Here is a 55,153-nt window from a genome sequence, read left to right on the forward strand (position 1 = left end):
GCGCAGCATCGTATCCTGCAGCTTCTTCACTTCGGGCACGATGCCCTTGCCGCCGCTCTTCATGAACACCGGCATCATCTGCTCGAGGTTGGCACCCGCCGAGAACACGTCGTCGGGCGACCAGATCACGAGGCCCTTGTACTCACGCTCGGCGAGTTCGACGGCTTTCGTCAGGCCCTCGATCACACCTTGACCGATCAGGTGCAGCTTGGCGGTGATGCTGGCGATCAGCACCTCGCCGTCGAGCGTCCACACCCGCATCTCGTCGTTCTTGAAGATCTCGGTGCCCGACTTCAGCGGCGCCGGTGCGCCCGAACCCAGCACCGACTCACGGAAGGCCTGGCGCTGGTACACCGGCAGCGTGCTCGGTGCGACCCAACGGGCGTGCGAAGCGCTCCAGGAGCCTTCGGCATGGTGCACGCCGCCATTCGCCGCGACCGGGCCTTCGAAGACCCAGGCCGGCAGCGGCGCCTTGCTCAGCGCGGCGCCACTGTCGATGTCTTCTTTCACCCACTGCGCCACCTGCGTCCAGCCTGCGGCCTGCCACAGTTCGAACGGGCCCTGGCTCACGCCGAAGCCCCAACGCATCGCGAAGTCGACATCTCGCGCGCTTTCGGCGATGTCGGCCAGGTGCACGGCGGCGTAGTGGAAGCTGTCGCGCAGGATGGCCCACAGGAACTGCGCCTGCGGGTTCTTCGATTCACGCAGCAGCTTCAGGCGCTCGGCCGGCGCTTTCTTGAGCATGCGCGCAACGATCTCGTCGGCCTTGCCACCACCGGCCACATAAGTGCCGCTGGCCGGGTCGAGGCGCTGGATGTCCTTGCCGACCTTCTTGTAGAACCCAGCGCCGGTCTTCTGGCCGAGTGCGCCCTGCTCGATCAGCTTGGCCAGCACGGGCGGCGTGGCGTAGCTCGGGAAGAACGGGTCGGAAGCCAGGTTGTCCTGCAGCGTCTTGATCACGTGCGACATGGTGTCCAGGCCCACCACGTCGGCGGTGCGGAAGGTGCCGCTGCTGGCGCGGCCGAGCTTCTTGCCGGTCAGGTCGTCGACCACGTCGTAGCTCAGGCCGAAGGTCTCGGCTTCTTTCATCGTGGCCAGCATGCCGGCGATGCCGACGCGGTTGGCGATGAAGTTCGGCGTGTCCATCGCCCGCACCACGTTCTTGCCGAGCGCGGTGGTGACGAAGGCCTCGAGCTGGTCGAGGATCTCGGGTTTCGTGGTGGGCGTGTTGATCAGCTCCACCAGCGCCATGTAACGCGGCGGGTTGAAGAAGTGGATGCCGCAGAAGCGCGGCTTGATCTCTTCGGGCAGCACTTCAGAGAGCTTGGTGATCGACAGGCCCGAGGTGTTGCTCGCCACGATCGCGTGCGGCGCCACGGCCGGTGCGATGCGCTTGTAGAGGTCGAGCTTCCAGTCCATGCGCTCGGCGATGGCCTCGATGATCAGGTCGCAGCCGGCGAGCTTGTCGAGGTGCTCTTCGTAGTTGGCCTGTTCGATCAACGCGGCGTCTTCGGGGATGCCGAGTGGCGCGGGCTTGAGTTTCTTCAGCCCTTCGACCGCCTTGGTGACGATGCCGTTCTTCGGGCCATCTTTGGCCGGCAGGTCGAACAGGATCACAGGCACCTTGCAGTTGACGAGGTGGGCGGCGATCTGCGCGCCCATCACGCCGGCGCCGAGCACGGCGACCTTGCGCACGGGGAATCGATTCATTGCGGTCTTCCTTGGTTTGAATTCAGCGGGCGCGTGCCGTCACTCGACGCGAACCCAGGTTTGTGTGCGGCCGAGCATGGGCGCGCCGATGTAGCCCCGCACCGCGAGCGTCTTGCCACCTTCGCCCGGCGTCAGGCGCACCTTGTAGGTCTTGCCGTTGTTCGGGTCGAGGATCTCGCCGCCGTCCCAACGGCCCTTGTCCGAATCGCTTTGTCTTACGTTCTTGATGAGCGTCATGCCGACGATGGGCTTGTCCTTGCGCTCGTCGGTGCACAGGTCGCACACCGCATCGGGCTTGGCACTCGGGTCGAGCAGCTTTTCGAGCTTGCCGGTGAACACGCCGCCGGCCTCAGAGATGCGGATCAGCGACTTCTCTTTCTTGCTCTCGTCGTCGATCGTCTTCCACAGCCCTGCCGGCGTGGCCTGCGCGTGGGCCATGGCGGCGAACAGGCCGAGGCCGAGCGCAATTGCGAGCTTGCTTGTCTGGCGAATCATGGTTTGTCTCCTTGAGGTTTTTTCGGACCCGCGCTCATGGATGCAAGCTCAGAACAGGGCTTCTTCCATTTCCATCAGCGAAGCCGAGCCCGCGCGCGCAGTGCGGATGAGTGTCGCCGTTTCCGGCAGCAGCTTGGCGAAGTAGAAACGCGCGGTGATCAGCTTGGCCTTGTAGAACGTGTCGCCGCTGCCTTCTTTCTCGAGCGCCACCTTGGCCATGCGGGCCCAGAAGTAGCCGAACACCAGGTGGCCGCAGACACGAAGGTAGTCGACCGCCGCCGCGCCCACTTCGTCGGGGTTCTTGAAGGCCTTCATGCCGATCTCGGTCGTCAGCTTGGTGACCTTGTCGCCCAGGTCAGCGAGCGGGTTCACGAACTCCTGCATCGCCTCGTTGGTGCCTTCTTCCTCGATGAAGTCGGCCACCAGCTTGCCGAACTTCTTCAGCTTGGCGCCGTTGTCACCGAGCACCTTGCGGCCCAGCAGGTCGAGCGACTGGATCGTATTCGTGCCTTCGTAGATCATGTTGATGCGCGCGTCGCGCACGAACTGCTCCATGCCCCATTCGCGGATGAAACCGTGGCCGCCGAACACCTGCATGCAATGCGAGGTGGCGATCCAGGCGTTGTCGGTCAGAAAGGCCTTCACGATCGGGGTGACGAGCGCCACCATGTCGGCGCACTCGGCACGCACCTCGTCGTCGTCGGTCGCCAGTTCCTTGTCGAGCTGCAACGTGGTCCACATCGCCAGCGCCCGGCCGCCTTCGGCGTAGGCGCGTGCGGTCAGCAGCATCTTGCGCACGTCGGGGTGCACGATTATCGGGTCGGCCGGTTTGTCGGGCGCTTTCACGCCAGACAGCGAGCGCATCTGGATGCGGTCTTTCGCGTAGGCCACGGCGTTCTGGTAGGCCACTTCGGTGAGGCCGAGCGACTGCATGCCGACGCCCAGGCGCGCCGCGTTCATCATCACGAACATCGCCGCCAGGCCCTTGTTGGGCTGGCCGACGAGCGTGCCGACCGCGCCGTCGAGGTTCAGCTGGGCCGTGGCGTTGCCGTGGATGCCCATCTTGTGTTCGAGGCCGCCGCAATAGATGGCGTTGCGCTCGCCTATGGAGCCGTCGGCCTTCAGCTTGAACTTGGGCACGACGAAGAGCGAAATGCCTTTGGAGCCGGCCGGTGCGTCGGGCAGGCGCGCGAGCACGAGGTGGATGATGTTCTCGGCCATGTCGTGTTCGCCGGCCGAGATGAAGATCTTGTTGCCGGTGATCTTGTAGGTGCGGTCGGGTTGCGGTTCGGCCTTGCTGCGCAGCAGGCCGAGGTCGGTGCCGCAGTGCGATTCGGTCAGGCACATGGTGCCGGTCCACTGGCCGCTGGTGAGCTTGGGCAGGTAGAGCGCCTTCTGCTCGTCGGAGCCGTGCGCATGCAGCGCCTCGTAGGCCCCGTGCGACAGGCCGGGGTACATGGTCCACGCCTGGTTGGCCGAGTTCATCATCTCGTACATGCACTGGTTCACCATGTGCGGCAGGCCCTGGCCACCGAAGGCCGGGTCGCAGCTCAATGCCGGCCAGCCGCCTTCGACGAACTGCGCGTAGGCTTCCTTGAAGCCCTTCGGAGGCTTGACTTCGTGGGTGCTCTTGTCGAGCACGCAGCCTTCTGCGTCGCCGCTCTGGTTGATCGGCGCGATCACGGTGCTGGCGAACTTGCCACCTTCTTCGATCACCGCGTTGATGGTCTCGACGTCGATGTCGGCATGGGCCGGCAGTTGTTTGAGTTCATCGACGGCGTTGAGCACCTCGTGCATCACGAACTGCATGTCGCGCAGGGGCGGGGTGTATTGGGTCATGTGAACTCCAGGAAGGGGAATCAGGGCTGTTTGGCGGCGCGCTTGGCGCGGGCGCGCGGCGCGGCCGGGTCGGCCGCGATATAGCGCGAAAGAACGTTCTCGAAACCGGCGCGCGCCCGTGCATCGGCACCGGGGCGGCGCAGGAAACGCGCGTCGTGGTGCAACGCCAGGATCAGTGCATGCGCTTCGAACAGCAGTTGTTGCGCGTCGGTGTCGGCGCGCAGGTGGCCTTCTTCGACGGCCATGTCGATCGCCTTCACCAGCGCCAGGTGCCAGGTCTGCACCATGCCGACGAGCGCGTCGCGCACGGGGCCCGGCCGGTCGTCGAACTCGACCGCGCCGCTGATGTAGATGCAGCCGGCATCGATCTCGACCGACACCCGCTTGAACCAGCGGTCGAAGAGCGCGCGAAAGCGCGGCAGGCCGCGGGGCGCGGCCATGGCCGGCTCGAAGATCTCTTCGGAAAACTGGGCGTGGTACTCGCGCACCACCGAGATCTGCAGCTCTTCACGCGAGCCGAAATGCGCGAACACGCCCGACTTGCTCATCTGCGTGACTTCGGCCAGCGCACCGATCGACAGGCCTTCCAGGCCCATGTGCGACGCCAGCGCCAAAGCGGCGTCGAGGATCGCAGCACGGGTCTGGCGGCCTTTCAACAGCGGCCGCTGCACGCTTGTGGCGTCGCGGGCGGCGTCCCGGGTGGCTTCGCTGGTGGTCGGTGAGTGGTCGGTCACGGCAGGGTGCGTCCGGGGTTGACGGTTAAAACGAACGATCGTGCTATTTTGCAGAAGATCGATGCGCTGCGACCGAATGCCTCTGGCGATTTGCGGTCTTTTTCTAGGGTTCGGCGCCTAGAAGCGCTTGATGAGGCGTTTGCCGACAGGCGATCGCGTGGTGGCCGGCACAGGCCTGGCCGCTACCATCGACCTTCCCTGGGACACGAGGTGGGTCGATGAAGATCGCGGTGGTGGGCATGGGTGCGGTGGGTGGTTTCCTGGCGGCGCGGCTGGCGAGCGCCGGATTCGAGGTGACAGCGCTGGCGCGTGGTGAAACCCTGGCTGCGTTGCGCGAACAAGGGCTGCGCTTGCTCGCTGCCGGGCAGGAAACAAGCGTGTCCGTCCGCGCCAGCAACGATGCCCGCGAACTCGGCCCCCAAGACCTCGTGATCGTCGCGCTGAAAGGCCCGGCGCTCGCCGCCGCGGCGCAGGGGCTCCAACCGCTGCTCGGCGATCAGACCGTGGTGATGCCGGCGATGAACGGTGTGCCGTGGTGGTTTCTGAAGGCTGGTGCGGCAGGTGTTTCGACCCAAGGCCTCGCCAGCATCGACCCCGACGGCCGCATCGAGGCCTCGATCCCGCTCGAACGCGTGCTCGGCTGCGTGGTGCACTTCACCTGTTCGAGCCCGCAACCCGGCGTGGTGCAGCACGGCTTCGGCGACCGGCTGATCGTGGGCGAAGCACGGGGCGGTGCTTCGGCCCGCACCGACGCTGTCTGCGCCGCGCTGACGCGGGCCGGCTTCAAGACCGAAGCCAGCGCCGACATCCGCTACGACATCTGGTTCAAGCTGTGGGGCAACATGACGATGAACCCGGTCTCGGCGCTGACCAACGCCACCACCGACCACATCCTCGACGACCCGCTGGTGCACGCCTTCATCCTGCGGGCGATGGAAGAAGCGGCGCAGATCGGTGCGCGCATCGGCTGCCCGATCACGCAGTCGGGCGAAGAGCGCATGGCGGTCACGCGCCAGCTCGGCGGCTTCAAGACCTCGATGCTGCAAGACGCGCAGGCGGGCCGCGCGCTCGAACTCGACGCCCTCGTGAGTGCCGTGCACGAGATCGGCATGCGCTTCGACGTGCCCATGCCGAACATCGGCGCGCTGCTCGGCCTGACGCGGCTGATGGCGCGCGAGCGTGGTTTGTACCCGCGCTGAGCACGCTCCATGACGTGCCGATGACGGCGCACTGCAGCGCGCGGGCGACGGGCGCATGATGGGGTCTTGAGGAAACACCCCGTCATGCATTACGCTCGAAGCCTCATGGAAGTACTGCAACTCGACGTCTCCGGTCGGCCGCAGGCGTGGATCTCCGCCAAGGAAGCCGCCGTCATCTATGCCAGCGACGGCGTCGCCTGGACCTTGGGCGACACCTTCTACGTGCTGCGCGGTGGCATGCAACGCCGCACCGGGCTGCAGTCGCGCATCGAGGTGCACCCGATCATCGCCGTGAAAGGCTCGGTGCCGAGCCGGGCCTGGCGCCAGACACCGGCGCTGTCGAACCCCAAGCTGTTCGCGCGTGATCGTGGCATCTGTGCCTACTGCGGCCACCGCTGCCACTTCGACGACCTGACGCGCGAGCACATCATCCCCACGTCACGCGGCGGGCACGACACCTGGATGAACTGCATCACCGCCTGCCGCCCGTGCAACGGCCACAAGGGCAACCGCCTGCCCGAAGAAGCGAACATGTCGCTGATGTATCTGCCCTACGTACCGAACCTGCACGAAGACATGATCCTGCGCGGGCGGCGAATACTCGCCGACCAGATGGAGTTCCTGCTCGCCAGCGTGCCGCGCCACAGCCGCCTGCACGGCTGACGGATCACTTCATCGCGCGCCCCAGAAAGCCAGCAATCACCCGCGTGAGCTCGTCGGTGTGGCGCTCGAAGAAGTGCTCGGCGCCCTGGATCACCACCTGCTCTGAACCGGGCACCTTGAGGATCTGCGTGCGCCGCTCGTCGCCGCCGTAGCGTGTGACCTGCCAGTCGAGCGTGCCGTACACGTCGAGCACCGGGATCTTGATGCGGAACATGTCTTCCAGGCCGTTGATGATGCTGATGAAGACCCAGGCGTCGACAGCCGGGTTCGGCGTGGTGATCAGGTACTGGTTGGCCATCGTCGCGCCCAGGCTGTGCGAGACGATCGCCACCTTCTTGAAGCCCTTCGCACGCAGCCATTGCACGGCCAGCGCGAAGCGTTCGGTCGAGTCGGGGAACATCGGCAGGTAGTCACCGATCTTGGCCGTGCCCGGCAACACCGGCAACTGGATCGACAGCGTCGAATAACCGGCGTCGGCCAGCGTGGTGCGCAGTACGCCGTAGAGCTCGAAGTCGGGCGCCCAGCCGCGCCCGTGGGCCACGATCACCGCACCCAGCGGCTTGGCGGCCGGTGTGTACAGGGCCAGGAACTTGTGCCCGTTCTTCTGCTCGATCTGGACCGCTTCGCCGACCACGAGCGTGGCCAGCGTTTCCTTGGCCCAGCGGGCTTCGCGCTCGTGGTCTTGCGCCGTGGCGAGGCCGCAGCTGCACAGCAGCACCACGGCGAACAACGCTTTCAGGTTCTTCAGAAACATCGTGGGTCGATTCACCAAAAAAGAAGCCCGCCGCAGCGGGCTCCTTCATGCAAGGGCCAGAACCTCAGGCCAGCCGGAACGGCAGCTTGCGCAGGCGCTGCCCGGTCGCGGCAAAGACTGCATTGCCCACCGACGGGCTGATCAGCGCCGTCAGCGGCTCGCCGATGCCACCCGGCTTCTCGGTGCTCGCGATCATGTGCACATCGATCACCGGCGACTCGTGCATGCGCACCACCGGGTAGTCGTGGAAGTTGCTCTGCTCGACCACGCCATCTTTGAGCGTGATCTCGCCGAACAGTGCCGCCGACAAGCCGAAGATCGTGCTGCCTTCGATCTGCTGCGCCACCACGTTGGGGTTGACCATGCTGCCCACGTCGGCCGCGATCGTGACGCGGTGGACCTTGATGTCCTTGCCCGAGACCGATACTTCCGAGACCATCGCGAGGTAGGTGCCGTAACCTTCCATCACCGCCACGCCGCGTGAGCGGCCGGCCGGCGCCGGCTTGCCCCAGCCCGACTTCTCTGCCGCGGTGGCGAGCACCTTCAGGTAACGCGGCTCCTTGGTCAGCAGCGCCTGGCGGTAAGCCACAGGGTCCTTGCCTGCAGCGATCGCCAGCTCGTCGATGAACGACTCGTTGGCGAAGACGTTGAGCGCGTGCGACACCGAACGCCAGTAGCCGACGCGCAGGCCGGTGTCGTGGATGACGACCTGGCCGAGCTGGTTCGGCACGTCGTAGGGCATCACGGCCGCTTCGGTCATGAACGGGTCGAGCCCGTCTTTCACGAAGGCCGCGAACAGGCGCTGCGTGACCGAAGGTGACGTGAGGTGCACCTTGATCGCCGTGGGCATGCCGTTCGCGCCGAGCCCGGCCGACAGCGTGTGGCGGCTGATCGGGCGGTAGAAGTCGTGCTTCATGTCGTCTTCACGCGACCACAGCAGCTTGACCGGCGCGCCCACCGCCTTCGAGATCTCGATCGCCTGGGCGATGAAGTCGAAGTCGATGCGCCGGCCGAAACCACCACCGAGGAAGGTGGTGCGCATCGTGATCTGCTCGGGCTTCAGGCCGGTGATGGCCTGCGCCGTGCCGACCGCGGCCTGCTGGAACTGCGTGGGCCCGTAGAGCAGGCACGAGTCCTTGCGCACGTCGGCAGTGAAGTTCATCGGCTCGAGCGGCGCGTGCGAGAGGAACGGCAGCTCGTAGGTCGCTTCGACCTTCTTGGCCGCCGCGCCGTAGCCGGCATCGAAGTTGCCGAGCTTGCGGAACTCGGCGCCCGGCTTGGCACTGGCGGTCTTCAGCGCCGCCCCCACGCCGGCCGAGTTCAGCGACTTGCCCGCACCTTCGTTCCAGACGATCTTGACGGTCTCGAGCGCCTTCTTCGCGTGCCAGTAGCTGTCGGCCACCACGGCCACGCCGTCACCGACCTGCACCACGCTGTTGACACCGGGCATGCCCTTGGCCTGCGTGGCGTCGAAGCTCACCGGCTTGCCGCCGATGACCGGGCACTGCGCGAGCGCGGCATACAACATGCCGGGCAGCTTCACGTCGATGCCGAATTCGGCGCTGCCGTCGACCTTGGCCGGCGTGTCGCGCCGCGTGGTCCACTTGCCGACGACCTTGAAGTCTTTCGCGTCCTTGAGCTTGGGCGCTTTCGGCGGCGTGAGCTTCGAGGCCGCCTCGGCCACTTCGCCGTAGGTGAGCTTCTGGCCGCCCGGCCCGGTGATCACGGCGTTGGCCGCGCTGCAGGCCGACGGGTCGACCTTCCAGCGCTCGGCCGCCGCCTGCACGAGCACGGTGCGCGCTTGCGCCCCGGCCACGCGCAAACCGTCATACGCTTCGCGCACCGAGGTGGAGCCGCCGGTCAGCTGGCCGCCTAGCATGGTGTTGGTGTAGGGCTCGCCCGCGGGCGCCATCTCGATGCGCACCTTGGCGATGTCGACCTCGAGTTCTTCGGCCACCAGCATCGGCATCGAGGTGAACACGCCCTGGCCCATTTCGGCGCGAGCGCAAATGATGGTCACGGTGTTGTCGGTGCCGACCTTGACCCAGGCGGTGGTCATCACGCCCGGCGCGGTGGCGCTCGGTGGCAGACCCATCGGGCCTTTGTCGCCCATCGTCGCGCAGCCGACGATCAGGCCGCCCGAGAAGAGCCCGCCGCCGACGGCAGCACCGGTCTTGACGAACTGGCGCCGCGAGGTGTTTTGCAGTGTGGTCATGGCTCAGGCTCCTTTCGTGCCGGCGGCGGTGTGGATCGCGGCGCGGATACGCGGGTAGGTGCCACAGCGGCAGATGTTGCCCGACATGGCACTGTCGATGTCGGCGTCGGTGGGCTTGGGCTTGGCCGTGAGCAAGGCCACAGCGCTCATGATCTGGCCCGACTGGCAGTAGCCGCACTGCGGCACGTCGAGCGCCACCCACGCGGCCTGCACCTTCTTGCCGATGTCGGTCGACGCCATCGCCTCGATGGTGGTGACGCTCTTGCCCGCGGCCGCCGACAGCGGCGTCTGGCACGAACGCACCGGGGTGCCGTCGAGGTGCACGGTGCACGCGCCGCAGAGCGCCATGCCACAGCCGAACTTCGTGCCGGTCAGGCCGATCTCGTCGCGGATCACCCACAGCAGCGGCGTATCGGCTTCGGCCGTCACGTCCACGGATTTGCCATTCACGTTGAAGCGAATCGTCATCGCGGTCTCCTGAGTTGTTTGTAGTGCTTGTCGCGTGGCGCTGTGTGCACGGGGCGAAATAGCCCGACTTGCAGCCCGCGCGTTGATGCTATTACCAATCGGTTCGGCGCAGGGCCTGCGGGAATCCCTGCTGTTGTTCCGTTTCAGAACGGAACAGAACCGGCCCGCCGGCGCGGGTGCCGGTCAACCCGGGCGAACGCGGCGTGTGCCCCGGCAGTCGGGGTGCCGAACGCAGCCCCAGAAGTACTGGCCCGCGTTGACGCCGCGTTTGGCGCGGCGCTTCTTCATGTCGCCGCCACACAGCGGGCACGGCAGCACGAGTTCGCCCGTCGATGGGGCGCCAGGCGCGGCCGGCGGCGGCTTGAGCGGCGCCGCCACGGGCGCCGCTTCGGCCGCCACTTGCGGCGCATCGGCGGGCGGCTGCACCCGTTCCGCACGCGCCAGCTGCGCCCTGCCCTGCTGCAGCAAGGCCTGCAAGGCCGGTCCGTCGACGAGCCGGATGTTCAGGCCGCTGGCGGCCGCGGTGGCCTCGCGGCTGAACCGGCCGGCGCTCAGCACGAAGCCGCCGACGGCGCCGCGCGCCTTCATGGCGGCGCCTGCGGCCTGCACCGCTTCGGCACCGACCTTCTCGGCGCGCCACGGCTTGCAATGCACGAGGTAGGTCTGGCGCTCCTTGCGCATCATCAGATCGATGGCGGCGTCGGAGCCGGCCGCTCCGGCATCGTTCATGTGGAAGCCCTGCAGTTCGAACGCCCGGCCGATCAGCCTCTCGAACTCGCGCCAGCGCATCGAACCGACGTCGACACCGGCCGTCGCACGCGGCGACGCCTGCGGGCCGCTTCGGCGCATGCGCCACGCGGCCACGGCGGTCATCAGGAACAGCCCCGGCAGCACGTATTGCGCGATGCCGGCGGCTTCGGCGCCGCCCACCAGGTGCAAGCCGCCATACGACAGCACGGCCAGGCCGACCCAGGCCCACCACGGCACGGCCGCGGCACGCTCGAGGAACGTCGGTGCAGGACGGGGGCTTGGTTTGGCGGTCATCACACTCGGTATCGGCGGCTGCCGCCGGGCCTTGAGCCCACGCGGCGCGCGCGATGGTACCCCCGTGCCCTGCCCAGGGGCGAGGCCTCGCCACGGCGCCGCCGGGCCGGCCGGCGATGCCGTGACAAAGTTGGCTGCCCCTCGCGCCGCTCTGCCCACGGAGCGGCCGGCCGGCGAGAGCACGCGGCCGCCTGAAAGTCCGTCGGGCCTTCAGGCCGCCTGGCCAGCCGGCATGGCCAAACCGAGTTCGACCGCCGTCCCCACACCGGGCCGGCTCGTGACGACCAGCCTGGCGCCGATCACCTCGGCCTGTTCACGCAGGCCGACCAGCCCGTAGTGGCCGGCGCCCACCGCCTGCGGTTCGAAGCCGACACCGTCGTCGACCAGGCTGAGCACGAGCTGCCCGGTGGCGGCATCACCGCGCAGCGCCACGTCGACCCGGCGCGCGCCGGCGTGTCGTTCGACGTTGCGCAGCATCTCTTCGGCCATGCGGAAAACCGTCTCGGCGCGCTCGCCGGCGAAACGCCCCACCGCCTCGTCGCAGGCGAAGCCGGTCGCCACGCCGCTGCGCGCTTCGAAAGCCTTGAGCAACTCGGCCAGCGCCGGCCCCAGGCCGATGTCGCGGGCCGGGTTGCTGCGCAGTTGCGCGATCGCGAGACGCGCTTCCTGCAGCCCTTCGCGCGCCGCCTCTTCGGCCCGCACGAGTTCGTCGGGCAGTTCGTTCGGGCGCGTCGACGCCAGGCGTTTGAGCAGGCGGATCTCGGTGAGCATCGCCATCATCGAATGGGCCAGCGTGTCGTGCAGGTCGCGCGCCAGCCGCAGCCGCTCGCGCACCACCGCGGCGTCACGCGCTTCCTGCGCCAGGCGGCGGATCTCGTCGGTGCGCTGGGCCACGCGCCGGTCGAGCTCGGCATTGAGCGTGCGCAGGTCGTCGCGCTCACGCTGCAGCGTGGTCAGCAGCCGATCGAGGGCCGTGCCCAGCCGGGCCGCCTCGTCGCGGCCGCTCGGCACCTTGATCTGGCCGGCATGGCCGGCCGACAGCACGTCGGCCGAGCTGGCGATGTCGCTGACGCGGCGTGTCAGGCGGCGTGCCATCGACAGGCCGACCAGCGCGGCCACCGTGCCGAGCAGCGTCAGCGTGACGGTGATGCGCCACTCGATGTCGGTGGCGAACGCGGCGACCGATTCGACGGGCTGGATCACGACGATCTTCCAGCCCAGTTTTTCGAGCGTGCCGTGGCGCGCGCTCATGGCATTGGCGACCAGGTAAGGCTGGCCGCCCACGGAGCGCCGCACCTCGATGCGCGGCGGCAGGTCGGACGCATCGGTGCCCAGCCCGGCGAGCGCACGGTCGAAAGGTGTCACCCTGGCCAGCATGTTTTGCCAGCTGTGGTCGAGCAGGGCCGGCGGGCCGATGCGCACCTTGCCGTCGCGGTCGATCAGCAACCACTCGCCGGGCACCGCGCTGATGCCGGCCACCAGCGTCTGAACCCAGCCCCAGCTGAGCCGCGCCGCCACCACGCCGATGATCGCCCCGTCGGCGTTGCGCAATGGCGCGGTGAGCTTGATGAAGCGCTCGCCGGGCATCTGGCCGTCTTCGACCCACGCCACGTCGAGGCCCTGCGAGATCCACGCGTATTGGTAGACGTTGTTGCCGACGATCTTGGCGTCGGTGGCGGCGACGATGTCGCCGTTGGCATCGGTGACGGCCATCCAGGTGAGGTCGGGCATCTCGTGACGCACGGCGCCGAGCGCCCGCTGCAGCCGCTGCGGATCGCTCAGGCGCACTTCGTCGGAGAGCATCGCCGCCACCGTGCTGACCGATTGCAGGTGCAGGATCAATGCGGTGTCGAGCTCGGAGCTCACGTGCTCGACGGCACTCTCGAGGCGCTGGCCGTGCTGCTCGAGCAGGGTCGAGCGGACGAAGCTGCGCAGCCACAGGTTGGCCGCCAGCACCAGGCTCAGCGACAGCGCCATCACCAGCCAACCGATGGCAGCGGCCAGGCTGTGGCGGGGGTCGATGCGCTGGAGCAGCTTCATGGGTGCGCGGCATTCTGGCAGGTGGGCGGCTGCGCAAACAGCCCGCGCACCAGCGCGGCCTGCCATGCACAATGATCATCCACCCATCTCGATGAACGCACCCGCCCCCCTGCCCCAACGCCCGCGCATCCGCGTGCTGGTCGCAGACGACCAGCCGCTGATCCGCCGCGGCATGTCGCTGCTGCTGTCGGCCGAAGCCGACATCGAAGTGGTCGGCCAGGCCGCCGACGGCGTCGAAGCGGTGGCGCTGGCGCTGGCGCTGCGGCCCGACGTGGTGTTGATGGACCTGCACATGCCGCGCAAGAGCGGCGTGCTGGCCACGCGCGAGATCTGCACGGCGCTGCCGCAGACCCGCGTGATGGTGCTCACCACCTTCGACAGCGACGACCTGGTCTTCGACGCCGTGCGGGCCGGTGCCCAGGCCTACCTGCTGAAAGACGCCTCAGAAGACGAGGTGCTCGAGACCGTGCGTGCCGTGCACCGCGGCGAATCGCGGCTCACGCCGCAGGTGGCACGCAAGGTGATGGACCAGTTCCGGCTGCTCGCCAACCGCGCTTCGAACACCACGCCCGAGCCGGTGGCGCCACCGCCCGCCGCGCACAGCGACACGGCGCCCGCGCCCGACGTGCTCACCGAGCGCGAGGCCGCCGTGCTCGAGCTCATCGCCAAGGGCCACAGCAACCGGCAGATCGCTGCCGTGCTGTTCCTCGCCGAAGGCACGGTGAAGAACCATGTGAGCCGGGTCATGCAGAAGCTGCACGCCAACACGCGCACCGAGCTCGCCGTGATCGTGCTCGGCAAGAAGCCCGCCAGCTGACGCGCGCGCCGGGCGGTGGCGCACCCATGACCTTCGGCACGGGTGGAAACCAGAGGCACAGAGGGTTTGTCTCGATCCGCGTCGTGACTTCCGGCAGGCTCGCCCGCGGGCCGCCGCGCCGACATTGGGCACCGTCGCACAGAGCCACACGGAGACCGCCCCATGAACACCCTTGTCGGAACCCTTTCCAGCCCGAGCGCCGCCGAAGCCGCGCCTGCCAGCACCCGCTGGTACGCGAACCGCTGGGTGCAACTCGTGCTCGGCATCGTCTGCATGTCGATGATCGCCAACCTGCAATACGGCTGGACGCTGTTCGTCGAACCGATGAGCAAGGCCCATGGCTGGGGCCGGGCCGCGATCCAGATCGCGTTCACCATCTTCATCGTCACCGAAACCTGGCTCGTGCCGGTCGAAGGCTGGATCGTCGACCGCATCGGGCCGCGCAAGATGGTTTTCGTGGCCGGTGCGCTGTGCGCCGTGGCCTGGGTCATCAACTCGCGCGCCGATTCGCTGGCCATGCTCTACCTCGGCGCGGTGATCGGTGGCATCGGTGCCGGCTCGGTCTACGGCACCTGCATGGGCAATGCGGTGAAGTGGTTCGCCGACAAGCGCGGCCTGGCCGCCGGCCTCACCGCCGCCGGCTTCGGCGCCGGTTCGGCCCTGACCATCATCCCGATCGCCAACATGATCAAGGCCGACGGTTACCAGGCCGCGTTCTTCAACTTCGGCCTGTTCCAGGGCCTGGTGGTGATGATCGCCGCGCTGCTGCTGATCAAGCCGCCAGCGTCGTCGGCGAACGCTGCCAAGTCGAGCACGCTGTTGCAGAGCAGCCGCGACTTCAGCCTGGGCCAGGTGGTGCGCCAGCCGCTCTTCTGGCTGATGTACGCGATGTTCGTCTCGGTGGCGGCCGGTGGCCTGCTCGCCACCGCGCAGCTCGGCTCGATCGCCAAGGACTTCGGCCTCGACGGCACCCCCGTCTCGATGCTCGGCCTGACGCTGCCGGCCCTCACTTTCGCGCTGGCCATCGACCGGGTGCTCAACGGCCTGACGCGCCCCTTCTTCGGTTGGGTCTCCGACATGATCGGCCGCGAGATCACGATGCTGATCGCGTTCATGATCGAAGGCTTCGGCATCCTCGCGCTGCTGCACTACGGCCACAACCCGGTCGCCTTCGTCGTGTTGACCGGGCTGGTGTTCTTCGCCTGGGGCGAGATCTACTCGCTGTTCCCGTCGATCTGCACCGACACCTTCGGCGCGAAGAACGCTTCGGCCAACGCCGGCATGCTCTACACCGCCAAGGGCACGGCAGCGCTGCTGGTGCCGGTGGGCGCGGTGATCGTCACCAATTACGGCTGGACGCCGGTCTTTTACATCGCCGCGGCACTCAACATTGGCGCGGCGCTGGCCGCCTGGTTCGTCCTGAAGCCCTGGCGCGAACGCTTTCTGGCCCGCACAGCCGGCTGAGCGAACGACTTCTTCGACACGCTCCCTCCGAGACAAAAAGCCCGGCCCCTGGTGGCCGGGCTTTTGCGTTGTGCGGTGGGCCGGCAGGCGCATCGTGTCCAATGTGATCTTTCGCCACTGTCTCTGCGGAGTGCTTCGATGAAGATCAAGAAAATCGCGCTCGGTTTGCTGCTGGCGCTCGCCGTGGCCGGCACGGCGGGCTGGTTCAGCCTCGACAAGGAAACCCGCGGCCTGCTCGCCACCTTGCCCACCAACCGCGACCTGCTGTTCTGGAACGAAGCCCAACGCGACGCGGCATTCCGCGCGCTCGACCGCCTGCCGGTGCTGGCCAAGTCGCGTGTCGTACCAGCGAGCGGCCAGCCCGCGCCGCTGCCGCCAGGCCCGCCGCTGAAACTGCCGTTCGATGTCGACGCCTACATGGCCGGCCAGCGCAGCGCGGCCTTGCTGATCGTTCACGACGGCAAGCTGCGCCTCGAGCGCTACGGCCTGGGCTTCGATGCCAGCGGGCGCTGGACCAGCTTTTCGGTCGCCAAGTCGTTCACCTCCACGCTCGTGGGCGCGGCGCTGCGCGACGGCCACATCAAGAGCATGGACGACAAGGTCAGCGACTACATCCCGCAGATGAAAGGCTCGGCCTACGACGACGTGAGCATTCGCCAGCTGCTGACCATGACCTCGGGCGTGAAGTGGAACGAGGACTACGCCGACCCCCATTCAGACGTGGCGCGCTTCAACAACCACAAGCCCGAAGAAGGCGTCGACAGCACCGTGAGTTACCTGCGCCGCCTGCCGCGCGAAGCACCCGCCGGCACACGCTGGCTCTACAGCACCGGCGAGACCAACCTCGTCGGCATTCTGGTGGGCCAGGCGACGAAGAAGAACCTGAACGACTACCTGGCAGAAAAGGTTTGGGGGCCGGTCGGCATGGAGCAGCAGGCCACCTGGCTGCTGAGCCGCAGCGGCAAGGAGATCAGCGGCTGCTGCATCCAGGCCGCCTCGCGCGACTTTGCGCGCTTCGGGCTGTTCATCCTGAACGGCGCACAGGTGAACGGCCAGAGCATCGTGCCCGACGGCTGGCTCGCCGAAGCGACGAGCGAGCGCACCGGCATCGGCCAGCCCGGCCGCGGCTACGGCTACCAGTGGTGGACGACCACCGACGGCAGCTTCGCCGCGCGCGGCATCTTCGGCCAGGGCATCTTCATCGACCCGAAGCGCAAGCTCGTGATCGCCTCGAACGCCGACTGGGGCGGCGGCGCGCGCGACCCGGTGGCCGGCCCGGCGCGCGAAGCGTTTTACAAGGCGGTGCAGAAAGCGGTCGACGACGAGGCCGCCGGCGTGCCCGCTTCGGCGCCGGCGCGCTGACGGTTCAGCCGCGAAGCGCGGCGGTCATTCGAATTCAGGCTCGTCCCACCACGGAAAGAACTCGGGCATGTCGGTCGACACCTTGTTCGGGTACACGGCCGGCCGCTTCTCGAGAAACGAACTCACGCCTTCGCGCGCATCGGCCGATTGCCCGCGCGACTGGATCGCCCGGCTGTCGACGCGGTGCGCTTTCATCGGGTGGTCTTGCCCGGCCATGCGCCACAGCATCTGGCGCGTGAGCGCCACCGACACGGGCGCGGTGTGGTCGGCGATCTCGCGCGCCAGCGCACGCGCCGCGGGCAGCAGTTCATCCGGCGCGTGAAGGCTGCGCACCAGGCCGCGGTCTTTCGCTTCCTGCGCATTGAACAGGCGGCCGGTGAAGCACCATTCGAGCGCCGTCTGCATGCCCACCAGGCGGCTCAGGAACCAGGTCGACGCTGCTTCGGGCGTGATGCCGCGCCGCGCGAACACGAAGCCGAAGCGCGCGTCGGTCGAGGCCAGGCGAATGTCCATCGGCAACTGCATCGTCATGCCGATGCCGACCGCCGCGCCGTTGATGGCGCCGATCACCGGCTTCAGGCTGTTGAAGATGCGCAGCGTGACGATGCCGCCGCCGTCGCGGTACACGTCGCCCACCTTGAACCGGTCGCGTGCCGACTCGCCGCGGGCGGCGTAGTCGAAGGTCTTGCCGCCGCTCGACAGGTCGGCCCCGGCGCAGAAGGCACGCCCGGCGCCGGTGACGATGACCACCCGCACCGCGTCGTCGGCATCGGTGAGGTCGAACGCGCCCACGAGGTCGTCGCGCATCTGCGCGGTGAACGCGTTCATCTTCTCGGGGCGGTTCAGCGTGAGCGTGGCGATGCCGTCTTCCACGCTGTAGAGCAGGGTTTCGAAGGTGGGTTGGGTCATGGCGGGTCTCGCGGCGATGGCTGGATGAATATACAGTCTGGCATGCTTTCGCACGACACCGCGGTGCTCGACCCTTTTGCCACGCTGAACGACGCACAACGCTGCGCCGTGGAGCATGGCCTGCACGGCGACGCGCGCCAGGCCGCACCGCTGCTCGTGATCGCCGGCGCCGGCAGCGGCAAGACCAAGACGCTGGCGGCACGCGTGGCGCGCCTCGTCACCGCGGGTGCCGACCCGCAACGCATCCTTCTGCTGACCTTCTCGCGCCGCGCCGCCGCCGAGATGGCGCGGCGTGCCGGTGGCCTGCTGCAAGCCGCGCTGGGTTGGCCTGCAGGCAGTGCCCTGCCGTCGTTGCCCTGGGCCGGCACCTTTCACGGCATCGGTGCGCGGCTGCTGCGAGAGCACGCGGCGCAGATCGGCCTCGACCCCTCGTTCACGATCCTCGACCGCAGCGATGCCGAAGACCTGCTGGGCCTGGTGCGCCACGAGTGCGGGTTCAGCAACAGCATCAAACGCTTTCCGCTGAAGGGCACCTGCCTGGCCATCTACTCGCGCGTGGTGAACACGCAGGCCGGCCTGCGCCAGGTGCTGGACGAGAGCTTTCCGTGGTGCGCCTCGTTCGAGCCCGAGCTGCGCCGCCTGTTTGCCGCCTACGTGGCCGAGAAGCAGAAACAGCGGGTGCTCGACTACGACGACCTGCTGCTCTACTGGCAGCAAATGATGACCGAGCCCGCGCTCGCGCAACAGGTCGGCGCGCGCTTCGACCATGTGCTGGTCGACGAATACCAAGACACGAACCGGCTGCAGGCCGCGATCCTGCAAGCCCTGAAGCCCGATGGCCGGGGCCTGGTGGTCGTGGGCGACGACGCACAGTCGATCTATTCTTTTCGTGCCGCCGAAGTGCGCAACATCCTCGACTTCCCGGCGCAGTTCACGCCGCCGGCGCGGATGGTCACGCTGGAGCGCAACTACCGCTCGACGCAGCCGATCCTCGCCGCGTCGAACGCCGTGATGGCGCAGGCGGCCGAGCGCCACACCAAGCAGCTCTGGACCGACCGCACTTCGTCGGAAAAGCCGTGGCTCGTGACCGTGCAAGACGACGCGGCGCAAGCGAGCTGGGTGGCCGACAAGGTGCTCGAACACCGCGAGCAGGGGCTCAAGCTCAAGTCGCAGGCGGTGCTGTTCAGAACGTCGAGCCACAGCGCCGCGCTGGAGCTCGAGCTCGCGCGGCGCAACATCCCTTTCGTGAAGTTCGGCGGCCTGAAGTTTCTGGAGGCCGCGCACATCAAGGACGTGCTCTCGGTGCTGCGCTGGTCGCAGAACCCGCGCAGCCGGCTCGCCGGCTTTCGGGTTGCGCAACTCGTGGCGGGCATCGGCCCGGCCAGCGCGCGCCGCTTGCTCGATGCGATGGAAGGCGCGGCCGACCCGCGGGCCACGTTGTCGGCCTTCGAGCCGCCGCCGTCAGCGCGCGAAGACTGGCACGCGCTGCGCCTCTTGATGCAGGCCCTGGCCCGACCCGATGCTGCCAGCTGGCCTGGCGACATGGCGCTGGTGCAGCGCTGGTACCTGCCGCAACTCGAACGCCTGCACGACGACGCGCGCGTGCGCCTGGCCGACCTGGACCAGCTCGGCCGCATCGCCGGCGGCTACACGAGCCGCGAGCGTTTCCTGACCGAGCTCACGCTCGACCCGCCGCAGGCCACGAGCGACGAATCAGGCCCGCCGCACCTCGACGAGGACTACCTGATCCTGTCCACGATCCATTCCGCCAAGGGCCAGGAATGGCAGTCGGTGCACCTGCTCAACGTGGTCGACGGCTGCATGCCCGCCGACCTGAGCGCGGGCGAGGCCAAACAGATCGAAGAAGAACGCCGGCTGCTCTACGTGGCCATGACGCGCGCCAAGCAGCACCTGCACCTCTTGGTGCCGCAGCGCTTCTACGTGACGCAGCAGCGCGGCTTCGGCGACCGGCACCTGTACGCGTCGTTGTCGCGGTTCATTCCGGAGAGCGTGGCGGTGGAGTTCGAGCGGGTCGGGCCGAAGGCCGCTGGCCCTTCGATCGACAAGGCGCTGGGCATCAACGCCGTGGCAGGCCCTGGCCTGGACATCGGCGCGAGGCTTCGTGCCGCATGGTGAGGCGTGGTCATCAGGCCGCACCGGGCCGATGAACGCGCTTCAACTGATCTGTTGGTAGGCCGTGTTGGACTTGAACCAACGACCAAAGGATTATGAGTCCTCTGCTCTAACCAACTGAGCTAACGGCCCGAAGCGGCCGATTGTAGGCAGCACGCTCTCGCGCCCCAGCCACCTCACTTGCTGCTGAGCGCATTGCTCACCAGCCGCGAGGTGATGTCGACGATCTGGATCATGCGGTCGTAGGCCATGCGCGTCGGCCCGATCACGCCCAGCGTGCCCACCACCTGGCCGTTCACTTCGTAGGGGGCCGACACGACCGAGAGCTCCTCGAACGGCACCACCAGGCTTTCGCCGCCGATGTAGATGCGCACGCCTTCGGCGCGGCTGCTCACGTCGAGCAGGCGCATGAGCTGTGTCTTCTGCTCGAAGATGTCGAACAGCTTGCGCAGGCTGCCCATGTCGCTGGAGAAATCTTGCACCGTGAGCAGGTTGCGCTCGCCGGAGATCACCACCTGCTCCTGGCTGTCGGCATGGGCTTCGCTGCCGGCCTGCACCGCGGCCTGCATCAGCGTGGCGATCTCGCCGCGCAGCGCGTCGACTTCGGTCTTCAGGCGCTCGCGCACGTCTTCGATCGTCAGGCCGGCGTAGTGCGCGGTGAGGTAGTTGCTGGCTTCGACGAGCTGGCTCTGGGTGTAGTCCTGCGCGGTGAAGATCACGCGGTTCTGCACATCGCCGTCGGGCGCCACCAAGATCACCAGCACGCGCCGTTCGCTCAGCCGCATGAACTCGATGTGGTGAAACACGCTCGCCTTGCGCGGGGCCGTGATCACGCCGACGAAACTCGACAAATTCGACAGCAACTGCGCCGCGTTCGCGATCACGCGCTGCGGCTGGTCGTGCGGCAGCTGCGGTTCGATCGGCGGCACGCTCGCCAGGTTGAGCGGCTGCGCGGTGAGCATGGTGTCGACGAACAGGCGGTAGCCGCGTGCCGTGGGGATGCGCCCGGCGCTGGTGTGGGGGCTGGCGATCAGGCCCAGCTCTTCCAGGTCGGCCATCACGTTGCGGATGGTCGCGGGCGACAGCTCCAGGCCGCTGGCGCGCGACAGGGTGCGCGAACCCACCGGCTGGCCGTCGGCGATGTAGCGCTCGACCAGGGCTTTCAGCAGTGTTTTCGCGCGCTCGTCCAACATGGTTTTCATTGTAGTTTGCGGGTGATTCTGAGGCGCGTTGCGCAGGGGCGCTGTGGTGTAATCCCGCGCATGACCAGCCGCTTTCGTCATGCCGCCCTCGTGGGAAAGTACCAGTCCCAGGGCATGCGCGGGGTGCTGGAAGAGATCGCGCAATTCCTGATCCGCCAGGGCCTCGAAGTCTCGATGGAGACGCAGACGGCGCTGAACACCGGCATCACCGACCATGGCGCGTTGACGCCCGACCAGCTCGGCCGCGAGTGCGACCTGGCCGTGGTGGTGGGTGGCGACGGCACCATGCTCGGCATCGCGCGCCAGCTCGCGCGCCACGGCACGCCGCTGGTCGGCATCAACACCGGGCGGCTCGGCTTCATCACTGATTTGCCGGCGGGCCAGTTCGCCGAATCGCTCGCACCGATGATCGCCGGCGACTATGAAGAAGAGCGCCGCACCATGCTCGAAGGCGGTGTGCGGCGCGACGGCGAGCTGATCTTCGAAGGCTTCGCGATGAACGACGTGGTGGTCAGCCGCGGCGGCGCGGCCAGCATGGTCGAGCTGAAGGTCGAGATCGGCGACGAGTTCGTGGCCAACATCCGTGCCGACGGCCTGATCATCGGTTCGCCCACGGGTTCGACCGCCTACGCGCTCTCGGCCGGCGGGCCGATCCTGCATCCCGGCATCGCGGCCTGGGTGCTGGTGCCGATCGCACCGCACGACTTGTCGAACCGGCCGATCGTGCTGCCCGACACCGGCGAGATCGTCATCGAGATCGTGGCCGGCCGCGACGCGAGCGTGAGCTTCGACATGCAGTCTTTGGCCAGCCTCTTGCACGGCGACCGCATCAGCGTGCGGCGCTCGGCGCACCAGGTGCGCTTTTTGCACCCGCGCGGCTGGAGTTACTACGCCACGCTGCGGCGCAAGCTGCACTGGAATTCCGGAGTGAACTGAAGGTGTTGCGGCGTCTTTCACTGCGCGACTTCGTCATCGTCAGCACGCTCGATGTCGAGTTCGACGCCGGCTTCTCGGTGTTGACCGGCGAAACCGGTGCAGGCAAGTCGATCCTGGTCGACGCGCTGCAGCTGGCGCTCGGCAGCCGGGGCGACGCCGGCGTGGTGCGCGAAGGCGCGGCCCGCGCCGAGATCGTGGCCGAGTTCGACGCGCCGGCCAGCCTGTCGGCCTGGCTAGACGAAGGTGGATTCGAGGCGAACGACAGCCTGCTGCTGCGCCGCACGATCGATGCGCAGGGCAAGAGCCGCGCGTGGGTCAACGGCAGTGCTGCCACCATCGCGCAGCTGCGTGAAGCGGCCGACCACCTCGTCGACATCCACGGCCAGCACGCCTGGCAAAGCTTGACGCGCGGGCCTTCGGTGCGCGGGCTGCTCGATGCGTTCGCGGGCATCGACGCGGCACCGCTCGCCACGTTGTGGTCTGAATGGAAACGCGCCGCCGAAGCGCTGGCCGCGGCCGGCACGCAGCAGGCGGGGCTCGAGCGCGAACGCGAGCGCCTGGCCTGGCAGATCGGTGAGGTCGACAAGCTCGCGCCGGGCGCCGACGAATGGGCCGAGCTCGAAGCCGAGCACACCAGGCTCGCCAACGTGCAGGCGCTGATCGACGCGGCGCGTGCGGCGCTCGACGCCGTTTCCGAAGCCGACGACAACGCCGACGCCCTCACCGGCCGCGCCTTGCATGCCTTGCAGGACGTGGCCTCGTTCGACGCGCAGCTCGCCTCCACGATCGAAGTGCTGCAAGGCGCGCAGGCGCAACTGCAAGACGCTGCGCACACGCTCGGCAGCTACCTGCACCACACCGACGTCGAACCGCAGCGTTTGCAGGCGCTCGACGACCGCCTTTCGGCGTGGGTGGGCCTGGCGCGGCGCTACCGGCGGCCGCCGGCGGAGTTGTCGGCCCTGCTGGCGCAGTGGAAAGACGAGTTGCGCGCGCTCGACGCGGCGGCCGACCTGGACGGCCTGCAACGCCAGCTCGGCCAGGCGCTGGCCACGTTCGAGGCCGAAGCGAAACGGGTGTCTGCAGCGCGCCGCGCCGCCGTGCCCAAGCTCGCCAACGCGGTCACACAGGCGATGCAGCAGCTCGGCATGGCCGGCGGGCGCTTCGAGGTGGCGTTGACGAAGCAGGACGCGCCGCAATCGTTCGGGCTCGAGTCGGCCGAGTTCCTCGTCGCCGGCCACGCCGGCAGCACGCCCCGGCCGCTGGCCAAGGTGGCTTCGGGCGGCGAGTTGTCGCGCATCGCGCTCGCGATCGCGGTGACGACGAGCCAGCTCGAAAGCAAAGACGGCGCGGCCGGCACGCTCATCTTCGACGAGATCGATGCCGGTGTCGGCGGTGCCGTGGCCGAGACCGTGGGCCGCCTGATGAAGCAGCTCGGCCGCGACCGCCAGGTGCTGGCCGTGACGCACCTGCCGCAGGTGGCGGCCTGTGCCGACCACCACTTCGTGGTCAGCAAGCAGATGCGCGGCGGGCTCACGCTGAGCGAAGTGCACAGCGTGAGCGGCGAGCAGCGTGTGGCCGAAGTGGCGCGCATGCTGGGTGGCGAGCGCCTGTCGAACACACGCCTGGCCCACGCGCAAGAGATGTTGTCGGTCGCGGCCGAGCCTGCCGCTTCGCCGCGAGCCAAGAAAAAGCCATGAAGAAGAAGCCTGCCAGCCAGACCGCGAGCGCAGCGCCCGCGCCCACGAACACGCCCCACGCCATCAGCGAGGTGGTGCTGGTCACCGGCATTTCTGGCTCGGGCAAGTCGGTGGCGCTGCATGCGCTCGAAGACGCCGGCTTCTTCTGCGTCGACAACTTGCCCCCCGAGCTGCTGCGCGAGTTCCTGCGGCTCGAACAAGAGCGGCTCGACCGGCGCGTGGCCATTGCTGTCGATGTGCGCACCGCCGATTCCTTGCCCTTTCTGCTCGACCTGCTGCCGCAGCTGGGCACCGAAGGTGTGTCGATCCGCGTCGTGTTCCTCGACGCCAACACCGACGCGCTGGTGCGGCGCTTTTCCGAAACCCGGCGCCCGCACCCGCTGTCGGACGACACGACGCGCAGCACGCAGGCGCGGCGCAAGAGCGACCAGGCCATCGACGGCCGGCGCGCGCTCGTCGACGCGATCGAACTCGAACGCGAACTGCTGGCCGACCTGCGCGAGGTGGCGACCGTGATCGACACCAGCCAGCTGCGCCCGGCGCAGCTGCGGGTGTGGATGCGCGACATGGTGCGTGCCGCCGGCAACCGCCTCACGCTCGTGTTCGAAAGCTTCGCCTTCAAGCACGGCGTGCCGCTCGACGCCGACTACGTGTTCGACGTGCGCGTGCTGCCCAACCCGCACTACGTGCGCGAGCTGCGCCCGCTGAACGGGCGCGACGCCCCGGTGGCCGACTACCTGCGCGCGCAGCCCGAAGTGGCCGAGATGCTGGGGCAGATCGAGGCCTTTCTGTCGCGCTGGCTGCCGGCCTTCGAAGGCGACCAGCGCAGTTACCTCACGGTCGCGATTGGTTGCACCGGGGGCCAGCACCGTTCGGTGTATTTCGTGGAGACGCTGGCGCAGCGTTTTCGCGACTTGGCCGCCACGCTGGTGCGCCACCGCGAGCTCGACGCACGCGACTGAAGGCCGGGCCTGCGATGGCTTCGTCGAACACCCTGGCCACCGGGCTGCCGCTGTTCCCGCTGAAGGCGGTGTTGTTCCCCGGTGGCCTGCTGAGCCTGAAGGTGCTCGAGGCGCGCTATGTCGATCTGGTCACGAACGCCATGCGCGAGCAGCGTGCGTTCGGCGTGGTCGCCTTGCGGGCCGACGCCGGCAAGCTGCCCGAAGACGGCCAGCACCACGAGGCGATCGGCACGGTGGCCGAGATCATCGACGTCGACAGCGAACGCGCCGGCATTCTTCAGGTGCGTTGCCGCGGCGTGCAGCGGTTCGCGGTTGAAAGTAGCCGGCAGCAGCCCGGCGGTCTCTGGCTCGCCGACACACGCGCCTTGCCGAACGATGCGTTGCTCGCGCCGACACCGGGTCTGCTCGAAGCCGTGCGTGGCCTGGCCAGCGCCATCGCTTCCCTCAAGGGCCGGGGCTCGGAGCCGTTTCTCACGCCGCACCGCTTCGACGACGCGGGCTGGGTGGCCAACCGCTGGTGCGAGATCCTGCCAATCTCGACCGCTGCCAAACAGAAGCTGATGGAGTTGCCCGACCCGATGGCGCGCCTGAAACTCGTCGACGACTTTCTGCGCAGCCGCGGTGTGGTGAAGTAGGGTTCAGCTCTTCTGCAAGAGCTTGCGCAGGGGCGCGGGCAAGCCCGCGGCGAGTGCGGCTTGCTGGGTGAACCAGCCGCCGCTCGGCCAGGTGCTCACGATCTGTGCGACACGTGCCGGGCTGGTGCGCTCGGGCAAGGTCCAGCGCAGCGGGTGCAGCGTCCAGTCGAGGTGGGTGAGCGTGTGCTTGAAGCTGGGCAAGGCCTGCGCTTCGCCGGGCCAGGATTTGCTTGCGGCGTCGAACGCCGCCTTCGAATCGAACTCGGGCAAGCTCCACAACGCAGCCCACACACCGGTCTGCGGGCGTTGCACCAGCCAGACCTGATCGCGCCAGTGCAGCCACAACCACAGGTGCTCGCGCGACTTTCGTTTGAGCTTGCGGGTCTTGACCGGAAAGCGCTGCTGCGTCTGTGTACGCGCTGCGACGCACTGGCCTTGCGCCGGGCACAGCAGGCAAGAAGGCGCGCGCTGCAGGCACACCGTGGCGCCCAGGTCCATCAGGCCCTGGGTGTAGCGCTCGATGCCGTCGTGGGGCAACAAGTGCGTGGCCTGTTCCCACAAGGCGCGCTCTTGAGCGGCTTCGGCCAGATCACCTTCGAAGCCGAGCACGCGCGTCAACACACGCTTGACGTTGCCGTCGAGGATCGCGACCCGTTCACCGAAGCAGAAGGCGGCGATCGCCGCCGCCGTGGAGCGGCCGATGCCAGGCAGGGCGGCCAACTCGGCGCTGCTGCGCGGGAACTGCCCACCGTGTTCGCTGACCACGGCCTGCGCGCAGCGGTGCAGGTTGCGCGCGCGGCTGTAGTAACCCAGGCCGCTCCAGAGCGCGAGCACGTCGTCGAGCGGCGCAGCAGCGAGTGCCTGCACGTCGGCAAAGCGTTGCAGAAAGCGCTCGAAGTAAGAGAGCACGGTGCTCACCTGGGTCTGCTGCAACATGATCTCGGAGAGCCACACGCGGTAAGGGTCGCGTGTGTTCTGCCAGGGCAGCGTGTGGCGGCCGTGCAGCCGCTGCCATTCGATCACGCGTGCGCTGAACGCAGGCTCTTCCGTGAGGCGCGTTGCGCCAGCGCCGACCCGCGCCAAATCAGGCCTGGGCGCGCAGCGGTTGTGCTGCGGCTTCGGGCATCGGCCCGGCGCAGGCCTGCTCGCGCAAAGCCTCGAGCAGGTGACGCGTGCGGCCGAGCAGGCTTTGCAGCCGGTCGTCTTGCGCTTCGATCTCGCCCAGGCGCAGTTCGAGTTCGCTCGCGGCCGTCTGCACCCGTTCGAGCGACTCGCGACGGCGCCGGAAGTTGCGGCGCCGCTCGCGCAGTTGCGAGTCGACCTGCGCCGAAGTGGACTTGTTCCAGATCTCGAGGTCGCCACTCGCGTTCTCGAACACGACGCGCAGCTTGGAGACCAGCATGCGCCGGAACTGTTCCATGAACTTGGGCTGCGACAGGCGCAGTGCCTGCGTGAGGCCCAGGTACTGCACGTAGTTGGTTTCGATCAGGCTGAGTTCTTCGATGTAGCGCTCCATCTCGGGCGCCTTGGTCAGCGCCAGGCTGAAGCCAAACTCGGCATTGAGCCGGGCGAACGAGGCGCCGAGCATGTCGCGCACTTCGACGTTGAGCTGTTGTGCGCCTGTGAGCAGGGCGCGCAGCTTGGCGCACAGCACGATGAAGGCCTTCTTGGCACCCAGGTTGAGCAGCGACTTGTTCATCACCGCCTGCATCTCGCTCACCTCTTCGCGCAGGCGGTCTGAAGACAGGCCGACCAGCGCGTCTTTCAGCATGCGGCTGTGCACGACGCGCAGCGCCTGCAGGCGCACGGTGCACTGCTCGAACTCGGCGGTTTCGGCGTCGACCCGTTCGATCATCAGGCGCAGTTTGGAGCTGCTCTTGCCGCGCAGCCCGCGCAGTTCGAGCATCTGCTCGGCGAGCTGGCGGCGGGTGTCGCCCAGGCGCCGGGCCACATGGGTTTCGATCTGCTGCGCGCCTTCGAGCACCACGTCTTCGAGCACCTGGCGGCGCTGTGGCAGCAGCTGCGTGCCGAGCGCGGATTCGAGTTCGGGCAGGTGGCTGTCGCGCAGCGCGTCATGGTCGCCCATCACACGCGCAGCCAAGGCCTGACGCGCCGAGAGCGGGAACACGCGCTCGGGCGGGATGTCGAGCGTGCGCGCAGTCTCGCGGCGCACGCCGGCGATCTGCGCCTGCACCGCCGCGGCGGTGGCCAGCGGGTCGACCAACGCGTCGATCTTGTTCAGCACCACGAAGCGTGTGGGCGCGTGGCTGCCGAGGTGGTCGCGCCAGATCGCCATGTCGGACTTGGTGACGCCGGTGTCGGCACCGAGGATGAACACCGTGGCGTGCGCCGAAGGCAGCAGGCTCAGCGTGAGTTCGGGCTCGGCGCCGATGGCGTTCAGGCCCGGCGTGTCGAGCACCACCAGCCCCTGCTTGAGCAAGGGGTGCGGGTAGTTGATGACGGCGTGGCGCCAGGCCGGCACCTCGACGCGGCCGGCGTCGTCGAGCGGCGGGTTGTCTTCGGGGTGGGCGTCGTCCCAGAAACCGAGGGCGCGGGCCTGGTCTTTGGTGACAAAACTGGTGCGCGTGACTTCGAGCAGCGACTGCGCCAGTTGCTCCGGGTCGCGCACCAGCAGCGGCACGACTTTCCAGGCGCGGCGCTGCGGGCGCAGCTCGGCGAGCGACAGGCCGTCGAGCCGGGTCTCGATCGGCAACAGCATCAGCGACGAAGCTTCTTCGGCGTCCCAGGCCAGCTCGACCGGGCACATGGTGGTGCGGCCCGGCGTGGCCGGCAGGATGCGCCGGCCGGTATCGGCGAAGAAGATCGCGTTGATCAGTTCAGACTTGCCGCGCGAGAACTCGGCGACGAAGGCGACGACCAGCTTTTCGTTGCCGAGGCGTTCACGCAGCGAACTCACCTGGATGCTCGCCGACTCGTCGACCAGCTCGTGTTCGCCGAGGAAGCGCGAGACGTCGTCGAGCCGCTGCGCGAGCGCCGAACGCCAGCCGCTGAGGGCATCGAGACTGGTGGCGAACGAGGGCGAAGATGTCATGAAGAGCGGTGGTGACGCAGTGGTGGAACGATCAGCGAATCATCGTAGCGCAAGCATTTACGCGGCAGACGAATGAAACATCTGCTCACCAACACAGCCGCAGAAACTGCCAAGCAGTTCCCGAATCGCTCACCGTCGCTGGCAGCCGGCGCAGAAGAATGTGGCGCGCTGGCCCTGCACGATGCGGCGAACGGTGCCATTGCAGCGCAAGCAAGGTTCGCCGGCACGGCCGTAGACCCGCGCCTGCAGCTGGAACTCGCCGGCCATGCCGTGCGCATCGCGAAAGTCGCGCAGCGTGGAGCCGCCGAGCGCGAGCGCGCGGGCGAGCGTTTCACGCACGGCGACGGCCAGCCTGTCGCAGCGTGCGCGGCTGATGCGGTCGCTGCGTGTGCGCGGGTCGATACCGGCTTCGAACAACGCTTCGCACGCGTAAATGTTGCCGGCGCCGACGACGATGGCGCCGCCGAGCAGCGCCTGCTTGATGGCGACACGCCGGCCGCGCAGCGCGGCGTGCAGGTGCTCGCCGGTGAAGGCGGTATCGAACGGTTCGAGCCCGAGCCCCGCGAGCAATTTGCCGGCCGCGCCGGTGTCGAACGAGGGCGACCAGACCACCGCGCCGAAACGCCGCGGGTCGGTCAGGCGCAAGGTGCCGCGGGCGGTGACGAGGTCGAAATGGTCGTGCGGGCCGGGCGCCGCGGGCGCCGCGTCGAACGCCAGCGAGCCCGACATGCCCAGGTGCATCAGCAGGCCGCCGCGATCGAGCGCCAGCCACAAATATTTACCGCGCCGCGTGACCTCGCCGACGGCCTGCGCCACCAGCGATTCCGGCGCGCAGCCGAGCGGCCAGCGCAGCGGCTTGCCCAAGCGAACGGCATGAATCTGTGCACCGTGAATACGCCGCGCAAAACTCTGGCGTGTGACCTCGACCTCGGGCAATTCAGGCATGAAGGGAATTATCGTGGCCGGCTGGGGTCGCATCGCAGCGCCCTAGAATCTTCTTCGCGCCTCCAGGAGCCCGCCGATGCCACTTTTCAGTCCCCGATTCCGGGCCGCCCGCACGCTGGTGGCCGTGGCGGCATCGGCCGCCCTGGCACAAGGCGTTGTCGCCCAGGAAGCCGGCAGCCCGCCGGTGCTGGTCGCGAAAGTCGACAACTCCAACATCGACGCGCCGCTGTTCTACCAGCTGCTGATCGGCGAAATTCAGCTGCGCGAAGGCGAAGCCGGCGCGGCATTCCAGGTGATCCTCGACGCCGCGCGCCGCACGAAAGACGAACAGCTCTTCCGCCGCGCCACCGACATCGCCTTGCAGGCCCGCGCCGGCGACCAGGCGCTCGTGTCGGCCAAGGCCTGGCGCCAGACGCTGCCCGACTCGCTCGACGCCCTGCGCTACCAGATTCAACTGCTGGTCGCCCTGAACCGCCCGCAGGAAACACTCGAGCCTCTGCAAGCGCTGCTGAAGCAGACACCTGCGGCCGAAAGGGCCAGCCTGATCACCGCGCTGCCGCGCTTTTTTGCACGCAGCGCCAACAAGGCAGAGATCGCCACCCTCACCGAACAGGTGCTGCGCCCCTACGTCGACGCGCCCGACACCCGCGTGGCGTCGCTCGTCACCAGCGGCCGCAGTTGGCTCGCGGCACAAGACAACGCCAAGGCGCTGGCCTTCGCACAACGCGCCCACGCGCTGGACGCGGCGGCCGAAGGCCCGGCGGTGCTGGCGCTCGAGCTCCCGCCCGGCGATGCCGCCGCGACCGCGATCGTTCTGAACCATCTGACGGCCCGCCCCGACAGCAACGGCGTGCGCCTGCTCTACGTGCGTGCGCTGCTCGCCGTGCCGCGCTATGGCGACGCCACCACGCAGCTCGAAACATTGACCCGCACCGCGCCGCAGCTGGCGCAGGCCTGGCTGACCCTGGGCGCGCTGCACCTGCAGCTGCGCGAACCGGCGCCGGCGATCGTCGCGCTGCAGAAATACGTCGAACTGGTGCAAGCGGGCGGCGCGCTGCCCAAGCCTGCGGCCGACGCGTCCGATGATGACGATGCGCCCACCACCACCGAAGATGCGCTCACCCGCGCCTGGCTGCTGTTGGCCCAGGCGGCCGATCTGCAGGGTGACTTCCGTGCCTCGGAAGCCTGGCTGGCAAAGATCGACGACCCGCAGCGTGCGCTCGAAGTGCAGACGCGTCGCGCTTCGCTGCTGGCCCGCCAGGGCAAGCTGGCGCAAGCGCGTGAGCTGATCCGGCGCGTGCCCGAAAAAGCGCCGGCCGACGCGCGCGCCAAACTGCTTGCCGAAACGCAGGTGCTGCGCGACGTGAAGCAGTGGAACGAAGCCAACACCCTGCTGGGCAAGGCGAACGTGCAGTTCGCAAACGACGTCGACCTGATCTATGAGCAATCGATGATGCTCGAGAAGCTCAACAAGCTCGACGACATGGAGCGCCTGCTGCGCCGCGTGATCGCGCTCAAGCCCGACCACCAGCACGCCTACAACGCGCTGGGCTACTCGCTGGCTGAACGCAATGTGCGCCTGCCCGAAGCGCGCACGCTGATCAAGAAGGCGCTCGATCTGAGCCCCGGCGAACCGTCGATCACCGACAGCCTGGGTTGGGTCGAATACCGGTTGGGCAACCGCGAAGAAGCGGTGCGCCTGCTGCGCGACGCCTACCGCGGCCAGCCCGACGCCGAGATCGCCGCGCACCTGGGCGAGGTGTTGTGGGTCAGCGGCCAGAAAGACGAGGCCCGCAAGATCTGGCGCGAAGGCCGTGGCAAGGACGCCGGCAACGAAGTGCTGCGCGAAACGCTGGCGCGGCTGCGGGTCGACCTGTGAGTCTGGCGGGCCGTGCGGCATCGCTCGTGGCGGCGGTGCTGCTGGGCGCCTGCGCCATCACGCCCAAAACAATCGACGCGCTTGGCGGCGAAACACTCAGCGGCCGGCTCGCCGTGCGCGTGGAAGCGGCTGCCGGCGCACCGGCCCGCTCGGTCAGCGCGGTCTTCGAATTGCGCGGCGACGCGGGCAACGGCCGCCTCGACCTGAGCACGCCGCTCGGCAGCGTGCTCGCGCAAGCCCGTTGGGCACCGGGCAGCGTGGTGCTCACCACGCCCCAGGGCGATACGAGGTACGAAGATCTCGACGCGCTGACGAGCGCCGTGCTCGGTGAAAGCCTGCCGGTCGCGGCCCTGTTCGACTGGCTGCGCGGCCGGCCCTGGCCGGGTGCGGCCAGCACACCGACAGTCGCCCCGGCCGAACCCGGCTTCGCCCAGCTCGGCTGGGTGGTCAGCCTGGCCCGCTTCGACGACGCCCAGGTGGCGGCCCGGCGCGAGCGCGCACCGGTCGTCACGGTGCGCGCGCAGCTCGACCGGCGCTGAGCGATGGCCTTGCGCGCGCTTTGCGACGTGGCGGCGCCCGCCAAGCTGAACTTCTTTCTGCACGTGACCGGCCGACGCACCGATGGCTACCACCTGCTGCAGTCGCTGTTCGTGCTGATCGACTGGTGCGACACGCTGCACTTCGAGCGCCGCGACGACGGCCGCATCGCACGCCACGATCTTGGCGCCAGGCTGCCCGACGACGACCTGTGCCTGCGCGCTGCGAAGGCCTTGCAGACCGAAAGCGGCACGGCGCTCGGCGCAGACATCTCGATCGACAAACAGGTCCCCTGGGGCGCCGGCATGGGCGGCGGCAGTTCCGACGCCGCCTCGACACTGCTCGCGTTGAACCGACTCTGGGGTCTGAACTGGCCACGCTCGCGGCTGATGGCACTCGGGCTGCAGCTCGGCGCCGACGTGCCGTTTTTCGTGGGCGGCCACAACGCCTTCGTCGAAGGCATCGGCGAGCAGTTGACGCCCGTGCCCGTCGCTCCGGAGCTGTTGGCCGTCGTCAAGCCTGCCGCCAGCATCGAAACCCGTGCCATCTTCGGCAGCCCGCTGCTGGTACGCGACACCGAAGCTGTTATACTTGAAGGCTTGTCTTCGGGTGGGTTTGCCGGCATCAGCGCGTTCGGGTTCGGGCGCAACGATCTGCAGGCGCCGGCCGAGGCAGCGTGCACCGAAGTGGCCCAGGCCGCCGCGATCTTGCAGCGCTGCTTTGGCAACAGCCGCATGACAGGCTCCGGAAGCGCGGTGTTCGCGCGGGTAGTCACCGGAGAATCGGCACGGGAAGGCGCAGCCGAGCGACCCATCGCTCAGATGCCGGCAGATCTGCCGGCAGGGTGGGTTGGCAGAATGTGCCGCAGTCTGCAGCAGCACCCGCTGGTCGGGTGGGCCGACGACTGAAGAGGTTTCGGCCGGCAGCCGCAAGGCTTCCGGCCCGTGTAGGGGAGTCGCCAAGTTGGTTAAGGCATCGGATTTTGATTCCGACATGCGAAGGTTCGAATCCTTCTTCCCCTGCCAAGTTTTCTTGTTTCCCGGTGCGGTACCCCGTGCACGCCGGGGCTTCGCCTAGCCGGAGAGAACGTGCTTTTCAACACCGTGCTGTTCACCGGCAACGCGAATCCTGCCCTGGCGCAGGAGATTGCCACGCATCTGGGCGTCGAGTTGGGCAAGGCCAAGGTCGGCCGCTTCTCCGACGGTGAAGTCGACATCGAGATCCACCAGAACGTTCGCGCCCGCGATATCTTCGTGGTGCAGCCCACTTGCGCGCCCACGAACGAAAACCTGATGGAGCTGTGCATCATGGTCGACGCGCTCAAGCGCGCTTCGGCCCGGCGTGTCACGGCGGTCATTCCGTACTTCGGCTATGCCCGCCAAGACCGCCGCCCGCGCTCAACCCGCGTGCCGATCAGCGCGAAAGTGGTCGCCAACATGCTTGAAGCGGTCGGGGTCGAACGGTTGCTCACGATGGACTTGCATGCCGACCAGATCCAGGGTTTCTTCAACATCCCGGTCGACAACATCTATGCCTCGCCGGTGTTGCTGTCCGACCTGCAGTCCAAGCGCTACGACGACCTCGTGGTCGTCTCGCCCGACGTGGGCGGCGTGGTGCGCGCCCGCGCGCTGGCCAAGCAGCTGAACTGCGACCTGGCCATCATCGACAAGCGCCGCCCGAAAGCCAACGTCTCCGAAGTGATGCACGTGATCGGCGAGATCGACGGCCGCAACTGCGTGATCATGGACGACATGATCGACACCGCCGGCACGCTCGTCAAAGCGGCCGAGGTGCTGAAGGAACGCGGCGCGAAGAAGGTCTACGCCTACTGCACGCACGCGGTGTTTTCCGGCCCGGCCATCGAACGTATCCGTAATTCGGCGCTCGACGAGGTCGTGATCACCAACACCATTCCGCTCAGCGAAGAAGGCAAGAAGTGCACGAAGGTGCGCCAGCAGTCGGTGGCCTTCCTGTTCGCCGAAACCATCCGCCGCATTTCCGACGGCGAATCGGTCACTTCCTTGTTCGCTGAACAGAACAGCAACTTCTGAAATACGAGAGCCGGGGTGCTTTCGGGCGCCCCTTCTTGTCTGTGGGCCTTGCGGCCTGTTACCCCGAAGGACCTGGTCGCGGGCCTTCACCACCTTGGAGTCATTCATGAAATTCACCGCTTTCGAGCGCACGTTGCAGGGGACCGGAGCGAGCCGCCGCCTGCGCAATGCGCAAAAGGTCCCGGGCATCGTTTATGGCGCGGGCACGCCGGCCATGATCGAACTCGATCACAACGCCCTGTTCTTCGCCCTGAAGAAGGAAGCCTTCCACTCGTCCATTCTCGAAATGGACCTGGCCGGCAAGACCGAACAGGTGCTGCTGCGTGACTACCAGATGCACCCGTTCCGCCCGATCGTGCTGCACATCGACTTCCAGCGTGTCGATGCCACCACCAAGATCGTGAAGAAGGTGCCGCTGCACTTCATCAACGAAGAAAACTCGCCGGCCGTCAAGACCGACAGCTGCGTCGTGAACCACGTGGTCACCGAGCTGCGCATCTCCTGCCTGGCTTCGCAACTGCCCGAGTTCCTGACCATCGACCTGGGCAACCTGGCCAAGGGCCAGACCCTGCACGTCAACGACATCAAGCTCGCCGACGGCATCAAGGTCATGACCCAGGGCAAGCCGAACCCGGTGATCGTGTCGGTGTCGGCTCAGGCCGCTGAAGAAGAAGCCGCCGCTCCGGTGGTCGTCGCCGCCCCTGCCGAGAAGACCAAGGCCAAGAAGACCGAGAAGCAGAACAAGAAGTAAACCCTCGGGTGCACCCGCAAGGGTGAAGCGAAGCCCCACCTCGGTGGGGCTTTTTTGTGCCCGGCTCGACTCGATAATTCAAGCCATGATTCGACTCCTTGTCGGCCTGGGGAACCCCGGCCCCGAATACGAAGCCACCCGCCACAACGCCGGGTTCTGGTTCATCGACGACGTGGCACGCCAGCTCGGCGCCCACCTGGTGCCGGAGCGCAGCTACTTCGGCCTGGTGGCGCGCGTGAACCGGCCCGACGGCCCGATCTGGCTGCTCGAGCCGATGACCTTCATGAACCTCTCGGGCAAGTCGGTCGCTGCGCTCGCGCGCTTCTTCAAGATCGCGCCCAACGAGATCCTGGTCGCGCACGACGAACTCGACGTGCAGCCCGGCAACGCCAAGATGAAGATCGGCGGTGGCCACGGGGGGCACAACGGCCTGAAAGACATCAACGCCCAGCTCGGCAGCCCTGATTACTGGCGGCTGCGCCTGGGCATCGGCCACCCGGGCGTGAAAGCCGAGGTGGTCGACTACGTGCTGCGCAAGCCGCCCGCCGAGCAGCGCGAAGCGATCGACAAGAGCATCAAGCAGTCGCTCGGTGCGCTCGACCTGATGCTCGCCGGCGACATGGACAAGGCGCTGATGAAGGTCCACGCCCAACCACCCAGGCCCAAGCCACCGAAGCCGCCGAGACCGGCCCCGGCCGACGCGGCCACCGAGCTGCCTGCCGTCACCCACACCCCACCCGAGGAGTCGACATGAAAACCGCCGCCGTTGTCGTGCTGATGTTCTGTGCTGCCATGGGCTCGGCGCAGGCCGAGGCGGTCTACCGCTGCGGCAACGCGTATTCGCCCACCCCGTGCGCCCAGGGCAGGCTGGTCGACGCGGCCGATTCGCGCAGCGCCGAGCAGCGCGCCGAGGGGGCACGGGTGGCAGCCAGTGAACGCCGGCTTGCGAGCGAGATGCGGCGCGATCGGCTCGCAGAAGAAGCGGCCTTGAGGCCGGCGCTGGCGGGAAGCCTCAGTGCGCCGAAGGCGGTGACCGCGGCCGACCACGGCCTCGCGAAGAAGAAGCGCGGATCAACGAAACTGGCCGCACACAAGGACTTCGTGGTAACCGTGGCGAGCGACAAGAAGAAGCGCGCACGCACATAGGCCGCTGAAGCTCAGGCCCCGCTCACCTCGCCCGCGTTGGCCGCTTGCTGCAACCGGCGGTACTTGGCCCAGAGAGACTCCTTGCTCTCCACGTGAGCCGGGTTCACCGGAATGCAATCGACCGGGCAGACCTGCACACACTGCGGCTCGTCGAAGTGGCCCACGCACTCGGTGCATTTGGCGTGGTCGATCTCATAGATCTCGACGCCCATCGAGATCGCCTGGTTCGGGCACTCGGGCTCGCACACATCGCAATTGATGCATTCATCCGTGATCAGAAGTGCCATGACAGTCTCAAGCCTCGGTGGCCCTCACCCGCTGACTCAGCCGGTCGAGCACCGAGGGTGACACGAACTTCGAAACATCACCGCCCAAGGTGGCAATTTCGCGCACGAAGGTGCCCGATACGAACTGGTAGCGGTCGCCCGGGGTGAGGAACATGGTTTCCACCTCGGGCATCAGCTGGCGGTTCATGCCGGCCATCTGGAACTCGTATTCGAAGTCGCTGACCGCGCGCAGCCCGCGCACCACGACCTTGCCGCCGTTGCCGACCACGAAGTCACGCAACAGGCCGCGAAAGGCCATCACCTCGATGTTCGGGTACTTGGCGGCCAGCTCGGTGGCGATGTCGAGCCGCTCGGCGATCGTGAACATCGTGCGCTTGTGATGGCCGGCCGCCACCGCGACGATCAAGCGTTCGAACAGGCGGCTGGCACGGCGCATCAGGTCTTCGTGCCCGAGGGTCATCGGGTCGAACGTACCAGGGTAGACAGCGGTGAGTTTGGTCACAGAGGTCAAGGTGCGCTCCAGACGGTTGAATTCGGCCGCAGTGTAAGCCGGGCCACGCTCATGCAGGCCCCAGACGCTGCAGCAGGTGAAAGTGCACCGCGCCGGCACGAGACTGGCGGTGCAATCTGAAACCGAGCGCCACCACGGCCTCGGGCTGCAGCGGTGCCCCCGCCTCGACATAGACAAATCCCTGCGCCACGACCACGCGCGATGCCAGGGCCAGCGCCGGCTCAGCCAACGCGGCATCGAACGGCGGGTCGAGAAACACCAGCTCGAACGAAGCCGGCGGGCATCGCGCCATCCAGCTCATCGCGTCGGTGTTCTCGATGCGAAGCTGATCGGCCTTCAGGCGCAGCTTCGATTCGCCCAGGCTGGCCGCGAGGCGCCGGTCGCGTTCCAGCAGCACCACCAGGTCGGCGCCCCGCGAGGCCGCTTCGAAGCCGAGCGCCCCGGCGCCGGCAAAAGCATCGAGGCAACGCCAGCCGCTCAGGTCTTGCCCCAGCCAGTTGAAGAGCGTTTCGCGCACCCGGTCGGGCGTGGGGCGCAAGCCCGGGGCGTCGGCCACCGGCAACTTGCTGCGTTTCCACTGCCCGCCGATCAGGCGGACCTCGCTGCGCCTTGGCGGCGCCGTCATGAACGAACCGGAATGCCGTCTCGCGCCAGCAGCGCCTTGGCCTGGCCGACGCTGAACTCGCCGTAGTGGAAGATGCTGGCGGCCAGCACCGCGTCGGCGCCGCCGATGCGGATGCCCTCGGACAGGTGTTCGAGCGCGCCGACACCCCCCGAAGCGATCACCGGCACGCTGACCGCATCGCTCACCGCGCGGGTGAGCTTCAGGTCGAAGCCGCTCTTCGTGCCGTCGCGGTCCATGCTGGTGAGCAGGATCTCGCCGGCGCCCTGCTTCGTCATCTCGCGCGCCCAGTCGACCGCGTCGAGCCCGGTGTTCTTGCGCCCGCCGTGCGTGTAGACGTCCCAGCCCGAGCCGTCGGCACGCGCTTTCGCGTCGATGGCGACGACGATGCACTGCGCGCCGTACTTCTGCGAGGCTTCGTGAATGACCTGCGGGTTGGCCACCGCCGCCGAATTGAAGCTGACCTTGTCGGCGCCGGCATTGAGCAGCCGGCGCACGTCGGCCACCGAACGCACGCCGCCGCCCACCGTGAGCGGAATGAACACCTGCGAGGCCACCGCCTCGATGATGTGCAGGATCAGGTCGCGGCCGTCGCTGGTGGCGGTGATGTCGAGGAAGGTCAGTTCGTCGGCGCCCTGCTCGTTGTAGCGCGCCGCGATCTCGACCGGGTCGCCAGCATCCCGCAGCTCGACGAAGTTCACGCCCTTGACGACCCGCCCGCCGGTCACGTCCAGGCACGGGATGATGCGTTTTGCAAGCATCTCAGTGCTTGCCCTTCGGACCTTTGCGCATCAGGCCGCGCCGATCTCGTCGGCGCGTGTCTGCGCGGCGGCGAAGTCGAGATCGCCGCTGTAGATCGCGCGCCCGCAGATCACGCCGCTGACGCCCTGGTCTTCGACGGCGCAAAGCCGCTCGATGTCGGCGATGTTCGACAGGCCGCCGGACGCGATCACCGGGATCGTCAGCGCCTGCGCCAGCTTCACGGTCGCTTCGATGTTGATGCCGCTGAGCATGCCGTCGCGCCCGATGTCGGTGTAGATCACGCCTTCGACGCCGTAGTCCTGGAACTTCTTCGCCAGGTCGACCACCTCGTGGCCGGTGAGCTTGCTCCAGCCGTCGGTGGCGACCTTGCCGTCTTTCGCGTCGAGGCCCACGATGATGTGGCCGCCGAACGCGGTGCAGGCATCACGCAGGAAGCCCGGGTTCTTGACCGCGGCGGTGCCGATGATGATGAACGAGAGGCCGTCGTCGAGGTAACGCTCGATCGTGTCGAGGTCGCGGATGCCACCGCCCAGTTGCACCGGGATCTCGTCGCCCACTTCGGCCAGGATCGCCTTGATCGCGCCTTCGTTCACGGGCTTGCCGGCAAAGGCGCCGTTGAGGTCGACCAGGTGCAGGCGGCGAGCGCCGGCGTCGACCCAGCGCCGGGCCATCTGCGCCGGGTCTTCGCCGAAGGTGGTCGAGAGCTTCATGTCGCCCTGTTGCAGGCGGACGCAGTGACCGTCTTTCAGGTCGATCGCAGGAATGAGCAGCATGGCCGAAGGGCGGGTGGTGAAGTGGGGGCGCCGGAGAAATCGCGAAAGGGATCAGGCTGACAGCGTCTGGTCACGGGTTCCAGTGAAGGAAATTGCGATACAGCGCCAGGCCGTGCTCGGCGCTTTTCTCGGGGTGGAACTGGGTGGCGAAAATGTTATCGCGCGCCAGCGCCGAGGTAAAGCGGCTTCCGTACTCGGTTTCACCGGCGCTGTGGCGCGGGTCCGACGGGCGGGCGTGGTAGCTGTGCACGAAGTAGAAATAGGCGCCGTCGGGCACGCCCGCCCACACCGCGTGCGGCCGGGTCTGCAAGACGCGGTTCCAGCCCATCTGCGGCACCTTGTAGCGGCTGCCGTCGGGCTGAAGCCGCCCTTCGAGCTCGAAGCGGATCACGTCGCCGGCAAACAGCCCCAGCCCGTCGGTCGGCCCTTCGTCGCTGCGCGACAGCAGCATCTGCATGCCCACGCACACGCCCATCAAGGGCTTGTGGGCCGCGGCATGCAACACGGCGTCTTGCAGGCCCGACTCGCGCAGCTCGCGCATGCAGTCGGGCATGGCGCCCTGGCCGGGCAGCACCACACGATCGGCGGCGAACACCACTTCGGGCTTGGAGGTGACGATCACGTCCACGCCCGAGCCTTGGGCCACGTGCATCACCGCCTGCGACACCGAGCGCAGGTTGCCCATGCCGTAGTCGACAACGGCAACGGTCTTGCTCATGTCAGAGGCTGCCTTTGGTCGACGGAATGACGCCGGCCGCGCGCGGGTCGATCTCGAGCGCCATGCGCAGCGCCCGCGCGAAGGCCTTGAAGATCGTCTCGCACTGGTGGTGCGCGTTGTCGCCTTGCAGGTTGTCGATGTGCAGCGTCACGCCGGCGTGGTTGCTGAAGCCCTGGAAGAACTCGTAGACCAGTTGCGAGTCGAGCGCACCGATCATGCCGCTCTTGAAGTCGACGCGCATGTGCAGGCCGGGCCGGCCCGAGAAGTCGATGACGACGCGCGACAGCGCTTCGTCGAGCGGCACGTAGGCATGGCCGTAGCGGCGCAGGCCCTTCTTGTCGCCGACCGCCTTGGCCATCGCCTGGCCCAAGGTGATGCCCACGTCTTCGACCGTGTGGTGGCCGTCGATGTGCAGGTCGCCCTTGGCGTCGATGTCGAGGTCGATCAGGCCGTGGCGCGCGATCTGGTCGAGCATGTGGTCGAAGAAGCCGATGCCGGTCGAGAACTTGGCGGCGCCGGTGCCGTCGAGGTTCAGCGCGACGCGGATCTGCGTCTCGTTGGTGTTGCGAACCACCTCGGCTCGACGTTGCAAATTCGGCTCGGGCATCGTCATCACAGGCTCGCTTTCAGCGCGTCGATCATCAAGGTGTTTTCTTCCGGCGTGCCGACGGTGAGCCGCACGCAGTGGGCCAGCAGCGGGTGCAGGCCGGCGATGTTCTTCACAAGCACGCCGCGTGCCTTCATGCCTTCGAAGCAGCGCTTCGAGTCGGGCACGCGCACGAGGATCATGTTGGCTTCGCTGGGAAATGCCTTCACGCCCGGAATGGCCTGCAACGCAGATTGCAGGCGCGCGCGCTCGCTGCGCAGCACGGCCGCCTGCTTCGCGAACTCGTCGGCGTGCTCCAGCGCGAACAGCGTCGCTTCGGCGTTCAGCGCACTGATGTTGTAGGGCGGGCGCACCTTGTCGATCTCGTCGATCAACGCCGCCGCGCCGACCATGTAGCCCAGCCGCACGCCGGCCAGGCCGAACTTGCTGAGCGTGCGCATCACGAGCACATGGTCGTGCTGCGCCACGCGGTCCATCCACGTGCTGCTGGAGAACGGCTGGTAGGCCTCGTCGAAGACCACCAGCCCGCCCTGCTCGCCCACGGCAGACACTATTGCGGAGATCACGCCCGCATCGAACAGGTTCGCCGTCGGGTTGTTCGGGTGCGCGATGTAGGTGATGGCCGGGCGGTGCTGGGCGATGGCCGCGAGCATCGCGTCGCCGTCGAGTTCGAAGTCGGCGGTGGTCGGCACGCCCACGAACTTCAGCCCCTGCAACTTCGCCGACATCTCGTACATCACGAAGCCGGGCAGCGGCGCGAGGATCGTGGCACCCGGTACGTCGCAGGCCAGGGCCAGCAACGAGATCAGTTCGTCCGAGCCGTTGCCGAGCATCAGCTTGCAGCCCGCAGGCAGCTTCACGTACTTGGAGAGCGCGGCGATCACGTCGGCCACGCAGACCACCGGGTAGCGGTTGATCGCGACGCGGCCCAGGCGCTCGCCAAGTTCCTTCTGCAAAGCCTCGCTCAGGCGGAACGGGTTCTCCATCGCGTCGAGCTTGACCAGGCCGGTGCTGTCCTGGATCGCATAGGCATGCATCGACTGGATGTCCTGGCGCACCAGCTTCTTCAGCCGTTCCTGCAGCGTGATCATCGGGATTTCTCCATCCGCATTTCGGCCGCGCGTGCGTGCGCCTGCAGCCCTTCGCCATAGGCCAGTTCGGCCGCGATCGGCCCGAGCTTGTGCGCGCCGGCTTCGCTCACTTCGATCAGGCTGCTGCGCTTCTGAAAGTCGTAGACGCCCAGCGGCGAAGAAAAGCGCGCCGTGCCGGCCGTGGGCAACACATGGTTCGGCCCCGCGCAGTAGTCGCCCAGGCTTTCGCTGGTGAAGGCGCCGAGGAAGATCGCGCCGGCATGGCGCAGCAGCGGTTCCCAGCGCTGCGGCTCGCGCGAACTCACTTCGAGGTGCTCTGGCGCGATGCGGTTGCTGATCTCGCAGGCCTCTTCCATGCTGCGCGTGTGGATCAACGCACCCCGCCCTTCGAGCGATGCGCGGATCACCGCAGCGCGCGGCATGCCGGGCAGCAGGCGGTCGATCGCTTCTTGCACCGCCGCGACGTAGGCCGCGTCGGGGCACAGAAGAATGCTCTGCGCCATCTCGTCGTGTTCGGCCTGGCTGAACAAGTCCATCGCCACCCAGTCGGGCGGTGTCGTGCCGTCGGCGAGCACGAGGATCTCGCTCGGGCCCGCGATCATGTCGATGCCGACGTGGCCGAACACGCGCCGCTTGGCGCTGGCCACGTAGGCGTTGCCGGGGCCGGTGATCTTGTGCACCGCCGGAATGGTCTGGGTGCCGAACGCGAGCGCGCCCACCGCCTGCGCGCCGCCGATCGTGAACACGCGGTCGACCCCGGCAATCGCCGCGGCCGCGAGCACCATCGCATTGCGCTCGCCTTTCGGCGTGGGCACGACCATCACGATCTCGCCCACACCGGCCACCTTGGCCGGCAGCGCGTTCATCAACACGCTCGACGGGTAAGCAGCCTTGCCACCCGGCACGTAGATGCCCACGCGGTCGAGTGGCGTGACCTTCTGGCCGAGCAGCGTCCCGTCTTCGTCGCGGTAACTCCACGAGCGGCCGCAGGCTTCGAGCTGGCGCTCGTGGTAGCTGCGCACACGCTGCGCCGCAGCTTCGAGCGCGCCGCGCTGCGTCGGCGTCACGGCCTGAAGCGCGGCCTGCAATGCTTCGCGCCCGATCTCGAGCGAAGCGACGCGCTCGGCAGCCACGCCGTCGAAACGCTGCGTGTATTCGAGCACGGCTGCATCACCACGGTTTTTCACGTCGGCCAAGATGGCCGCGACACGCTCTTCGATTGCGTTGTCGGTCTCTGCCGACCAGTGCAATACCCGTTGAAACTCGACCTCGAAGTCGGCCGAGGTGGTGATCAGTTGACGAACCTTGACGCTCATGCCCGCGCCCCCACCGCCACCTCGAACGCATCGACGATGCCGCGAATCGCTTCGCGCTTGAGCTTGAGCGCCGCCTGGTTCACGATCAACCTCGACGAGATCTTCATGATCTCTTCCACCTCGACCAAGTGGTTTGCACGCAGCGTGTTGCCACTCGACACCAGGTCGACAATCGCATCGGCCAGCCCGGTCAGCGGCGCCAGCTCCATCGAGCCGTACAACTTGATCAGGTCGACGTGCACCCCCTTGTTCGCGAAGTGATCGCGCGCGATCTGCGTGAACTTGGTCGCCACGCGGATGCGCGAACCTTGCTTCACCGCGCCGGCATAGTCGAAGTCGGCCCGCACCGCCACGCTCATGCGGCACTTGGCGATCTGCAGATCAAGTGGTTGGTAGAGGCCGGTGCCGCCGTGTTCGAGCAGCGTGTCCTTGCCGACCACGCCGATGTCGGCGCCGCCGTACTGCACGTAGGTCGGCACGTCGGAAGCACGCACCAGCACCAACCGCACGTCGGGCCGGCTCGTGCCGACGATCAGCTTGCGTGTCTTCTCCGGGTCTTCAGACACCTCGATGCCGGCCGCGCTCAGCAGCGGCACGATCTCGTCGAAGATGCGGCCTTTCGGCAAGGCGAAGGTAATCACTTCGATCTTTCGATGTCGGCGCCGATGCCGCGCAGTTTGCTTTCCATGCGGTCGTAGCCACGGTCGAGGTGGTAGATGCGGTCGACCACCGTCTGCCCGTCGGCCACGAGGCCGGCGATCACCAGGCTCGCCGACGCACGCAGGTCGGTCGCCATCACGGTCGCGCCCGACAACTTGTCGACGCCATGCACGACCGCCGTGTGCCCGTCGATCTCGATCTTCGCGCCCAGGCGCACCAGTTCGTTGACGTGCATGAAACGGTTTTCGAAGATCGTTTCGGTGATGACCGCCGTGCCCGAGGCGATGCAGTCGAGCGCCATGAACTGCGCCTGCATGTCGGTCGGGAAGGCCGGGTACTCGCTGGTGCGAAAGCTCACCGCGCGGGCGCGATGCTGGTTCTTCACGCGGATCCAGCCCGCGGCCACATCGGCTTCGACGGTGATGCCGGCTTCGCGCAGCTTGTCGATCACGGTTTCGAGGTGGCTCGCATTGGCGCGCCGCAGGATCACGTCACCGCCCGTCGCCGCCACGGCGCACAGGAAGGTGCCGGTCTCGATGCGGTCGGGCACGATGCGGTGTGACACGCCGCGCAGGCGATCCACCCCTTCGATGCGGATGCGGCTCGTGCCGTGGCCTTCGATCTTCGCGCCCATGCCGATCAGCATCTCTGCCAGGTCGCCGATCTCGGGTTCTTGCGCCGCGTTCTCGAGCACCGTTTCGCCTTCGGCGAGCGTGGCGGCCATCAGCAGGTTCTCGGTGCCGGTCACGGTGACCATGTCGGTCGTGATGCGCGCGCCCTTGAGCCGCGCCGCCTTGGCGAGGATGTAGCCGTGCTCGACCGTGATCTGCGCACCCATCGCCTGCAGGCCCTTGATGTGCTGGTCAACGGGCCGCGAGCCGATGGCGCAGCCCCCGGGCAACGACACCGTGGCTTCACCGAAGCGCGCGAGCAGCGGCCCGAGCGCCAGGATCGACGCACGCATCGTCTTCACGAGTTCGTAAGGCGCTTCGGGCGACGTGACGCGGCTCGCGTCGAGCGCCACCGTTTCAGGCTCGGCTTCGCTGGTCTCGGCCGCCACGCCCATGTTGCGCAGCAGCTTGAGCATGGTGTTCACGTCTTGCAGGCGCGGCACGTTGGTCAAGGTGACCGGCTCGGCCGTGAGCAGCGCAGCGCACAACTCGGGCAGCGCAGCGTTCTTGGCGCCGGAGATCGTGACCTCGCCTTCGAGCCGGCGGCCACCACGAATCAGGAGTTTGTCCATAGGGATGCAGCGTGTTCGTACAGCGCCCCAGGGTTCTCGCAACGACCGTTCAGCTCTCGGGTGGCCGCGGGGCCAGCACGAAGCCGACAGCCGCAGCAAGGCCTGCGGCTGGTTTCAGTGGTGGTGGTGCGCGGCCGCCGAGCCGGGCTCGGCAGCGGTTTGGGCCCACTCGGCGGGGGTCAGCGTCTTCATCGACAGGGCGTGGATTTGCTCGCGCATTCTATCGCCCAGCGCCGCGTAGACCCGCTGGTGGCGCTTCACGCGGCTCGTGCCTTCGAACTCGGCCGAGACGATGGTGGCGAAGAAATGCCTGCCGTCACCTTCCACCTCGAGGTGGTCGCAGGCGAGCCCTTGCGCAATGAAACGCTGGACTTCGGCGGGGGTGGGCTCGGACATGGTGGCCGCATTTTAGCGGTACGCCACGGGCCCGCCGGCTACGATGTTCGCGTGTTCACCCAAACGGGCCTGGCCGTGCGCAGCATCTTTCATCTGGCGTTCAACGTGCGTGACCTCGACGAGGCGCGCCGCTTCTATGGCGAAACGCTCGGTTGCCAGGAAGGCCGAAGCGCGCCGACCTGGGTCGACTACGACTTCTTCGGGCACCAGATTTCGCTGCATCTGGGGGAGCCGTTTGCGACTTCGCGCACCGGCGTGGTCGGCGAGCACCTGGTGCCGATGCCGCACTTCGGGGTGATTCTGGAGTTGGCCGACTGGCAGGCACTGGCGTCTCGTTTGGCGTCGCGCGGGCTGCAGTTCGTCATTGAGCCGACGCTGCGCTTCGAAGGGCAACCGGGGGAGCAGTGGACGATGTTCTTTGTCGACCCGTTCGGGAACCCGATGGAGGTGAAGGGGTTTCGGTCGCTCGAGACGGTGTACGAAGCCTGAGGTGGCGCACGCAGCAGGACATGGGGCCGCCGACTCCGTTCCGCCAATTCCTAGTCACTGCGTCGGCGGCCCCATGCCCTGCTGGGGTGGTGGCGGTCGACGGTGCGCAACGCAGTTGGACAGGATCTCAGCAGCGTGGTCGTGAGATCCCAGTTCGCGTCTGCTTGTCCACGAAACAGAACGCTCGACACGTGCATGCCCGATCCAATGCGCAGCCGTTCGCGCTCGTCTTCGAGCATTTGAAGCCGTGGCGAGAATTCTTCCCAAGACGAGGCGACGGTGTCGGTCATTGCTTAGGTCCTACCGCTCATTTAAGTTTGGGTGCAACAGCGACCTCCCGCCCGCCCCAGCCAAGCCGGGAGCGGGGTGGCCGGCGCAGTGACTAGGAATTGGCGGAACGGAGCCGGCCATCCCGCTTCCGGCTTGGCCCGCCACCACCGCAAGACTCAATGCCGAATCTTGTACCCGATCCGCAGCAGGTGCAGGCACACCCCGCAGACCACCAGCGTCGCCACACCCACCACCGCCAAGCCGGTCCACGGCGACACATCGCTCACCCCGAAGAACCCGTGGCGAAAGCCGTCGATCATGTAGAAGAACGGGTTCAGGTGGCTCACGCCTTTCCAGAACGGCGGCAGTGATCCGACCGAATAGAACACGCCGGAGAGGAAGGTCATCGGCATGATGATGAAGTTCTGGAACGCGGCGATCTGGTCGAACTTTTCGGCCCACAAACCCGCGACCAAACCAAGAGCGCCCATCATCGTGGCGCCGAGCACGGCGAAGACGATGACCCACAGCGGGTTGGCGAGCGAGAGCGGCGCGAACCACACCGTCACGATCATCACGCCCGCGCCCACCACCACGCCACGCACGATCGACGCGCCCACGTAGGCCACGAACCAGGCCCAGTGCGAGAGCGGCGCTACCAGCAGGAACACGAGGTTGCCGGTGATCTTGCTCTGGATCAGCGACGAGCTGCTGTTCGCGAATGCGTTCTGCAGCACGCTCATCATCACGAGCCCCGGGATCAGGAAGCTGGTGTAGCCGACCGCGCCGTACACCTTCACGTGGTCTTCGAGCACGTGGCCGAAGATCAGCAGGTACAGGATGGCGGTGAGCACCGGCGCGGCCACGGTCTGGAACGCGACCTTCCAGAAGCGCAGCACTTCTTTGTAGAGCAGCGTGCGCGCGCCCGACAACACGTTGTGGCCGGCGCTCATGCGGCCACCCCCGCCGGCGCGGCGTTCATGATCTCGAGGAACACGTCTTCCAGGTCGGCGCGGCCGATCTCCAGGTCTTCGGGCTGGCAGCCGGCGTTGCGCAGCACACCGAGAATGGTCTCGACCTCGTGCGCGTCGTGCGCGGTGATCTGCACGATGCGCCCGGTCACGCGCGACTGCGCGGCAAGTTGCGGCGGGAGCGCTGCGTCCATCTTGAAGCGCAGCATCGTGCTGGCGGTGCCGGCCAGCAGCGCCGAGGTGCGGTCGAGCGCCACCACCCTGCCCTGCTTGAGCATCGCGATGCGCCCGCACAGGGCTTCGGCTTCTTCGAGGTAGTGCGTGGTCAGCAAGACCGTGTGGCCTTCCTTGTTGAGCCGCGCGACGAACTGCCACAGCGTCTGGCGCAGCTCCACGTCGACACCGGCGGTCGGCTCGTCGAGCACGATCACCGGCGGCCGGTGCACCAGCGCCTGCGCCACCAGCACGCGGCGTTTCATGCCGCCGCTGAGTTGCCGCATGTTGGCGTCGGCCTTGTCGGCCAGGCCCAGGTTGGCGAGCAGTTCGTCGATCCAGGCGTCATTCTTGTAGACGCCGAAGTAGCCGCTCTGGATTCGCAAGGCTTCGCGCACGCTGAAGAAGGGGTCGAACACCAGCTCTTGCGGCACGATGCCCAAGCTGCGGCGCGCTTGTGCGTAGCCGCTCACCACGTCGTGGCCCAGCACGCTCACGCGCCCGCTGCTGGCGCTGGCCAGGCCGGCGAGGATGCTGATGAGGGTGGTCTTGCCGGCACCGTTCGGCCCCAGCAGGCCGAAGAATTCGCCGGGTTCGATGTCGAAGCTCACATCGTCGAGGGCCCGGGTCGCGCCGCGGGCGCTGCCGCCCTTGCTGGTGTACGTCTTGGTGACGTTCTGGAATGAAATGGCTGGCATGTGGGCCGCGATTGTAGGCAGCGCGCCCCTTTCGTGCTGGCGCGCTGCGGGCGGATGCCGATGGGGCGCACCTGCGGTTGATGCTAGATTGCCCACCGAGACACCGCCCGCCACCCTCACCTACCGATGGCCACCACCCCCAAGAAGCCGCGCCGCACCGCCGAGCGCATTCTGGAAGTGACGCTGGAGCTGTTCAACCGCTTCGGCGAACCGAACGTGTCGACCACGCTGATCTCGGCCGAGCTCGGCATCAGCCCGGGCAACCTGTACTACCACTACCCGGCCAAAGACGAGCTCATCAACAGCCTGTTTGATCGCTACGAACGCTCACTCACCGAGCTGCTGCGCGCGGCAGACGGCGTGAACAACGTCGAAGACGCGTGGCTCTTCTTTCACATGCTGTTCGAGCTGATCTGGCAGTACCGCTTCTTGTACCGCGACCTGAACGATCTGCTGTCGAAGAACCGCCGTCTGGAAACGCACTTCCAGTTCGTGCTGAAGAACAAGGGCAAGGCGGTGCAGTCGGTGCTCGACGGCCTCTCGCGAGGCAACACCATGAAGATCGAGCTGCGCGACGTGGAGCCCGTGGCCACCGCCATGGTGGTGGTGCTCACCTACTGGCTGAGCTATGAATACGTGCGCGACCCGCGCCGTGCGCTCGAGCCCGAAAGCGCCAGCGCCGCGCTGATGCGCGGCGCCTTCCACGTGCTGAGCCTGCTGCTGCCTTACCTGCAAGCCGAAGAACGCGAGCACCTGCACGCGCTCGTCGGCAACTACCACAAAGGAGACTGAAAACATGGCCAAATGGACCGCCTTCCCGCACGACGCTGCCGACTACGCTTACGACACCGCGGCGCTGAAAAAGAGCTGGGCCCGCCTGCACGCCGGCGACGCCGAACCGCTGCCGACCGATGCCAAGGTGCTGGCCGCCTGGGCGCTGTTCCATGTCGGTGAATTCCAGAAAGCGGCCGAGGCCGGGTTGAAGGCCGGCGGTGCCGGCATCACCGTCGCCAACAAGGCCCAGGCCATCTACGCCAACTACCTTGAAAAGAGCGAGAAGACCAAGCTCGCGCTCTTCATGGAAGTGGCCGAGCGCGCCGAAGCGCAGGTCGCCGCCGAGCCGAAGAACGCCAACGCCTACTACTTCATGGCCTACGCGCTGGGCCGCTACAGCCAGGGCATCAGCATCACCAAGGCGCTGGCGCAGGGCTTGGGCGGCAAGGTCAAGAGCGCGCTCGAGACCGCCATCAAACTCGCGCCCAAACACGCCGACGCGCACATCGCGCTCGGCGCCTTTCACGCCGAGGTGATCGACAAGGTCGGCTCCTTGCTCGGCCGCACGCAGGGCGCGAGCAAGGACACGGGCCTCGCGATGTACAAGGCGGCGCTGAAGCTGAACCCCACGTCGGCGATCGCGATGGTCGAATACGCCAACGGGCTGGTCATGCTCGAAGGCGACAAGAAGATGAAAGAGGCCGAGAAGCTCTACGCCGACGCCGCCGCCTGCGACCCGAAAGACGCGATGGAGCGGCTCGACGTCGAGATGGCGAAGGCCGAGCTCGAAGACTGAGCCAAGCGGCGCGCCCCGCGGGCTGCGGGGCAACGCTGGCCCGGCTCAGGGCTTGCCGATGTGCTTGGCCAGAAACGCCTCGAGCTTCTCGTAGAACGCCTGCCGGTTCTTCTCGGCGTAGAAGCCGTGGCCTTCGCCGGAAACGTAGAACCACTCGGGCGGGCGGCCGGCCTTGGTGAGCGCGGCGCGCATGGCATCGGCCTGGGCCGGTGGCGTCACCTCGTCGGCGCCGCCGTGCACGAGCAGCACCGGGGCGGTGAGCTTGTCGGCCAGGCGTGTGGGCGAGTAGGCGTTCAGTTCGGCCGTGTCCTGGCCCAGCACCTTGAGGTAGTACTGATAGGCCTTGCCGCGCCGCTTGACCTCGGGTTCGTCGAAAATCATCGGCAGGTCGTAGACGCCGGCGTAACCGACAGCGCACTTCACCAGTTCGGGCGCGCGCACCGCCGTCATCATCGCGGCATACGCACCGAAGCTGATGCCGAAGCTGCAGATGCGCTTCTCGTCGACAGTACCCTGCGCAGTGATCCAGCGCACGCCGTCGACCAGGTCGTCGATCATGCGACCACCCCATTGCCTGTAGCCAGCGGTCTCGAACGCCGGCCCTCGCCCGCCCGAGCCGCGGAAGTTCAGCTGCAACACCGCATAACCGCGGCTGGCGAGAAATTGTGCGTCTTTGTCGAAGAACCATTCATCGGCAACGTTGTGCGGGCCGCCGTGCGGCAGCAGCACCAGCGGCAGCTTGCCGTCGCCACGGTTGGGCGGCAGCGTAAGGTAGCCGTGCAACTGCATGCCGTCGCGTGCCTTGAAGTTGACGGGCCGCTGCTCGGCCATGCGTTCCGGCTTGATCCATGGCTGGTTCTCGTACAGCAGTGCCGCCTTGCCGCTGGGGGCGTCAAACACATACACCGCACCCGGATCGCGGTCGCCCTTGACGGTGAACAGCGTGCGGGTGCCGTCGAGCGAAACGCTGGCAAATTCGACGTACTGGCCCGGGAACTGCGCGCTGAGTGTCTTGTGCAACGCGGCATCGCTTCGGCTCGGCTCGACGATGTAGCTCAGTTTGGGCACGCCGACCATGCTGCCGGCGGCGAAAGGCCCCTGATAGCGCAGGCCCGACTCGAACCGGTCGATGTCACCGACCGGATGCGCGACGAGTGTGCGGCGCTCGCTGCCGTCGAGCCCCTCGCTGACCAGCGCGCGCGGGCCTCGTTGCACCGACAGGGTGCTCAGGAGTTTCGTGCCGTCCAGGCTGATCGAAACCGGTCGCAGGTCGCCTTTTTCGGCGTTCGTGAAAGGCACCCACTCGCGCTTGTCGTCGTTGTACTTGAACACTGCGAGTTCCGCGTCGTCGTCGGCGCCGTAGGCGAAGCGCGGCTTGCCGTCGGCCTGCACCACAAAACGGAAGCCCGGCTGGTTGATCTCAGTGACCGTGCGGCGCCCGGTCGTCACGGTGTCGATGTCGTACAAACGACTGGTGCGCGCTGAGGTGGCGTCCCGCGCCCAGGGGTTCTCGCCGATCAGCACGTGGGACTCGCCGGAACGTGGCACCTGCGCCAACCAACCGTGGCCTTCGTCGTCGGCCAGCGTGCCGAACGAGCCCGTGGTGCGGCTGGTCATGCGGCGGTAGCCGTACAGGTAGGCACTGCCCCGGCCGTCGACGTTTGCCGCGACGAACTCGCCGGTCACCCAGGGCTCGCCCACGCTACCGAACTCACGCGCGAGCGCCGTGACGAAGCGGGTGTTTGAAACCCAGGTGTGGCGCCACGGAATGTCGCCGACCGTGCCGGCACGAACGGCACTCACGACTTTCATGCCGGCCAGCTCGTAGACGACGGTCGCGTATTCGTCGCGCGGCTCTTTCGGGGTGCGCTGCGTGACGACAAGGTATTTGCCGTCGGGCGACATCGCCGGGGCGCTGAAGTTGCCGATCCGGGCGAAGTCGGCGGTCGGAATCGGCGCGTCCGCAGCCACCGCAGTGCCCGACAGCAGCACGGCCAGGGCCAGGGCTGCGAACGACCGCGACGGGCCGCGAAAAACCGTACTGCTCATCAAGAACTCCATCGTGAAACGTTTGTGCACCGATTCTGGTGCCGCCAGCGCGTTCGCGCTCAGGCGGCCTCGGCCCAGGGCAGCATCATCGTGACCAACAGCAGCTTTTCGAACTCGGGCTCGAAGCGGTCGATGATCTGCTGCGGGTGCGGGCACAGCTTCTTGTCGGTGATCAGCCCGAACTGCACGCCGCCGCCGTACGAGAGGATGCTCACGCCCACGCCGATGTCACCCGAAGCCGGCACCCAGAACATGGTCTGGCGCAGCGTGGAGCCGCACAGCTTGAGCGGCACGGCCGGGCCGGGCACGTTGGTCATCACGGCGGTGGCTTTCTTCGCGAAGAGCCCGAGCAGTCCGTCCTGCACCGGCTTGATCAGCAGGCCGGCGACCGACAGCACCGCGAACGCCAGCAGCGGCTGGTAGCTGTCTTTCAGCTGGTTCATGCGGGTGCGCACGGCGTACACCCGCTCGATCGGGTTGTCGATGCCGATCGGCAGCGTGAGCGGCGCCAGGCCGAAGCGGTTGCCGAGTTGCCAGGCTTTTTCGAGCGGGCGCAGGTTCACCGGCACCATCGCGCGGATCTCCTTGCCGGCCGGGTCGTCGCCCTGCTCGTTCAGGTAGGCGCCGATGGCGCCGGCCACGCAGGCCAGCAGCACGTCGTTGATCGAGCAGTTGAGCGCCTTGCCGATCGCCTTCACCTGCGCCAGCGGCAGCGGCTCGCCCCAGGCCACGATCTTCTGGCCCAGTGGCTTGCCCTTGAGCAGCGTGGGCGAGTCGTCGGGCATCATGGCCATGGCGGCCACGTCGCCCATCACCTTGGCACCGGTGCGGGCCATGTCGAACGAACCGGCCAGCCCTTGCTGCGGGTTCGAGAGCATCTCCATCGACTTGGCGACACCACCGCCGTACATGCCGATGGCCTTGGTGGCCAGGTCGGTCAGCGGCTTCACCACGGCGTCGGCGAGCCAGTCGCCTTCGCTCTCGGGGGCTTCGCGCTTCTTGCGCTTGGGTGGGTCCATGCCACCGTCGGTGATCGAGAGCATCACCGAGATGAGCGCGATGCCGTCGCCGATGCAGTGGTGCACCCGGGCCACCAGCGCGCTGCCGCCTTCGTAATCGTCGATCAGGTGAAACTGCCACAGCGGGTGGTCGGGGTCGAGCGCGGTGTTCGCGAGCTCGCCCACGTGGGCCTGCAGCGCCTCGCGCTCGCTCTGGCCCCGCTCGCGCTTGAGCTTCTTCTCGTGCAGCACGTGGCGGTTGATGTCGAAGCCGTCGTCGTGCACCCAGGTGGCGCCCATCGGGTCTTGCACCACCTTCTGGCGGAAGCGGTCGTACTTGAGCAGCTTGTCTTCGACGCGCTCGCACAGCGCCGCATGGGTGATGCCGGGTTGCAGCAGCCAGACGCCGACGATCATCATCAGGTTCACGTCGTTGTCCATGCGCAGCCACGCGGTGTCGACGCGCGACATGCGCTGCGAGGTTTCAGGCATCGGGTTTCTCCTTGCGGGGTCTGTTCTGTGTGTCCCCAAGATGCTGGGTAACATCGACGCCGTCAATGCACATTTTCACCCACGGCATGCGTGCCGATCAGGAGATTCACCCCATGGCCGATCTGAAGAAACAATTCGAGCAAGCGGTGGCCGACTCGAAGAGCCTGCCGGAAAAACCCGACAACATGACGCTGTTGAAGATCTACGCGCTCTACAAGCAGGCGAGCAGCGGCGACGTGGACGGCAAACGCCCCGGCTTCACCGACATGGTGGGCCGCGCCAAGTGGGACGCCTGGAGCCTCGCCAAGGGCAAGAGCAGCGCCGAAGCGATGCAGGAATACATCGACCTGATCGAATCGCTGAAATGACCTGATCGGGCGGGTCGGCGAAGCTACTTCTTCGCCGCCTTGCCCGCCGCCTTTTTGGCCGGCGCTGCTTTGGCGCTGGCCTTGCCTGATGCGCCACTCTTGGCCAACAAGGCGTCGAGGTTCTTCTCGATCTCGCCTTCGATCGTCTTGCTGAAAGCGCCGAGCAGGAAACCGAGCTTGGCGTCGAGCTGGAAATGGTCGGCCGCCACGATGAGCTCGCCCTTCACGCCGGAACGGGTGAACTCGACCGTGTCGCTGGTCTCGCCTTCGAGAATGGTGCATTCCATCTCGAAATTCTTCTCCACGTCTTCGGCCCACTGCAGCGCGACCTTGCGCGCCTTGGCCAGGCCAAGCGTGTGCTCGCGGTGGATCTTGATGTCGGCCATGTGTGTTGCTCCTCAGGGCAAGGCAGCGCGCCGCTCGGCCAGCGGCAGCGCAGAGATTCTTTTCACTTCGGCATAGAAGGCGCTGAAGTCGCGCCCCTCGCGCTCGAACAGGCGCTCGAAGTTCGGCACCAGCTGGTTGTACGCGGCGAGCACGCCGAACGACGCATTGTTGGCGCGCGCGAACCAGCCGTCATACCCTGAATACCCGCCCCAGCGTTCGGCCTTCATCGCCTCGTAGTCGGAGCGCAGCTGCGCCATCAGCGCCGCCTTGGCGGCACGCTTCGCGGCGTCGCTGTCGGCCCCGTTGTAGACCGCCTCGAAGCGCTGGCGGTAGCCCATCGTCAACGCCCGGAAGTCCTGGCGCCTCGTGTCGAAGAGCCGGTAGTCGTCGCGCGCCTTCTCGCTGCCGTGCTCGGCCAGCCAGCGTGTGCCGCCCAGGCGTTCGACGGCGGTGGCGAACGATTCGTTGAACAAGGTGTCGCCCTTGGCGTAGGCCACCTGGTGCGCCAGCTCGTGGAAGATCAGGCGCGCGAGTTCGCCTTCGGGGTACTGGATGAAGGTGTTGAGCAGCGGGTCGGCTAACCAGTCGCCGGGCAGCGAACCGAGCGTGGAATACGCGGGCACGCCGTAGACGCTGGCTTCCAGGCCTTGCGCACGCAAGGCTTGCGCAAACGCATCGGCCTCGGCCCGCTCGAAGTACCCGCGGTAGCCGACACAGCCGACCACCGGGAAACACCAGGTCGTGAGCTTCAGGCTGAGTTCGGGCGCCGCCACCACGTTCCACACCGCCGCGCCGCGCTTCAGGTCGGCATAACGGCGGTAGCTCGCGTTGTCGGGTTCCTTGAGTTCGCTGACCGCGAAATCGCGGATGCGCTGGCTCAAGGCCAGGCGCTCTTTCAACGCGGGTGGTGTGGCTTCGTCGCCGAGCCACTCGGGCACGGGTTTGGCCGCACGCAGCAATGCCAGGTGCCCGCCGACCGACTGCGCGTAGTAGCCGACCGTGCTGCAGCCCGACGTGAAACACACGCTGGCCGCAGCCAGCACCACCACCCCCACCAGCCCCAGGCTCGCCATCAGCAGCCAGCGGCTCACGGCGCCGGTGCGCTGGCGTGGCCCACCTCGACCAGGCAGTCGTAAAAGCTCGGCGCGCGGCCGATGTCGGTCAGCCGCTGGTGCGTGAGTTCGTTGACGTTGGTGCCATCGCTGCCGAGCTTGCGCCACCACACCCCGAGGCCGTTGACCACGCCACGCCGCGCGCGTGGGCTGACGACCGCCATGCAGAGATAGCTGCCACGGTCGTTGAAGACCCGCACCATCTGGCCACTGGTGATGCCACGCGCGCTTGCGTCGCCGGCTTCGATCTCGACGATCGGCTCGCCCTCGATGTCTCGCAGGCTCTTCACGTTGACAAAGCTGGAGTTGAGGAAGTTGCGCGCCGGCGGCGAGATCATCGCCAGCGGAAAACGTTGCGCGAGTTCGGGCGCGCTCGCCGCCGACTCGTAGTTCGGCACGTGGTCGGGCACGCCGTAGGCGGGAGAGTCGATCTGGCACTTGCCGCTTGCGCTCGGAAATGCACCGTTCGCAAACGGCGCGTCGGGCAAGGGCAGCTTGGCCCAGCCTTGCGAACGCAGCGCGTCGAAGTCGAGCTGGTCGTTGAAGGCCGTGCGTGCCAGCGCTTCGTCGCTGTCGGCAAAACACGGTTCGCTGAAGCCCATGCGCGCCGCGAGCTCGCGAAAGATCTGCGTGTTGGCCTTGGCTTCGCCGAGCGGCGCCACCGCCGCCTCGTTGAACATCACATAGGTGTGGCCGTAGCTCGTGTGCACGTCGAGGTGTTCGAGCTGCGTGGTGGCCGGCAGCACGTAGTCGGCGTGGTCGGCGGTGTCGGTCATGAAGTGTTCGAGCACGACCGTGAACAGGTCTTCGCGCGCGAAACCCCTCGCCACCTTGGGCGATTCGGGTGCCACCGCCACCGGGTTGCTGTTGTAGACCACCAGCGCTTCGATTTTCGGGCCGAAGGCGGGTGA

55 protein-coding genes and 2 tRNA genes (1 of these 57 cut by a window edge) are annotated in these 55,153 nt (G+C 67.4%); 22 read left to right on the plus strand and 35 right to left on the minus strand.

Annotated features, from left to right (window positions below; all coding sequences use genetic code 11):
* The 4 genes from AC30PD_RS07860 to AC30PD_RS07875 all read right to left on the minus strand — a co-directional run.
* On the minus strand, window positions 1-1,710 hold a 1,710-nt coding region (locus AC30PD_RS07860), incomplete at its 3' end, for a 3-hydroxyacyl-CoA dehydrogenase NAD-binding domain-containing protein (protein WP_489535095.1).
* Between the two features lie 39 nt (window positions 1,711-1,749).
* Window positions 1,750-2,205, minus strand: coding sequence for a DUF2147 domain-containing protein (locus AC30PD_RS07865; protein WP_489535096.1), 456 nt, complete (start codon window positions 2,203-2,205; stop codon window positions 1,750-1,752).
* 48 nt (window positions 2,206-2,253) lie between these two features.
* Window positions 2,254-4,044, minus strand: a complete 1,791-nt coding sequence (locus AC30PD_RS07870) for an acyl-CoA dehydrogenase C-terminal domain-containing protein (protein ID WP_489535097.1) — start codon at window positions 4,042-4,044, stop codon at window positions 2,254-2,256.
* Window positions 4,045-4,064: 20 nt separating this feature from the next.
* Complete coding sequence (locus AC30PD_RS07875) at window positions 4,065-4,715, minus strand: TetR/AcrR family transcriptional regulator (RefSeq protein WP_489535161.1); 651 nt, start codon at window positions 4,713-4,715, stop codon at window positions 4,065-4,067.
* 281 nt (window positions 4,716-4,996) lie between these two features.
* Here AC30PD_RS07875 and AC30PD_RS07880 point away from each other — a divergent pair, with 281 nt between their 5' ends.
* Entirely contained in the window at window positions 4,997-5,977 is a 981-nt protein-coding gene (locus tag AC30PD_RS07880; protein ID WP_489535098.1) for a 2-dehydropantoate 2-reductase, read from the plus strand.
* Window positions 5,978-6,082: 105 nt separating this feature from the next.
* Window positions 6,083-6,640: an HNH endonuclease gene (locus tag AC30PD_RS07885; RefSeq protein WP_489535099.1), complete on the plus strand. Its 558-nt coding sequence runs from the start codon at window positions 6,083-6,085 to the stop codon at window positions 6,638-6,640.
* A gap of 4 nt (window positions 6,641-6,644) precedes the next feature.
* On the opposite strand, the gene AC30PD_RS07890 is transcribed toward AC30PD_RS07885, so the two are convergent.
* The 5 genes from AC30PD_RS07890 to AC30PD_RS07910 all read right to left on the minus strand — a co-directional run bounded on the left by AC30PD_RS07890 (window position 6,645) and on the right by AC30PD_RS07910 (window position 13,161).
* A complete protein-coding gene (locus AC30PD_RS07890) occupies window positions 6,645-7,394 on the minus strand; it encodes a DUF3530 family protein (RefSeq protein ID WP_489535100.1) in 750 nt (249 codons plus the stop codon).
* Between the two features lie 64 nt (window positions 7,395-7,458).
* The gene (locus AC30PD_RS07895; RefSeq protein WP_489535101.1) at window positions 7,459-9,609 is read right to left on the minus strand and encodes a xanthine dehydrogenase family protein molybdopterin-binding subunit; all 2,151 of its coding nucleotides are present in this window, start codon (window positions 9,607-9,609) and stop codon (window positions 7,459-7,461) included.
* Window positions 9,610-9,612: 3 nt separating this feature from the next.
* A complete protein-coding gene (locus AC30PD_RS07900; RefSeq protein WP_489535102.1) occupies window positions 9,613-10,077 on the minus strand; it encodes a (2Fe-2S)-binding protein in 465 nt (154 codons plus the stop codon).
* 183 nt (window positions 10,078-10,260) lie between these two features.
* A complete protein-coding gene (locus AC30PD_RS07905) occupies window positions 10,261-11,121 on the minus strand; it encodes a restriction endonuclease (protein WP_489535103.1) in 861 nt (286 codons plus the stop codon).
* Between the two features lie 210 nt (window positions 11,122-11,331).
* Window positions 11,332-13,161 (minus strand): sensor histidine kinase, encoded by a 1,830-nt coding sequence (locus tag AC30PD_RS07910; protein ID WP_489535104.1) that lies wholly within the window; start codon window positions 13,159-13,161, stop codon window positions 11,332-11,334.
* A 91-nt stretch (window positions 13,162-13,252) separates the two neighbouring features.
* Here AC30PD_RS07910 and AC30PD_RS07915 point away from each other — a divergent pair, with 91 nt between their 5' ends.
* The 3 genes from AC30PD_RS07915 to AC30PD_RS07925 all read left to right on the plus strand — a co-directional run bounded on the left by AC30PD_RS07915 (window position 13,253) and on the right by AC30PD_RS07925 (window position 16,804).
* Entirely contained in the window at window positions 13,253-13,978 is a 726-nt protein-coding gene (locus AC30PD_RS07915) for a response regulator transcription factor (protein WP_489535105.1), read from the plus strand.
* 162 nt (window positions 13,979-14,140) lie between these two features.
* A complete protein-coding gene (gene oxlT / locus AC30PD_RS07920; RefSeq protein WP_489535106.1) occupies window positions 14,141-15,442 on the plus strand; it encodes an oxalate/formate MFS antiporter in 1,302 nt (433 codons plus the stop codon).
* A gap of 138 nt (window positions 15,443-15,580) precedes the next feature.
* Window positions 15,581-16,804, plus strand: coding sequence for a serine hydrolase domain-containing protein (locus tag AC30PD_RS07925; protein ID WP_489535107.1), 1,224 nt, complete (start codon window positions 15,581-15,583; stop codon window positions 16,802-16,804).
* A 24-nt stretch (window positions 16,805-16,828) separates the two neighbouring features.
* Here AC30PD_RS07925 and AC30PD_RS07930 read toward each other — a convergent pair whose 3' ends face one another.
* A complete protein-coding gene (locus tag AC30PD_RS07930; RefSeq protein ID WP_489535108.1) occupies window positions 16,829-17,713 on the minus strand; it encodes a crotonase/enoyl-CoA hydratase family protein in 885 nt (294 codons plus the stop codon).
* A 42-nt stretch (window positions 17,714-17,755) separates the two neighbouring features.
* On the opposite strand from AC30PD_RS07930, the gene AC30PD_RS07935 reads away from it, so the two are divergent.
* A complete protein-coding gene (locus AC30PD_RS07935; RefSeq protein WP_489535109.1) occupies window positions 17,756-19,849 on the plus strand; it encodes an ATP-dependent helicase in 2,094 nt (697 codons plus the stop codon).
* Window positions 19,850-19,901: 52 nt separating this feature from the next.
* On the opposite strand, the gene AC30PD_RS07940 is transcribed toward AC30PD_RS07935, so the two are convergent.
* Both AC30PD_RS07940 and hrcA read right to left on the minus strand, forming a co-directional pair.
* Window positions 19,902-19,978, minus strand: a tRNA-Ile gene (locus AC30PD_RS07940).
* Window positions 19,979-20,022: 44 nt separating this feature from the next.
* Window positions 20,023-21,039 carry a heat-inducible transcriptional repressor HrcA gene (gene hrcA / locus AC30PD_RS07945; RefSeq protein WP_489535162.1) on the minus strand — a complete coding sequence of 339 codons (1,017 nt, stop codon included), beginning with the start codon at window positions 21,037-21,039 and terminating at the stop codon, window positions 20,023-20,025.
* 69 nt (window positions 21,040-21,108) lie between these two features.
* Between hrcA and AC30PD_RS07950 the strand changes: the two genes are divergently transcribed.
* From AC30PD_RS07950 to AC30PD_RS07965, 4 genes are read left to right on the plus strand one after another with little or no spacing between them, the layout of a single operon-like run.
* Complete coding sequence (locus AC30PD_RS07950) at window positions 21,109-21,984, plus strand: NAD kinase (protein ID WP_489535110.1); 876 nt, start codon at window positions 21,109-21,111, stop codon at window positions 21,982-21,984.
* Between the two features lie 2 nt (window positions 21,985-21,986).
* On the plus strand, window positions 21,987-23,681 hold the full coding sequence (gene recN, locus AC30PD_RS07955; protein WP_489535111.1) for a DNA repair protein RecN: 1,695 nt from the start codon (window positions 21,987-21,989) through the stop codon (window positions 23,679-23,681).
* Complete coding sequence (gene rapZ / locus AC30PD_RS07960) at window positions 23,678-24,643, plus strand: RNase adapter RapZ (protein ID WP_489535112.1); 966 nt, start codon at window positions 23,678-23,680, stop codon at window positions 24,641-24,643. The genes recN and rapZ overlap by 4 nt, the downstream gene beginning before the upstream one ends.
* A 14-nt stretch (window positions 24,644-24,657) precedes the next feature.
* Window positions 24,658-25,278 carry an LON peptidase substrate-binding domain-containing protein gene (locus AC30PD_RS07965; protein ID WP_489535113.1) on the plus strand — a complete coding sequence of 207 codons (621 nt, stop codon included), beginning with the start codon at window positions 24,658-24,660 and terminating at the stop codon, window positions 25,276-25,278.
* Between the two features lie 3 nt (window positions 25,279-25,281).
* Here the strand turns inward: AC30PD_RS07965 and mutY are convergent, their stop codons facing one another.
* The 3 genes from mutY to mutM all read right to left on the minus strand — a co-directional run bounded on the left by mutY (window position 25,282) and on the right by mutM (window position 29,275).
* On the minus strand, window positions 25,282-26,301 hold the full coding sequence (gene mutY, locus AC30PD_RS07970) for an A/G-specific adenine glycosylase (RefSeq protein ID WP_489535114.1): 1,020 nt from the start codon (window positions 26,299-26,301) through the stop codon (window positions 25,282-25,284).
* Window positions 26,302-26,362: 61 nt separating this feature from the next.
* Window positions 26,363-28,330 (minus strand): dynamin family protein, encoded by a 1,968-nt coding sequence (locus AC30PD_RS07975; RefSeq protein ID WP_489535115.1) that lies wholly within the window; start codon window positions 28,328-28,330, stop codon window positions 26,363-26,365.
* Between the two features lie 129 nt (window positions 28,331-28,459).
* The gene (mutM, locus tag AC30PD_RS07980; protein WP_489535116.1) at window positions 28,460-29,275 is read right to left on the minus strand and encodes a bifunctional DNA-formamidopyrimidine glycosylase/DNA-(apurinic or apyrimidinic site) lyase; all 816 of its coding nucleotides are present in this window, start codon (window positions 29,273-29,275) and stop codon (window positions 28,460-28,462) included.
* Between the two features lie 76 nt (window positions 29,276-29,351).
* Between mutM and AC30PD_RS07985 the strand changes: the two genes are divergently transcribed.
* The 8 genes from AC30PD_RS07985 (at window position 29,352) to AC30PD_RS08020 (ending at window position 35,639) form a co-directional block, all read left to right on the plus strand.
* Entirely contained in the window at window positions 29,352-31,154 is a 1,803-nt protein-coding gene (locus tag AC30PD_RS07985; RefSeq protein ID WP_489535117.1) for a tetratricopeptide repeat protein, read from the plus strand.
* Window positions 31,151-31,693, plus strand: a complete 543-nt coding sequence (locus tag AC30PD_RS07990) for an outer membrane lipoprotein LolB (RefSeq protein WP_489535118.1) — start codon at window positions 31,151-31,153, stop codon at window positions 31,691-31,693. The genes AC30PD_RS07985 and AC30PD_RS07990 overlap by 4 nt, the downstream gene beginning before the upstream one ends.
* A gap of 3 nt (window positions 31,694-31,696) precedes the next feature.
* On the plus strand, window positions 31,697-32,599 hold the full coding sequence (ispE, locus tag AC30PD_RS07995; RefSeq protein WP_489535119.1) for a 4-(cytidine 5'-diphospho)-2-C-methyl-D-erythritol kinase: 903 nt from the start codon (window positions 31,697-31,699) through the stop codon (window positions 32,597-32,599).
* Window positions 32,600-32,639: 40 nt separating this feature from the next.
* Window positions 32,640-32,716, plus strand: a tRNA-Gln gene (locus AC30PD_RS08000).
* Window positions 32,717-32,779: 63 nt separating this feature from the next.
* Window positions 32,780-33,742: a ribose-phosphate pyrophosphokinase gene (locus AC30PD_RS08005; protein WP_489535120.1), complete on the plus strand. Its 963-nt coding sequence runs from the start codon at window positions 32,780-32,782 to the stop codon at window positions 33,740-33,742.
* 106 nt (window positions 33,743-33,848) lie between these two features.
* Window positions 33,849-34,493 (plus strand): 50S ribosomal protein L25/general stress protein Ctc, encoded by a 645-nt coding sequence (locus AC30PD_RS08010; protein ID WP_489535121.1) that lies wholly within the window; start codon window positions 33,849-33,851, stop codon window positions 34,491-34,493.
* Window positions 34,494-34,578: 85 nt separating this feature from the next.
* Complete coding sequence (gene pth / locus AC30PD_RS08015) at window positions 34,579-35,247, plus strand: aminoacyl-tRNA hydrolase (RefSeq protein ID WP_489535122.1); 669 nt, start codon at window positions 34,579-34,581, stop codon at window positions 35,245-35,247.
* Window positions 35,244-35,639, plus strand: coding sequence for a hypothetical protein (locus tag AC30PD_RS08020; protein ID WP_489535123.1), 396 nt, complete (start codon window positions 35,244-35,246; stop codon window positions 35,637-35,639). Before pth ends, AC30PD_RS08020 begins: the two co-directional genes overlap by 4 nt.
* 11 nt (window positions 35,640-35,650) lie before the next feature.
* Here AC30PD_RS08020 and AC30PD_RS08025 read toward each other — a convergent pair whose 3' ends face one another.
* The 12 genes from AC30PD_RS08025 to AC30PD_RS08080 form a co-directional block, all read right to left on the minus strand.
* The gene (locus AC30PD_RS08025; RefSeq protein WP_489535124.1) at window positions 35,651-35,926 is read right to left on the minus strand and encodes a YfhL family 4Fe-4S dicluster ferredoxin; all 276 of its coding nucleotides are present in this window, start codon (window positions 35,924-35,926) and stop codon (window positions 35,651-35,653) included.
* A gap of 7 nt (window positions 35,927-35,933) precedes the next feature.
* Entirely contained in the window at window positions 35,934-36,437 is a 504-nt protein-coding gene (gene coaD / locus AC30PD_RS08030) for a pantetheine-phosphate adenylyltransferase (protein ID WP_489535125.1), read from the minus strand.
* Window positions 36,438-36,486: 49 nt separating this feature from the next.
* Window positions 36,487-37,062, minus strand: coding sequence for a 16S rRNA (guanine(966)-N(2))-methyltransferase RsmD (gene rsmD / locus AC30PD_RS08035; protein ID WP_489535126.1), 576 nt, complete (start codon window positions 37,060-37,062; stop codon window positions 36,487-36,489).
* Window positions 37,059-37,820 carry an imidazole glycerol phosphate synthase subunit HisF gene (gene hisF, locus AC30PD_RS08040; RefSeq protein ID WP_489535127.1) on the minus strand — a complete coding sequence of 254 codons (762 nt, stop codon included), beginning with the start codon at window positions 37,818-37,820 and terminating at the stop codon, window positions 37,059-37,061. The genes rsmD and hisF overlap by 4 nt, the downstream gene beginning before the upstream one ends.
* 30 nt (window positions 37,821-37,850) lie before the next feature.
* A complete protein-coding gene (gene hisA, locus AC30PD_RS08045; protein WP_489535128.1) occupies window positions 37,851-38,594 on the minus strand; it encodes a 1-(5-phosphoribosyl)-5-[(5-phosphoribosylamino)methylideneamino]imidazole-4-carboxamide isomerase in 744 nt (247 codons plus the stop codon).
* A gap of 70 nt (window positions 38,595-38,664) precedes the next feature.
* Window positions 38,665-39,312: an imidazole glycerol phosphate synthase subunit HisH gene (gene hisH, locus AC30PD_RS08050; protein WP_489535129.1), complete on the minus strand. Its 648-nt coding sequence runs from the start codon at window positions 39,310-39,312 to the stop codon at window positions 38,665-38,667.
* 1 nt (window position 39,313) lies between these two features.
* Window positions 39,314-39,925 (minus strand): imidazoleglycerol-phosphate dehydratase HisB, encoded by a 612-nt coding sequence (hisB, locus tag AC30PD_RS08055; RefSeq protein WP_489535130.1) that lies wholly within the window; start codon window positions 39,923-39,925, stop codon window positions 39,314-39,316.
* A complete protein-coding gene (hisC, locus tag AC30PD_RS08060) occupies window positions 39,925-41,010 on the minus strand; it encodes a histidinol-phosphate transaminase (RefSeq protein WP_489535131.1) in 1,086 nt (361 codons plus the stop codon). The genes hisB and hisC overlap by 1 nt, the downstream gene beginning before the upstream one ends.
* Window positions 41,007-42,326 carry a histidinol dehydrogenase gene (gene hisD / locus AC30PD_RS08065; RefSeq protein ID WP_489535132.1) on the minus strand — a complete coding sequence of 440 codons (1,320 nt, stop codon included), beginning with the start codon at window positions 42,324-42,326 and terminating at the stop codon, window positions 41,007-41,009. Before hisD ends, hisC begins: the two co-directional genes overlap by 4 nt.
* Window positions 42,323-42,967: an ATP phosphoribosyltransferase gene (gene hisG, locus AC30PD_RS08070; protein WP_489535133.1), complete on the minus strand. Its 645-nt coding sequence runs from the start codon at window positions 42,965-42,967 to the stop codon at window positions 42,323-42,325. Before hisG ends, hisD begins: the two co-directional genes overlap by 4 nt.
* Window positions 42,964-44,229: a UDP-N-acetylglucosamine 1-carboxyvinyltransferase gene (murA, locus tag AC30PD_RS08075; protein WP_489535134.1), complete on the minus strand. Its 1,266-nt coding sequence runs from the start codon at window positions 44,227-44,229 to the stop codon at window positions 42,964-42,966. The genes hisG and murA overlap by 4 nt, the downstream gene beginning before the upstream one ends.
* 114 nt (window positions 44,230-44,343) lie before the next feature.
* Window positions 44,344-44,625, minus strand: a complete 282-nt coding sequence (locus AC30PD_RS08080) for a BolA family protein (protein ID WP_489535135.1) — start codon at window positions 44,623-44,625, stop codon at window positions 44,344-44,346.
* Between the two features lie 75 nt (window positions 44,626-44,700).
* Here AC30PD_RS08080 and AC30PD_RS08085 point away from each other — a divergent pair, with 75 nt between their 5' ends.
* Window positions 44,701-45,114, plus strand: a complete 414-nt coding sequence (locus AC30PD_RS08085; RefSeq protein WP_489535163.1) for a VOC family protein — start codon at window positions 44,701-44,703, stop codon at window positions 45,112-45,114.
* Between the two features lie 50 nt (window positions 45,115-45,164).
* Here AC30PD_RS08085 and AC30PD_RS08090 read toward each other — a convergent pair whose 3' ends face one another.
* The 3 genes from AC30PD_RS08090 to AC30PD_RS08100 form a co-directional block, all read right to left on the minus strand.
* Window positions 45,165-45,404, minus strand: a complete 240-nt coding sequence (locus AC30PD_RS08090; protein WP_489535136.1) for a hypothetical protein — start codon at window positions 45,402-45,404, stop codon at window positions 45,165-45,167.
* A 156-nt stretch (window positions 45,405-45,560) separates the two neighbouring features.
* Entirely contained in the window at window positions 45,561-46,337 is a 777-nt protein-coding gene (locus tag AC30PD_RS08095; protein WP_489535137.1) for an ABC transporter permease, read from the minus strand.
* A complete protein-coding gene (locus AC30PD_RS08100) occupies window positions 46,334-47,266 on the minus strand; it encodes an ABC transporter ATP-binding protein (RefSeq protein WP_489535138.1) in 933 nt (310 codons plus the stop codon). Before AC30PD_RS08100 ends, AC30PD_RS08095 begins: the two co-directional genes overlap by 4 nt.
* A gap of 126 nt (window positions 47,267-47,392) precedes the next feature.
* Between AC30PD_RS08100 and AC30PD_RS08105 the strand changes: the two genes are divergently transcribed.
* Together AC30PD_RS08105 and AC30PD_RS08110 are read left to right on the plus strand one after the other, a co-directional pair.
* Window positions 47,393-48,058, plus strand: coding sequence for a TetR/AcrR family transcriptional regulator (locus tag AC30PD_RS08105; protein ID WP_489535139.1), 666 nt, complete (start codon window positions 47,393-47,395; stop codon window positions 48,056-48,058).
* 4 nt (window positions 48,059-48,062) lie between these two features.
* Complete coding sequence (locus AC30PD_RS08110; RefSeq protein ID WP_489535140.1) at window positions 48,063-48,836, plus strand: hypothetical protein; 774 nt, start codon at window positions 48,063-48,065, stop codon at window positions 48,834-48,836.
* 45 nt (window positions 48,837-48,881) lie between these two features.
* Here AC30PD_RS08110 and AC30PD_RS08115 read toward each other — a convergent pair whose 3' ends face one another.
* Both AC30PD_RS08115 and AC30PD_RS08120 read right to left on the minus strand, forming a co-directional pair.
* Complete coding sequence (locus AC30PD_RS08115) at window positions 48,882-50,885, minus strand: alpha/beta hydrolase family protein (RefSeq protein ID WP_489535141.1); 2,004 nt, start codon at window positions 50,883-50,885, stop codon at window positions 48,882-48,884.
* 59 nt (window positions 50,886-50,944) lie between these two features.
* On the minus strand, window positions 50,945-52,375 hold the full coding sequence (locus tag AC30PD_RS08120; protein ID WP_489535142.1) for a wax ester/triacylglycerol synthase family O-acyltransferase: 1,431 nt from the start codon (window positions 52,373-52,375) through the stop codon (window positions 50,945-50,947).
* A 113-nt stretch (window positions 52,376-52,488) separates the two neighbouring features.
* Between AC30PD_RS08120 and AC30PD_RS08125 the strand changes: the two genes are divergently transcribed.
* The gene (locus tag AC30PD_RS08125; protein WP_489535143.1) at window positions 52,489-52,743 is read left to right on the plus strand and encodes an acyl-CoA-binding protein; all 255 of its coding nucleotides are present in this window, start codon (window positions 52,489-52,491) and stop codon (window positions 52,741-52,743) included.
* Window positions 52,744-52,766: 23 nt separating this feature from the next.
* On the opposite strand, the gene AC30PD_RS08130 is transcribed toward AC30PD_RS08125, so the two are convergent.
* The 3 genes in view from AC30PD_RS08130 to AC30PD_RS08140 are tightly spaced (at most 14 nt apart) and all read right to left on the minus strand, a layout consistent with a single transcriptional unit that may run on beyond the window.
* Window positions 52,767-53,129: a polyhydroxyalkanoic acid system family protein gene (locus AC30PD_RS08130; RefSeq protein WP_489535144.1), complete on the minus strand. Its 363-nt coding sequence runs from the start codon at window positions 53,127-53,129 to the stop codon at window positions 52,767-52,769.
* 12 nt (window positions 53,130-53,141) lie between these two features.
* Window positions 53,142-54,203: an aminopeptidase gene (locus AC30PD_RS08135; protein WP_489535164.1), complete on the minus strand. Its 1,062-nt coding sequence runs from the start codon at window positions 54,201-54,203 to the stop codon at window positions 53,142-53,144.
* 14 nt (window positions 54,204-54,217) lie between these two features.
* Window positions 54,218-55,153, minus strand: partial view of a molybdopterin-containing oxidoreductase family protein gene (locus AC30PD_RS08140; RefSeq protein ID WP_489535145.1) — the final stretch only. It continues 1,113 nt past the right edge of the window; 936 of the gene's 2,049 nt are visible here — the last part of the coding sequence; its start codon lies beyond the right edge, outside the window; the stop codon is at window positions 54,218-54,220.

This window comes from Rhizobacter sp. (genome assembly GCF_032229685.1).
Classification (GTDB): Bacteria; Pseudomonadota; Gammaproteobacteria; order Burkholderiales; family Burkholderiaceae_C; genus LMDS01.

Coding starts and splice junctions, on each gene's coding strand:
- AC30PD_RS07865 (WP_489535096.1), bottom strand. CDS start 2,205: ATGATTCGCCAGACAAGCAAGCTCGCAATTGCGCTCGGCCTCGGCCTG.
- AC30PD_RS07870 (WP_489535097.1), bottom strand. CDS start 4,044: ATGACCCAATACACCCCGCCCCTGCGCGACATGCAGTTCGTGATGCAC.
- AC30PD_RS07880 (WP_489535098.1), top strand. CDS start 4,997: ATGAAGATCGCGGTGGTGGGCATGGGTGCGGTGGGTGGTTTCCTGGCG.
- AC30PD_RS07885 (WP_489535099.1), top strand. CDS start 6,083: ATGGAAGTACTGCAACTCGACGTCTCCGGTCGGCCGCAGGCGTGGATC.
- AC30PD_RS07890 (WP_489535100.1), bottom strand. CDS start 7,394: ATGTTTCTGAAGAACCTGAAAGCGTTGTTCGCCGTGGTGCTGCTGTGC.
- AC30PD_RS07895 (WP_489535101.1), bottom strand. CDS start 9,609: ATGACCACACTGCAAAACACCTCGCGGCGCCAGTTCGTCAAGACCGGT.
- AC30PD_RS07900 (WP_489535102.1), bottom strand. CDS start 10,077: ATGACGATTCGCTTCAACGTGAATGGCAAATCCGTGGACGTGACGGCC.
- AC30PD_RS07905 (WP_489535103.1), bottom strand. CDS start 11,121: ATGACCGCCAAACCAAGCCCCCGTCCTGCACCGACGTTCCTCGAGCGT.
- AC30PD_RS07910 (WP_489535104.1), bottom strand. CDS start 13,161: ATGAAGCTGCTCCAGCGCATCGACCCCCGCCACAGCCTGGCCGCTGCC.
- AC30PD_RS07915 (WP_489535105.1), top strand. CDS start 13,253: ATGAACGCACCCGCCCCCCTGCCCCAACGCCCGCGCATCCGCGTGCTG.
- oxlT (WP_489535106.1), top strand. CDS start 14,141: ATGAACACCCTTGTCGGAACCCTTTCCAGCCCGAGCGCCGCCGAAGCC.
- AC30PD_RS07925 (WP_489535107.1), top strand. CDS start 15,581: ATGAAGATCAAGAAAATCGCGCTCGGTTTGCTGCTGGCGCTCGCCGTG.
- AC30PD_RS07930 (WP_489535108.1), bottom strand. CDS start 17,713: ATGACCCAACCCACCTTCGAAACCCTGCTCTACAGCGTGGAAGACGGC.
- AC30PD_RS07935 (WP_489535109.1), top strand. CDS start 17,756: ATGCTTTCGCACGACACCGCGGTGCTCGACCCTTTTGCCACGCTGAAC.
- hrcA (WP_489535162.1), bottom strand. CDS start 21,039: ATGTTGGACGAGCGCGCGAAAACACTGCTGAAAGCCCTGGTCGAGCGC.
- AC30PD_RS07950 (WP_489535110.1), top strand. CDS start 21,109: ATGACCAGCCGCTTTCGTCATGCCGCCCTCGTGGGAAAGTACCAGTCC.
- rapZ (WP_489535112.1), top strand. CDS start 23,678: ATGAAGAAGAAGCCTGCCAGCCAGACCGCGAGCGCAGCGCCCGCGCCC.
- AC30PD_RS07965 (WP_489535113.1), top strand. CDS start 24,658: ATGGCTTCGTCGAACACCCTGGCCACCGGGCTGCCGCTGTTCCCGCTG.
- AC30PD_RS07975 (WP_489535115.1), bottom strand. CDS start 28,330: ATGACATCTTCGCCCTCGTTCGCCACCAGTCTCGATGCCCTCAGCGGC.
- mutM (WP_489535116.1), bottom strand. CDS start 29,275: ATGCCTGAATTGCCCGAGGTCGAGGTCACACGCCAGAGTTTTGCGCGG.
- AC30PD_RS07985 (WP_489535117.1), top strand. CDS start 29,352: ATGCCACTTTTCAGTCCCCGATTCCGGGCCGCCCGCACGCTGGTGGCC.
- ispE (WP_489535119.1), top strand. CDS start 31,697: ATGGCCTTGCGCGCGCTTTGCGACGTGGCGGCGCCCGCCAAGCTGAAC.
- AC30PD_RS08010 (WP_489535121.1), top strand. CDS start 33,849: ATGAAATTCACCGCTTTCGAGCGCACGTTGCAGGGGACCGGAGCGAGC.
- pth (WP_489535122.1), top strand. CDS start 34,579: ATGATTCGACTCCTTGTCGGCCTGGGGAACCCCGGCCCCGAATACGAA.
- AC30PD_RS08020 (WP_489535123.1), top strand. CDS start 35,244: ATGAAAACCGCCGCCGTTGTCGTGCTGATGTTCTGTGCTGCCATGGGC.
- AC30PD_RS08025 (WP_489535124.1), bottom strand. CDS start 35,926: ATGGCACTTCTGATCACGGATGAATGCATCAATTGCGATGTGTGCGAG.
- rsmD (WP_489535126.1), bottom strand. CDS start 37,062: ATGACGGCGCCGCCAAGGCGCAGCGAGGTCCGCCTGATCGGCGGGCAG.
- hisF (WP_489535127.1), bottom strand. CDS start 37,820: ATGCTTGCAAAACGCATCATCCCGTGCCTGGACGTGACCGGCGGGCGG.
- hisA (WP_489535128.1), bottom strand. CDS start 38,594: ATGCTGCTCATTCCTGCGATCGACCTGAAAGACGGTCACTGCGTCCGC.
- hisH (WP_489535129.1), bottom strand. CDS start 39,312: ATGAGCAAGACCGTTGCCGTTGTCGACTACGGCATGGGCAACCTGCGC.
- hisB (WP_489535130.1), bottom strand. CDS start 39,925: ATGACGATGCCCGAGCCGAATTTGCAACGTCGAGCCGAGGTGGTTCGC.
- hisC (WP_489535131.1), bottom strand. CDS start 41,010: ATGATCACGCTGCAGGAACGGCTGAAGAAGCTGGTGCGCCAGGACATC.
- hisD (WP_489535132.1), bottom strand. CDS start 42,326: ATGAGCGTCAAGGTTCGTCAACTGATCACCACCTCGGCCGACTTCGAG.
- murA (WP_489535134.1), bottom strand. CDS start 44,229: ATGGACAAACTCCTGATTCGTGGTGGCCGCCGGCTCGAAGGCGAGGTC.
- AC30PD_RS08080 (WP_489535135.1), bottom strand. CDS start 44,625: ATGTCCGAGCCCACCCCCGCCGAAGTCCAGCGTTTCATTGCGCAAGGG.
- AC30PD_RS08090 (WP_489535136.1), bottom strand. CDS start 45,404: ATGACCGACACCGTCGCCTCGTCTTGGGAAGAATTCTCGCCACGGCTT.
- AC30PD_RS08095 (WP_489535137.1), bottom strand. CDS start 46,337: ATGAGCGCCGGCCACAACGTGTTGTCGGGCGCGCGCACGCTGCTCTAC.
- AC30PD_RS08100 (WP_489535138.1), bottom strand. CDS start 47,266: ATGCCAGCCATTTCATTCCAGAACGTCACCAAGACGTACACCAGCAAG.
- AC30PD_RS08105 (WP_489535139.1), top strand. CDS start 47,393: ATGGCCACCACCCCCAAGAAGCCGCGCCGCACCGCCGAGCGCATTCTG.
- AC30PD_RS08110 (WP_489535140.1), top strand. CDS start 48,063: ATGGCCAAATGGACCGCCTTCCCGCACGACGCTGCCGACTACGCTTAC.
- AC30PD_RS08115 (WP_489535141.1), bottom strand. CDS start 50,885: ATGAGCAGTACGGTTTTTCGCGGCCCGTCGCGGTCGTTCGCAGCCCTG.
- AC30PD_RS08120 (WP_489535142.1), bottom strand. CDS start 52,375: ATGCCTGAAACCTCGCAGCGCATGTCGCGCGTCGACACCGCGTGGCTG.
- AC30PD_RS08125 (WP_489535143.1), top strand. CDS start 52,489: ATGGCCGATCTGAAGAAACAATTCGAGCAAGCGGTGGCCGACTCGAAG.
- AC30PD_RS08130 (WP_489535144.1), bottom strand. CDS start 53,129: ATGGCCGACATCAAGATCCACCGCGAGCACACGCTTGGCCTGGCCAAG.
- AC30PD_RS08135 (WP_489535164.1), bottom strand. CDS start 54,203: ATGGCGAGCCTGGGGCTGGTGGGGGTGGTGGTGCTGGCTGCGGCCAGC.